The organism is Streptomyces sp. AA1529, from assembly GCF_000280905.1.
Classification (GTDB): Bacteria; Actinomycetota; Actinomycetes; order Streptomycetales; family Streptomycetaceae; genus Streptomyces.
The window spans coordinates 1-56876 of the sequence record NZ_ALAP01000090.1; the positions used below are offsets into that span (position 1 = coordinate 1).

The following is a 56876-nucleotide window of genomic DNA, read 5'->3' on the forward strand; positions in this document are numbered from 1 at the left end:
TCCCGCCGGCGAAGCGCCGGGCGAGGTGTGCGTCCAGCGACGCCACCCCGTGCAGGCCCTGAGCGCACAGGAAGAGCAGGAACAGCCCGCCGAGAGCGGACAGCAGCACAGTCGCGGGATACTCGATCTCCGCGAGGACGAACCAGCCCCATGCCAGGAACGAGGCGTAGCCGGCGCCGACGGCCGCGGCCAGCAGGACGACGCCGCCCAGCAGCCCGACGCCGCACCGCGCCGCGAGATAGGCGAAGGCGGCGCTCCCGCCGGCGGGCACGGCCGGGTCGGTTCCGTACCAGACGGACATCCGTCGGCGCTCCCAGCAGGCCAGCCGTCCGGCTGTGACCGCCACCCCGCGCGGCGGGCCGGTACCGGTGCGCCCGCCCGACACGGCGAGCGACCACAGACCGCCCGCGAGCACGAGGACCAGTTCGGCGAGCGCTGACAGCGCACCGCAGAGAACCCCTACGGTCACCCGGAACCACCGGCGTCTCAATGTGCGCATAGCCCTCACGCTAGCCGCACCGGGCGTTCCCGGGGACTGCGGAAAACCGCACCCTTCCGCTGTGCCCTTCCCCAGCCGGCCGTGCGGCGGTCCGCATACCGGCCCGCCCCTGCGCTTTCTACCGTCGACGGCGTGATCATCAATGCTGCTTCTCAGCTGCCGGCCGGCGGCGTCGCCGGGTGGGCCGCCGATCTGACGGAATCCCTGGGCGCCGTGGGCGCGGGCGTGGCCATCGCGCTGGAGAACCTCTTCCCGCCGCTGCCGAGCGAAGTCATCCTGCCGCTCGCCGGGTTCGCCGCCGCCCGGGGGGATCTCTCGCTGACCGCGGTGCTGTGGTGGACGACCGCCGGCTCGGTCGCCGGCGCGCTGTCCCTCTACGCGCTCGGAGCCCTTCTCGGCCGGGAGCGCATGGTGGCGTCGGCGGCCCGGATCCCTCTGGTGAAGGTCTCCGACATCCAGCGCGCCGAGGCGTGGTTCGCACGGCACGGCACCAAGGCCGTCTTCTTCGGACGGATGATTCCCCTCTTCCGCAGCATGATCTCCGTCCCCGCAGGCATCGAACGGATGCGCCTTCCGCTCTTCCTGGCCCTGACCACGGCCGGCAGCGCCCTGTGGAACGCGCTTTTCGTCCTCGCCGGTTACCTGCTCGGCGAGCGCTGGCACCAGGTGACCGACCTCGCCGGGACCTACTCCACGGCGGTCCTGGGCGCCACCGCGCTCGCCGTCCTCGGCTTCGCCGTTCTCCGCCTGGTGAAGGCCAAAAGCGGCGGACGTCGCGCCGGCGGCTGACGCGTCCCCTGACCGGCCGTTCACCTCATCCGATCCAGCTCTCTGCCCTCGAGGTCCGACCGGCTTCCCGCGTCGGGCTCGCCCTACCGGAAGGAAAGACGTGCCGAAGAAACCGGCAACACTGCGGATCGCACGATGGAGCGCCGCACATCCCTGGTCCGCCATCGGGCTGTGGATTGCGTTCGTCGCCGTGTGCCTCTTCCTGGGGGGAGCAGTCGGCACCAATGCGATCAGCGACGAGGAATCGGGGGTGGGCGAGTCGGGCCGGGCGGGACGAATCGTGCACTCCGGGGATTTCCCCGAGAAGCCCGAGGAGAACGTACTGATCACCGCCGAGGACGGCGGAGAGCTGGACCGGACCGCCGGACAGGCGGCGGCAGCGGAGGTGGTCCGGAGGATGACGGCGCTCGCCGAAGTGGAGAGCGTCGGCGATCCGGTCCTCTCGCCGAACGGCAAGGCGCTGCTGGTCCCCGTCACCATGAAAGGCGACACGGAGAACGCCGACCGGCGGGTCGGGCCCCTGCTCGAAGCGGGCACGGCCGTCGAGGACGGTCACGAGGGCCTGCGGGTCGACGAGGTGGGCACCGGGTCCACGGCGAAGGGTCTGTCGGAGACCCTCGGCGAGGACTTCGAGCGGGCCGAACTGATCAGCCTTCCGCTGACGCTGCTGATCCTGCTCGTCGTCTTCGGTGCGATCACCGCGGCGGGCGTGCCCGCGGTACTGGCCCTCTCCTGCGTCGGCGCCGCCATCGGGCTCTCCACGCTCGCCTCTCACGTGCTGCCCGAGACCAGCGCGGTCAGCAACGTCATCCTCCTCATGGGCATGGCCGTGGGCGTGGACTATTCGCTCTTCTACCTCAAGCGGGAACGCGAGGAACGCCGCGCGGGGAAGTCCCACGTGGACGCGATCGAGATCGCGGCGGAGACCTCCGGACACACCGTGGTGGTGTCCGGCACCACGGTGATCGTGTCGATGGCCGGGCTCTATCTGGCCGACGAGGCGACCTTCGCGTCGCTGGCCACCGGTTCGATCATCGTCGTCGCCGTGGCCGTGCTTGCCTCGCTGACCGTGCTGCCCGCCCTGCTCGCCAAGCTCGGTCGCTGGGTCGACAAGCCCAAGGTGCCGGTGCTGTGGCGGCTGACCCTGCGGCCCGGCGAGTCGCGGGTGTGGCCCGCGCTGCTGCGCCCGGCGCTGTCCAGGCCGTTGACCACACTGGTGGTGTCGGTGGGCGCGCTGCTGCTGCTCGCCGCGCCCGCCCTCGGGATGAAGCTGAAGCAGCCGGGCTCCGACGACCTGTCCCGCGACATCCCGGTGGTGCGGGCCATGGACCGGCTGACCGAGGCCTTCCCCAGCAAGGGCACCGTGCACCAGGTCGCCGTCCGGGCACCCGCCGGCCGGGCCGAGGAGGTGAAGGCCGCATTGGAGGCGTTGCTGGAGCGCACCGCGGACGACGGGCTGTTCGCACACGACTCGACTCCGACGATCGAGGAGTCGGCTGACCGCCGAGTGCACACCGTCGACATCGGCACGCCCCACCGGCCCGAGAGCGACGGCGCCCGCGAGTCCCTGGACGTGCTGCGCGGCTGGGTGCCGCAGGCCGTGAACGACGTGCCCGACGCGGAGAGCGCGGTCGGCGGCAAGGTGGCACAGGGCGTGGACTTCACCGGGCATCTGGAGGCGCGGCTGCCCTGGGTGGTGGGCTTCGTCCTGCTGCTGACCTTCGTCACCATGGTGCTGATCTTCCGTTCGCTCGCGGTGGCGCTCTCCGCGATCCTGCTGAACCTGCTCTCCGCCGCCGCCTCGTTCGGTGTCCTGGTCGCCGTCTTCCAGCACACCTGGGCGGAGGGCCTGCTCGCCTTCACCAGTTCGGGTGCGGTCGTCTCGTGGTTGCCGCTGTTCCTGTTCGTCGTGCTGTTCGGGCTCTCGATGGACTACCACGTCTTCGTGGTCAGCCGGATCCGCGAAGCCGCGCTCGAGGGCGCCCCGGTGCGGGCGGCGATCCGCGCGGGCATCACGCGCTCGGCGGGAGTGGTGACCAGCGCGGCGATCGTCATGGTCGGGGTGTTCGCCGTCTTCGGCACACTGAGCATGGTCGAGTTCAAGCAGCTGGGCGTGGGGCTCGCGGCGGCCATCCTGCTGGACGCCGCGATCATCCGGGTCTACGTGCTGCCCGCGCTGATGACGGCGCTCGGCAGGTGGAACTGGTGGCCCGGGGGGATATCCGGCAGCGGCGGCGGCGCGGCGGCTCAGCCCGAACCGACATGGCTCCTGCCCGAGGGCCGGCCGCAGCCCGCGCGGCTCGCCTCCCAGCAGTCGCACCGGCAAGGCGCCCACCAGCCGGCCGGGCTCGCGCCACCTGCCCGGGAGGGCGGCCGTCCGCAACAGCAGCCGCGGCCCGGCCGGCACCGCCGGGACACCCCGTGAACCGACCGCGGCAGCCGCCCGGCCAGGTCAGGAGTCGGGCCCGGCCGCGGCCGTGAGGGAGGCCAGCTGCGTGAGGATCGAGGGGTCGGTGATCTGCTCGTCCTCGGCGAGCAGCAGCACTTTGCTGAGGATGATGCTCGTCATCCGGTCCTCGTCGGCGAACGGGAGGAAGAGCCGGCGGTGTGCCGTGGTGCCGAAGGAGGCGGGCACGACGCACAGGTGGCCGGCCGGCTCGACGTGGATGCTGCCGCTGGTCAGTTGCACCCGGTAGGTGGCCCGGGTGCCGCGGACGACGGCCGTGTGCCCTTCGACGGCGACCCGGGCCAGGCCCAGGTCGGCGACGAGCGCCGCGAGCAGTTGTGCCCGGCCCACAGCCTGCGCCGGGGACTGGTACGCCTCCGGCACGGTGCCGGCGACCGACACCACCAGGTCCAGGTCCCGCATGGCCTCGGAGAACGCCACTGGCGGTACGTCGGCCAGGGGGACCGGGCTGCCGGCGCTGTCGGGTCCGGCCGGGGCACCTCGGCGGCCGGGGGCGGAAGGTCCGCCGGTCAGGAAGCGGAGCCCGCCCACGCGGACCTCGCCCATCCCGAAGTAGCCGTTGAACTCGCAGGCCAGCGCCGCGACGAGGCCGCCGCCGACGGTGCGGGTGGCCTGGTGGTCGTCGTACTCGCCGTGGGTGGACCAGCCCCGGCCGGAGAGCAGTTGAGCCGCGACCTTGCCGTCGACCGTCTGGCCGGCGAACCGCCAGGAGACATCTCCTGCCTCGTGCTCGGCCGGGGTGAGCAGATACAGCTCGCGGAACGCCTGTTTGACCGGCTGGCGGAGCCGGCGCCGCACCAGTTGCTGCTGCCAGTGGGCGAGCAGGCCCCGTTCGTGCAGTTCGACAGGGTGGACCGCGGTGACGGGGCCGGTCGTGTCGACCTCGTCCAGCAGGCCGATGGTGCCTGCCCGGTCCCGCCAGAGCAGCGCGGGCAGCATCGCCGCGCCGGCGGGCAGCGAGCGCAGCCGGTCCGGTTCGTCGGGGGCCAGTGTCCCGGCGGTGGCGACCAGCCGCTCCACCAGCCCGGTCCGCATCCGGCGGGCCTGCTCCCGCAACCGGCCCTGGTGCCGACGCAGTTCCTGGTAGCCGGGGTCGGCGCGGACGGCGGCCGGCACCGACTTCAGGGTCCTGCCCGCCCGGCTGACCGTCAGGACGGGGTCGGCTCCGTCGAACCGCAACGCGATCCGGTAGGGGCCGGCTTCCGCTTCGGTGGGGGTCTCTTCGGCGAGCCGCGCCTCGCAGTCCCATTCGAGCCGGCCGGCGTCCGGTGCGCCCGCCACCTGGGCCAGGTGGTCGAGGGCGACGGCGATCGCGGCGGCGTGGCTGTGTCTGCGGTTCGGGCCCAGCAAGGCGCCCTTCTTCGCGGAGTCGCGCAGCGCCAGATAGCGGTCGAGCACCGTCTCGTGGGCGGCGAGGGGCAGCATCCCGAACGCGGCGATCCCTTGCAACGAGTGGTGTCTGACCCGCTTGAGCACTTGGGCCCGGTTCTCGCCCAGGGCCGCGGAGACGAGTTCGTTCGGTTCGTGTTCCAGCAGGCGCCGCGCGGTGTCGGCCCCGGCGTCCTCGACCGCTGTCAGGAGAGCGGCCCGGTCCTGGCGGGTGACGCCGTCCGGCATCGCCCGGATCAGACGCAGCAGCGGACCGGCCCCTTCCAGGCCGAACAGCGGGAGCAGCGCGTCGGCGTCCCCGGCGCGCCGCCGCCAGCCGAACGCCCGGCGCTGTTCCTCCGGCGACCGGTCCCGCAGCAGGTCCGGCAGGGCGGTGCGCTCCTCGTCGGTGAGTTCCGCCGCGCCCAGGTGGCGGGCCACCCGGGGGTCGCCCTGCCAGGCCAGGGCGGCCTGGACGAAGCGCAGTCCGCGCGGGGCCGGCCCCTTGGGCAGCGCGTCCCAGTCGGCCGGTTCCGGTGCGGAGACGAGCCGCCACGTCAGCGCGTCGACGTGGGTGCGTACCGCGTCCCGGCAGGCGAGCGACGAGCCGGTCGCCTCGTCGGTGGGTGAGCGGCCGGCGAGGGCGAGGCCGAGATAGGGGTCGTCGGTGACGGCTCGTTCGACCAGGTCCGCTTCCAGGGCACCGGCCCGGTGCAGGGCGTCGAGGATCCGCGCGACGGTCTCCCGCCGCAGGGTGCCGAGCGGGGTACGGATCAGGACCCCCAGCAACCGGGTGTCGGTGGCGGCGACGGCCCGCTCCGCCACCTCGTCCAACTGCAGCCGGTGCCGGACGTCGCAGCCGAGGAAGGCGGCGAGGAGGGCTTTGCGGTGCGCCGTCGGCCACGGTGCGGCCAGCAGTGCGGTGACGTCGTCGCCGCGGCCGGCGGGGAAGGCGGCGTCGTAGAGCACGTCGAGTGCGGCGACGAGGTCGGCCAGGTGCGGGGTGAGATTGCCGAGGGCCCGGTCGTCGCCCTGCTCGATCCGGGAGCGGATCTCCTCGGCGAGCTCCCGCAGGCCTCTCGGGTCGTCGGCCCGCGCCGCGGCCCGCGCCCGGTCCACCAGCCGCCACAGCGCCTTGCGTTGCTCGCGGACCACGCCGCGGTAGTCCTCCGGTATGTCGAGGTCGTCCGCGGAGGGGGAACGCTCCACCGTGCTCAGCCTCCCGCCAGTGCGACCAGCCGCAGGAACACCACCGGCTCACCGGGCCGGGGCGTGATCTCCTCGTCGAGGTCAGCGACCTGCCGTCCGCCGGCGAACACCGCGAACGTCCCCCGGGCGAAGGCCCGGTGTGCCCGGGACACCTCCTCGGGGACGTCCGGATCGGCCGGCTGCCGCGGCATCCTGATCACGCCGGTGGCGGCCTGCGTCCGGACGTCGTCCTCGGACAGGTAGTGGCGGTCGAGGGTGCGCCGGCTGCGGGCCGCGTCGGTGCGCAGCTCCCGGATCTGCTCCTCGACCGCCCGCCGGATCAGCTCTCGCGCCGTCGTCCGGTCACCGTCCAGCCGTACCAGCACCGTCGGCGGGCGGTCGCCGGGCGGGCCCGGTGCCGCGCTGCGCACCTCGACGTCGATCACGGCCGCAACGGTAGCCCTCCCCTCCGACATCCGTATGCGCGGCCGGGAGCGGGCGGGGGCGATGCCTCGACGACACGTGCTGCGGGGTGCGGGGCGCGGTGGCCGATCGGTCCGGTGGGCCGGCTGCGCAGCGGCCACGAGGGCCGTGCGCCTGCTGATGCCGGTACGGCCGGCCTCCTTGCCGCTGATCCCGTGGCATTCGCGGCGAGTGCTCCGAAACGCCGAGAGCGCTTCCGGGCGGCCCGCCGCGCCGTGTCGTACGTTTCGTCCGGGCCGGACAGGGCCCCGGCAGGGGTTTCTCCTGCCCGCGCACGGGAGGACGAAGAAGCCATGCCACGTCGGTTCCTGACTCGCCGTCTGCTGCCCGCCGCCGCCGGGCTCGCCGTGCTCGCACTGCCGGTCGGCGCGCTCGACGGCGCCACCGGCGCTTCCGCGGCCGGAGCGGACGGGCAGGTCTCCGGGTCGGACCACGGCGAGGTCAGGGCCCCGCGCGAGTTCAGCGGCATCGCCTGGCTCGCGACGCGGGAGAGGGCCACTGTGCCGGGCGGGGACGAAGAGCCGCGCGAGGTCTTCCTCGTGTGCCACGACACCCGGGACAACGACGCCGAGCGGGACCTGCCGCGCCTGTCACTCGTGCGGACCCCCGTCGACCCGCGGGGGATCGACGTGCGGGGACTCGACGTCGACTTCCCCGGCGTGCCGAACGACCTGGAGAGCATCGCCCGGGTACCCGGCCGCGACGAGGCGCTGCTGGTGGAGAGCAACGCCGACGGCGACGATCCCGACCCCACCATCTATCTGGCCCGATGGGACCGGCGTCTGAACATCCGCATCGCCGGTTCGGCGCCCTGGCCCGGAACGCCCCGGCCGCTGGTCAACGTCGAGGCGACCGCGGTCGCCACCGTCGGCGGGCACCACTACTTCGTGTACGCCGAGCGCGCCGAGGGCAGCGACACCACCCTCGTCAGCATGACCCGGCTCAGGATCAGCCGCAGCGGCCGGCTCACCTTCGGCACCGAGTGGGTGTCGGTCCCCTTCACCGCGGCCCAGCCGCCGGGGGCGCGCCCCGCCTCCGGCATGGACATCGACGACGCGGGCAACCTGTACATCTCCGCCGCGTACGACCCCGGTGACCTCGGCCCCTTCGACAGCGCCGTCTACCGTGCGGCCAGGATCCGTCCCGGCGGGCCCCTCGGCGCGGAGCTGGTCCCGATGCGGCCGCAGCTGCTCGCGCGCAGCTCGGGGCTGAAAGTGGAGGGGGTGGCGCTGGTGGACGGCGCCTTCCCGATCTTCATCGGTGACGACGACGAGGACTACGGCGGTCTGCTGCGGCAGCTGCGGGTGACGGCGCCCGAGGGCCGCCCGGCCGGCTGACCGGGACGACGGCGGGCCGTGGCGGGCGGCGGGCTCGGGGAGGTACCGGCAGCAGGGGCGCGGGACGGCGCGGGGCTGTTACACGTTCCGGACACAGTCCCGTGAACTCGCGCCGCGCGGCGGCCATCACACCTCCCGTACGACGCACTCGCCACGGGTGCGCCGGGAGAAGCCCGGCGCCGGAAATGAGGAACCATGACCGCCAAGCTCAATCGCGCCGTCCGCTGCACCGCCGCCGTGCTGGCCGCCCTCGCGGTCGGCGCCGGAGCGACCGCGTGCGACGCGTCGTCCGGATCGTCGGACAAGGCCGCTGCGCACTCGGGGTCGGCCGCGGACTCCTCCTCCGGTACGCAGGACGGCGGCTCGCAGAAGGACTCGCAGGACGCCGTGGACGGGGTGAAGAAGACGGCCGTCAAGGGCTCGCGGACCGACGCGGTGAATCCCGCCTCCGCGCGGACCCGGGAGAGCAAGCGCTGCCACACCGGCGAACTGCGCTACTCCTGGGGCGGCCCGCACGGCGGCGCCCCGGACATGGAGGCCGACCAGCAGCAGATCGCCTCGATCCGGCTCACCAACAGCGGCGGACGCACCTGCACCGTGTACGGCTTCCCCGGTGTCCGCCTGGTCAGCGACTCCGGCGACACCTGGGATCTGCGCCGCTCCTCGGACAAGCCGAGCACCCTCACCCTGGACCCGGGTGAGGACACCGCCATGGTCTCCATGAACGTCCTGCCGCTGCCGCAGGACATGAAGGGCCCCAAGCCCTTCCGGGTGAGCAAGGTCCTGCTGACCCCGCCCGACGAGACCACCCACGTCACGCTGGACTGGCCCTACGGCGGTGCCCTGGTCGACCAGTCCGGCGCCACCCGGCCCGGCACCTTCGTCAACCCGGTCGGCGTGGGCTGACCCCGCCGGGCCGCTCCCGCCGGCCGGTGGCGCTCCCGTCGGCACCGGCCGCGGTCCCGCCCGGACCGGGGGCGGGGCGGGGACGGACATCCGCTCCGTCCCCGCCCCGCCCCCGGTCCTTCAGGTCCGCTGCGCGGCGGCGCCGCGCGTGGGTGTCGGGCGGGAGTTCAGCCGACCGGGTCCTTGGCGGGCCCCGCGGACTGCTCCGCGGCGGCCGCCGGCGACCCGGCGGGCTCCGGCTCCGGCTCCGAGGTCCTCGGCTTCCCGGCGTACGGGCTGCGGCCCAGTTCGGGGAAGTCCGCCTTCAGCGCCCGGAGCAGGCAGAACATGACCAGGAAGGCGATCACGAAGAAGGGCAGCCCGATGACGGTGATGACCTGCTGGAGGGCGTCCAGCCCGCTCTTCCCGGTGGCCGCCAGCAGGGTGCCGCCGACCACGCCCTGCATGACGGCCCAGAAGACGCGCTGCCGGGTGGGGGTGCGCTGCTTCTCGTCGGCCCGCTCGCACAGCATGTCGACCACCATGGAGGCGGAGTCGGCGGAGGTGGTGAAGAAGATGACCACGATGAGCACCGACAGCGCCGAGACGAAGGTGGCCGCCGGGTAGTTGTCCAGGAACGTGAAGAGCGCGCCGGGCACGTCCCCGTCGTCCACGACCGCCTTGACCAGCCCGCCCGGGCCGTTCATCTCGATGTCGAACGAGCCCATGCCGAAGATGCTGAACCAGATCACCGTGAAGGCGGTGGGCAGCCCCAGCACGCCCAGGACGAACTCCCGGATCGTGCGGCCCTTGGAGATGCGGGCGACGAAGATGCCGACGAACGGCGACCAGGTGATGGTCCAGGCCCAGTAGAAGACCGTCCAGCTGCCCTGCCAGCCGGTGTCGGCGAAGGTGTCGTTCCAGAACGACAGCGGCACCACCGAGCTGAGGTAGGTGCCGGTCGATTCGACGATGCCCTTGGCCATGAAGAGCGTCGGCCCCGCGACGAGGACGAAGACCAGCAGGCCGACGGCCATCAGGATGTTGACGTTGGACAGCATCTTGATGCCCTTGTCCAGGCCGCTGACCACGGAGGCCGTCGCGATCGCGGTCACGCCCGCGATCAGCAGGACCTGGACGAGTTTGTTCTCCGGGACTCCGAAGAGTTCGTTCAGACCGCTGTTGATCTGCAGAGTGCCCAGCCCGATGGAGACCGAGACCCCGAAGAGGGTGCCCACGACGGCCGTGACGTCGACGGTCTTGCCGATCGGGCCGCTGATCCGGTCGCCGAGCAGCGGGTGCAGGATCGAGCTCACCCGGAAGGGCAGGCCGCGCTGGTAGACGAAATAGGCGAAGGCCAGCGCCGGGAGGCAGAAGATGGCCCAGGTGTGCAGGCCGAAGTGGTAGAGGGCGAACGCCATCGCCCGTTCGGCGGCCGAGTTCGACTCCGGCTTGACGCCCTGTTCGGGCGGGTCGGCGAAGTGGCTGATCGGTTCGGCGACCCCCCAGAACATCAGGATGGTGCCGATCCCCGCCGCGAAGAGCATCGCGAACCACGCGCCGTTGCTGTACTCGGGGCGCGCCTGCTGCCCGCCCAGTCGCACATGTCCGTAGCGGCTGAGCGCGATCCAGATCAGGAAGAGCACGAACGTGGTGACGCCGAGGATGTAGAACCATCCGAGGTTCGTGAGGATCCAGTCCGAGGCCGCGGTGAAGACGCTGTCGACCTGGTCGGTCAGCGTGATGGTGGTGGCGACGAACAGGACCGTCAGCGCCGCCGAGGTGAAGAAGATGACCGCGTCGGTCCGCAGACCCAGCCTGCGTTGCAGCTTGTCCAGCATGGAGTTGTCCCAACAGACGGGGAGGGAGTGCACTGAAGCGCGCCGGGCCGGGCTGATGCCAGAAGATGTGCGTTCGCCAATGATCGCCCCGGCCGCGTTGAGCGTTGATGGTGGCACTCCCGATCAAGCACCGCATCCCCTGGACTCTTCTGTTGCACATTCGTGATCATGTGAGTAACTGCCCTGTGAGGGAGCGGTATTGACTCCCCGGACGCGGTGGCGGGGGCGGATGACACCGGCAGCCTCAGGGGCAGGACCGGAGAGGTCGGAGCACTGTGGGCACGGCCGCACGGGCACGGCATCAAGGTGATCCGCACACATACGCAAAGAGGAGAAGTGCGAACAGCCGGTGGCCGGCCGCCGGCCGACCGGGCTGCTCGGCCGCCCGGCACCGGCCGGAACGCCCCGGCGGCCGGGTCCGCCGGCCGCCGGGGCGTTCTGGTGCAGGAGCGTACGGGGCTGCAGGGGCGTACCGGGATGCAGGGACACGGCGCCGGGCTGCGCGGCCGGTCCTCCTGCTACTTGCCGGTGCCGACGGGGTCGACCGTGACGCGGTCGGCGGCACCCGGCCTGGCCGGCACGCTGATGCCGACCGGCAGTTCCCTGGAGTGGGTCTCCCCGGGCGGGGTGACGAGGATGCTGCTGACAGGGACGCCGGAGCCACCGGTGTCGTTCGGCGGGCAGTGCAGGGTGAAGCGGGTCTCCTCGCCCGATCCGAGGGCGACGGCCGGGGCGGTGCGGTCGCTGCGTTCGGCGCTGAGGGGCGCGCCGGCCTGCGAGGACTTGAGGTCGACACCGGGGAAGCCCTTGAGCGAGCAGGCGTCGCCGCCGATGTTCCTGAAGCTGACCACGAGGTCGCCCTCGGCCATGCCGTGGGCCGTGTCGAAGAGGAGGTCCGACGTCCGGCAGCGCCCGGCGGTGATCTTCCCGGTTCCGCCGCCCGGAGCGGACCGTACGTTCTTCGCGTCGCCCCCGCCGCCGTCGCCGTCGTCGGAGGTCTCGGCGCCGCCGGTCGTGGCCTGCCCGCCCGACTCCGCGCCATGGCCGGATCCGGACGACGAGGAGGAGGCGGAGCCGGAGGCGTCCGACGTGGCGGTCGAGTCCTCCCCCTGGCAGGCGGTGAGCGAGAGCCCCGCGGCGAGAGCCAGGGCGGCGAGGGTGAGCTTCTGAGCGCGCATCGCTTCTTCCTTGTGCAGTGGGTGCCGTCCGCTCGGCACGGTGGATGTCTACTGAGGGCTCTGATCCACCCGGCGCGTGGGATGTTCACCCCCGGCCGCCCCTCTTACACGCCTGTGACACACGGCCTGCCTCCGCACGCCGGCCCACCGCTCCCGCACCCCTTCCTCGCTCTTCCTCGCTCCTCCTCGCTCTTCCTCGCCCTTCCTCGCTCCTCCTCGCCCTTCCTCGCCCTGCCCCGCCCCGGCGCCGCGGCCCGGTCCGCTGGCCCGGCGCCGTCTCAGCGGCGCAGGTCGTTGTAGACCGTGGCCCTGGAGACCCCGAGGAGACCCGTCAGGGCCGGCACCGCGCCCTTGAGTTCGAGGTACCCCTGCTCCTGCACGGCCTGTACGAGGGCGACGCGGTCGGCGGTGGCCAGGGCGCGCGGAGTGGTGCCGCGGGCGGCGGCGAAGGACTCCGCGACACCGCGCAGTTCGTCCAGGGTGCGGGCGCGCAGGGTCTCGGTGACCGGCGGCCGGTGGTCCTCCGTGCGCAGCAACTGCTCCAGGCCCCGGGTGAGGGTGGAGAGCAGCGAGACGTCCAGGTTGAGGCAGACGGCGGCGATGTAGGCGCCCTCGCTGTTCCGGATGCCGACCGAGGTGCTCTTGGCGGGGCGGCCGTCGGGGAACCGGTTGGGGTAGTTCTGCAGGACCTCGGGGTGGCCGGGGTCCGCGATCCGGGCCAGGCCCAGTTCGGTGGCCGGGTCGCCGATCCGGCGGCCGGAGAGGTTGTTCTCCACGGCGCGCACCGCGTGGTCGGGGTCGCGCAGATCGTGCAGCACGGCTTCGCACAGGCCGGGGAACATCCGCCCGACGGCGGTGACGATCTTCTCCGCCTCGCGCAGCAGCAGTTCGTCCTCGGTGTCGCTCACGGTGTCCCCTCGATGATCTGCGCCGTCGCCGTCGGTGCCTTGAGAGCCGAGCCGGTGAGGATGACGACCGTGGTGCCGCCCGGCGGCAGTTCGCCGCGCGCCGCGAAGAGCTCGACGGCGGCCGCGGCCGTGGCGCTGGTGGGCTCCGCGTAGAGTCCGGTGGCCGCGAGGCGGCGCAGGGCCGAGGCGATGTCCTCCTCCGGGACGGCGGCCGTGGTACCGCCCGAGCGGCGGACGGCGGCCAGCACTTCGGGGAGCCGGACGGGCTCCTTGATGGCCGTCCCCTCGGCCAGCGTCGGCCGCCACCGCCCGGCCCCGGGCGCGCCCTGCCCGGCGTCGGCCCCGGTCTCGGCGTCGGCCCCCGCGTCGGCCCCGGCGTGGAACGCGGCGTGCAGCGGCGCGCAGTTGGCCGGCTGGGCCACCAGGAGCCGGGGCAGGGCGGCGATCCGCCCTGCGGCGAGGAGTTCGCCGAACCCCAGATCGCAGCCCAGTACGGTGCTGCCCGCGCCGGCGACGGTGACCACGGCGTCCGGGGCGCGGAAGCCGAGGTCCTCCCAGATCTCGTAGGCCAGCGTCTTGGTGCCCTCCAGGAAGTACGGGTGCCAGTTGTGGCTCGCGTAGACGGTCTGCTCGGCCCGGCGCAGCGCGGCCGCGGCTGTCGCGTCCCGGTCGCCGTCCACCGGGGTCACCCGGGCCCCGTAGGCGGTGGCCTGCAGCGTCTTGGCGGGTGAGGTGTGCGCGGGGACGAGGATGGTGGCGCCGACGCCGGCGGCGGCGCAGTACGCGGCGACCGAGGAGCCGCCGTTGCCGGAGCTGTCCTCGAGAACCTGGTCGACCCCCTGGGCGGCCAGCGCGGAGATCATCACGCTGCTGCCGCGGTCCTTGAAGCTGCCGCTCGGGTTGAACCACTCCAGTTTGAAGCCGACCTCGACGCCGCCCCAGGTGCGCGGCAGCAGCGGAGTGCACCCTTCGCCCAGACTGACCGGGGGCAGCGGGGGCAGGGCGGCCCGGTAGCGCCACAGCGACCGGTCGGCCGTCACGATGTCGGCCGGCCCCGGTGCGCGCGCCGGCGAGACCAGCAGCGGTGTGCCGTCGTCCCCCCGCCAGCGCAGCGGGTCCAGCGGGTAGCGGCGTCCGGAGCGCGGATCGCGCAGGTGGCGCGCCGGGGCTGCCGGGGGTGCTTGGGGGTCGTCCTGGGAGGGGGTGGACATGAGAACTGCTCCCTTGCCGGAGGTTCCGCGGGACCGCACGCCCAGAATTGGACGCGGAATCTAAAATTAGACGCTTCGTCCAGGCAGCGCCAGGCCTGGCCGACCGGTAGGGTCACCTGATCATGGAAGCGGACACGCAGGTCGAGCTGGTCGCGATACCCCCGGGACGGGTGACCCTGTCCGACCGGCGGACGCGGCGGAGCTGGTCGGTCGACCTCGCGCCGTACCGGCTGGCCGCGCACCCGGTCACCCAGGAGCTGTACGCACGGATCACCGGCGAGCGGCCGAGCACCGCACACGGGGACCGGCTGCCCGTCGAGGGCGTGAACTGGTGGGACGCCGTGCGGTTCTGCAACGCCCTCTCGCGCCGGGAGGGCCGCACACCCGCCTACCGGCTGCGGGCCGCCCCGAACGGTGCCGCCGGACACCGCGGGGACGAGGACGACTCCGGCGTCGAGTGGGACCGCGACGCCGACGGGTACCGGCTGCCGACCGAGGCCGAATGGGAGCACGCCTGCCGCGCCGGGACCTCGGGACCGCGCTACGGGCCGCTGGACGAGATCGCCTGGTACCGCGGCACCTCGCAGGAGCGCCTCCACGAGGTGGGAGGCAGGCTTCCCAACGCGTGGGGCCTGTACGACATGCTCGGCAACGTCTGGGACTGGTGCTGGGACCTGTACGACCCCGAGGTGTACGGCGGCTACCGGGTACTGCGGGGCGGCGGCTGGTTCGACGAGCACTGGAGCTGCCGGGCCGCGGTGCGGCGCCGCAGCCATCCCGCCTTCCGGGTGGACGACGTGGGCTTCCGGGTCGCCCGGGGCTCCGCCGCAGGAGGCGGCGACGGGACCGCCGGCGGTTGCGGCACCCGTCCGGCACCCGCAGGCTGAGGACAGCGAAGCCCCCTCGACCCCTCAGCACCCCTCGGCACTCCTCGGCACCCCTCGGCATCCCTCGGCACCCCTCGGCGTCCTTCGGCCTCGTGCACCTCCGCATCCCACCGCCCGCCGCGATGCCCGTGCGACGGCGCACGGCGTCCGTGACCGCAGGAGTGTCCATGAATGCGCCCACAGCGTCGGCATCCGGCCTGCGGCATGCCCTTCCGGACGTGCCGGTCCGCCCGGGCCCGCGGAAGCGGCCGGCACCGCGCGTGTGCCGGGGCGCGGGCGGGCGCGGTCCCGCATGAGCGGCCCGGCGTCCGCGCGCAGGGCGGCGCCCGCGAGGGCCGGGGGCGCCCGTCCGGCGGCGGTCGTGCTGCGCACGGTGACCGCGTCCTGGTACCAGGACGGCCCCGAGGAGCCGCTGGTGCGGCTCCCCCACACGAGTTCCGGCCGGTGCCGGGCCGTGCCGGGGTGCGGACGGCCCCGGGCGGTGCTCTTCGGCCGGGACGGCACCCTCGTCGAGGAGGTGCCGCACAACACCGATCCCGGCCGGATCCGCCCGCTGGCCTCGGCGCGCGAGGCGCTGGAGGCGCTGCGCACCGCCGGAGTGCACGCGGGGGTGGTGAGCGAGCAGCCCGGCATCGGACGCGGAGCCCTGCGGCTGGAGCAGCTGGACGCGCTGCATGCGCGGATGGAGGCGCTGCTGGGACCCCTCGCGGTGACCGCCGTGTGCCCGCACCGGCCGCAGGACGGCTGCGCGTGCCGGAAGCCGGAGCCCGGTCTGGTGTTCGCCGCGTGCCGGGTGCTGGGCGTGCGCCCGGCGGAGACCGCGGTGGTCGGCGGGCGCACCGCCGATCTGGGGGCCGCACATCGGGCGGGTGCCACCGGAGTGCTCGTGCGGGCCGGGCACCTCGGCCGGTCCGGCGCTCCGCCCCGCACGGCCGCGCGTCTGGATGCCGCGGTCCGGGCCCTGGTCGGCGCTCCGGACGGACGCTGACCGGGCCGGAGGCCGGGAGGCGGGGCCGGGGTGCGACGCGGAGCGTCGCCCGGACTCATCATGCGACGATCACAACAGCATCTGACCGTTTTGAGAGCTTTTGCAGACATGAGAGGCTTGCACAGAAAGGTGTGTCGGGACCGCACGCGGCCGGGTTCGCCGCGCTACGAGCGGAAATCCCCGGAACTCCGAAGGGAGCCGCATCATGACGGCCGAACTGCACGGCACACGGGTGGCCCTGCTCGCCACCGACGGCGTGGAGCGGATCGAACTGGAGCAGCCGCGTGGCGCGCTGCACGGAGCCGGGGCGCGGACCGAGGTGATCGCGCTGCACACCGGGGAGATCAACGCCCGCCAGATGGACATCGACCCGGCCGGCACCCTCACGGTGGACCGGACGGCCGCCGAGGCGTCCGCCGACGACTACGACGCGCTGCTGCTGCCCGGTGGCGCGATGAATCCCGACCAGCTCCGCACCGATCCCGACGCGGTCGGCTTCGCCCGGGAGTTCATGCGCACCGGCAAACCCGTCGCGGCCATCTGCCACGGTCCGCTGACGCTGGTGGAGGCGGAGGTGGTCCGCGGCCGGCGGCTGACCTCGTGGCCCAGCATCCGCACGGATCTGCGCAACGCGGGCGCCGAGGTCGTCGAGGAGGAGGTCGTGATCGACGGGAATCTCGTCACCACCCGCGGACCCGACGACCTGCCGGCCTTCTGCGCGGCTCTCGTCGCACAGCTGGCCAGGGCCAGAACCCCCCAGTTCGCCTGACCTTCCGCACCGGCCGACCACCCCCCGGCTCCGTGCGGCGGGCCGGCCGCACGGACGACGGCCCGCGGCCCCGGGCCGGGCGGGCCCGGCGTCAGACGGCTGCCCGGCCGGATCCCCCGGACAGGAAGTGGACCGCTCTCGCGTGCCGCAACCGGGTGCGGAGGAGGACCGGGAAGCGCGGTGCGGGCACCGTGAGCACGGGGCAGCGAGCGCGGGTGAGGACGCGGCGGGCCGTACCGCCGCGCCCGAACAGCCCCCAGCGCGCGCCGCGCACCCCGATGACCAAGCGGTCGTCCGAACCGTCGGCCGTCGCGCACAGGGCGCGCCAGGGCCGGTCGCGCACCAGCCGCCGCTCGACGTCGGCCACCCCCGGAGGGTCGCCGCCGAACGCCTCGTCGAAGGCGCGGTCCAGCCGCGCGCGGGCCTCCCGGCGCCAGTTCTCGGCCCAGATCCGATCCGGCCGCAGCACGTACCCGGTCTCGCCGCGCGGCGGCTCCCAGGCCAGTACCGCCAGCAGCGGGCGGCCGGTGCAGGCCGCCTCCCGCGCGGCGGCACGCAGCGCCGCCAGACTCGCGAGCGAACCGCTCACCCCGACGACCAGCCGGCCCGGTCCGGCCGCGCCACCGCCGCCCCTCCCCGCCGTCGCTCCGCTCCGTCCGGCGGCGCCGGATCCGCCACTCATCACTCACCCCTCCTGCGTGTCGCCCCGTCCGATCTCTTCGCCGTCGCAGCACGTCCAACAGTCACTGCACAGCGGAGTCTGGCCCTGATTGGACTGATACGACAGGGCCAATACGGTGAAACTGGACTGCGGACGCCGTGCACGGTGGCGCCGGGGCGGGTGCGTGCGCGCCGCCGGTGCACCCGCCGCGCCGGTCCACCCGCCGCGCCGTCCCGCCGTCCCGCCGTCCGGGGACGGGCGCGGGACGGACGCCCCCGGCACCCCGCGAGGCACTCGGCGGGCGGCCCGTCAGGCCGTGTGCCCGGCCGGCTCCTCCGGGGGCGGCTGCGGACGGGCGCCTGCCCGGCCGCCCGCCGCGGCGTCCGGCCGCCGGGAGTCGGCGTCCCGTCGGAGCCGCCCGGCGTCGCGCGCGAGCGCGTCGACGCACTCCGCGAGTTCGGGGTGCCGTCCGGCCAGGTGCGGACGGCTGTCCAGCAGCGGGCCGAGCAGCCGCGCCGCGTCGCCGTCGGCGAGCGCCCCGGCGAGCAGGGTGCGGGATGCGGCGGGGAGGTCGGGCAGCGCGGTGATCCGGCCGGCGAGCCGGCGCAGGTCGACGGCGCGGTCCCGGGCCCAGGACGCCACCGTGCGGTCGGCCGCCCGGCGTTCGCGGGTGGCGCGCACCCGCTGTTCGCCGGTGGCGCCGGGGACCCCGGGACGGCCCCGCAGATAGCGGCGTTCGGCCGCCTGCCTGCTGGCGACGCCGAGCGACGCGGCCAACTCGGCCCAGCTCGCCCCTGCCGTACGGGCGGTCTCGATCAGCGCGGTCTCCCATCCGGCCAGCTGGTCGCGCACCTGTCGGAGCGTCAGCAGCGCGGCCAGCGCCTGCCGGCAGTCGGCCGGCGGGAGCCCGGGTTCCGGACCGGGGGGCGTGCGGTGGCCGGCGGCGGCCGTCTGCGCGCTGCGCACCGCGTCCTGGATCCGGTGCAGCGCCGTCGCGGCGGCGGGGAAGGAGACGGGTGCGGGAGCGCTCCCGGCGTTCGGCACCGGCTGTGTCGGCATCGGCTGTTCTTCAGGTGTGGGCACGGGGATCCTCCCCCTCGCACGTCGTCCACAGGGCGACAACCGCACTTGTCATCATTCTGACGACATGATACAAGGAGAACGAGGTGCAGCGCATAGGCGGAACACGGAGAAACTGCCCAGGCTCATCGGAGGTGTTCGTAACAGTGATGCGCACCGATCCGTGCCCCGAGCCCGACCGCCGCACGCCGCAGTTCCCGGGCGCGAGCGGCAATCGGCCCCGGTCGGCCGCGAGTCCGGCGGACGCCCGCCGGTGCGGTGCCGCGCGTCGCCGAGCAGGCCACGTACCCGCGCTCCACCCTCCGGGGGACGCCCCGGACGCGTTCGCCACCGAAGCCGGACGCAGCACCCACGCCGGCCCGGCGGAACCCCGCCGCGCGGCCGCCGACACCCTGCGCGCCCAGCGCAGCGGGCGGCCACCGGACTTCCCCGGGACCTGGCCGGCCACCACCCGAGGCGTCCAGGCCGCTCCCGCGGCGGACGCACCTGGCCTCCGGCGGCTCGCACCCGCCGAGGCCGTCCACAGCACCACCGGCGACGAAGCCGGACGCACGCGGATCAGCTACCGAGTCCACTGAGTTCTCGCGGCGGCGCGGTGCCGAGCACGGCGGGCGGCCCGCGGGAGGGGAAGAGCGCTTCCCCTCCCGCGGCCGGTCCGCTCGTCCGGCGTACGAGAAGCCCGTCGGCCCGCTCCCCGGAAATGTGACCGGGGCCGGGCCCGGGATGCGCGCCGCCTCAACACAACCGGAGACCGAGACGTGTCACTGACGCAGATCAAGCCCCAGGACGCCCCCGTCACAGCGGCCATGACGTACCACCGGCTCGTCGAGCGGGTGCGCTACGACGGCGCCTACCCCACCCGCGAACGGGCCGACGCGGTGCTCCACGCCGTCCTCACCTCGCTCGGCCGGCGGCTGCCCGAGGAGGAGCGCACCGAACTCGCCGGCGTGCTCCCGGAGGAGGCCGCGCGCTTCCTGACCGCTACGGCCCACGAGCCCGAGCGGTTCACCGGCTGGGAGTTCGTCGCCGACCTCGCCTCCCGTACCGGCGGCACCCCGGCCACCGCACGCTGGGACACCGGCACGGTGCTCGAACTGGTGGCCAAGCTCGCCGGTGAGGACCTGATCGCCCGGATCCTGGACCGGCTCCCCGCCGGGTACGCGCTGCTCTTCGGCCGGGCCGAACTCACCCGCCCCGCCGCCCCCGCGCAGCCCGCTCCCGCACCGCGCGCGGCCTGACCGCCGTCACCGGGACGGAGAACGACGGGCCCGCGCCGGGACGGACCCGCCCGCATCCGACGGCAGGCCGGGGCAGGTCCCGGGGCGGGCGCCGCAACGCACCCGCCCCGCCCCGCACCCGACCTCGGTACCGGCGTCCGCGGTGAGTGCCGGCGCCGGCGTCCGCGGTGAGCGCCGGCGTCAGCGTCCGGGCGTCAGCACGCGGGCGGCCAGCACCAGTGCCGCCTCCTCGGCGGGCGGGAAGCCGAGCCGGTTGTACGTCATATGGACGTGGTGCAACAGCAGTTCGGCACGGGTGACGGGGACGCGGGACGCCGCGCAGCGGTCCAGCGCCGCGGACACCAGCGCCGCGTGTGCCGCGCACCGGCGGCGGACGGCCTCGCCGGGCCGGGGCGCGTCCCCCACCTGCGAGGCCAGGGCACGCAGCCGCTGGCGGGTCTCGTCCGCCGGGAGCACCAGCCGCAGCCGGGCCAGCCAGCGGCGCCGGTGCGCGGTCCAGAACGCGTCCCGTTCCTCCGGCGCCAGACAGCCGGCCACCAGCGTGCCGGTGAGTTCGACGGCGGCGGCGGCCCGCTCGAAGGCGGCCGGCAGCGCGACCAGTTCCGTCTCGGCGAGCAGCGCGCAGCAGTCGGTGAAGACTTCCTCGGCCGCGGCGATACCCGCCGTTCCGCCGTACTTGGCACGTTCGGGCGCGTAGGGGGCGGGGCTCGCGCCGACGGGCTGGTGCCGGGGCGCCATGGTGGGTTCGGCGGGCAGCAGTCCGCCGCCCTCCGGGTGCTCCGGTTCCGGCAGCGCGGCCAGCAGCGCCCGCACTTCGGGGGTGCGGCTGTGCAGTGTGTCGGCCTGCTCGGGCGTGCAGCGGATGCGCAGCCGCAGGTGGTGGCCGGTCGCGTCCCAGTAGCGCAGGAAGTGCCAGTCCGGCGCCCGCAGTTCGGCGGCACGGGCCGCCAGCCAGGGCAGCACCGTACGGACGGCGGCGTCCATCCGGGCGGGGCCTCCGGGATAGGCCCGCAGATACCACCAGTCCCAGGCGCCACCGGCGTCCGCGGCCTCGGCGTCCCCGTGTGCCGCCTCCCCCGGGCGGACAGCGGTGCTGGTCATCTCTCCTCCTCGCCGGTGCCGGCCCAGTGCAGCAGGGCCGCGTGCTCGGCCGCGCGCCGGTGCCCGTCCGCGTCGCGCAGCGGATGCTCGTCGTGTGCGGGCAGTGCCTCGACCAGCCGCAGATGGCCGGTGCCCGGGGTGATCCAGTGCGCCAGGACCTCCAGCGAGACGGCCGAGTCCAGCCGGACCCACAGCGGCTTGCGGTCGTGGTCGGGGCCGAACCCGCCGCCGTTCGCGGGCAGCAGATAGGCGAACACCTCGCGCGGCACCCCGTGCGCGCGGCGGAAGGCGTCCATCGTGGCGACCCCCGTCGCGTCGCATCCCGCGTCCGGGGACGGCAGCGGGAGCCGGTGCACCGGCACGGTCCAGGAGGCCCGCCGCGTCACCACCGTGCCCGCACCCTCCAGCGTCTGCCGGTCCTGTGCGCACACCTGCTCCGGATCGCGGGGCGGTTGGAAGGGCATCCGGTGGTCGGACAACGGCGATCCGTTGATCCACGGGTCGGACAGCACGGCCAGGAAGCGGGCGAACTTGGGGAACAGATGAGTGGGCACCAGACCGGTGTAGGCGGCCGCCAGCGGCAACCCGTCCGGTGCCAGCAGGGTGAGGGTGTCCTGCCGCGGATCGTGCACCAGGCGGGTGGCGGTCAGCGGAAGGGCGTCGGCGGCGCCGAGTTCCCCGGGCAGGGTGAGCGGGGGCAGCAGCCCGCAGGACTGGGCCTGCGCGGTGCTGCACTCGGTCCACAGCACCAGCTCGCGGTGGTGTGCGGCATGCGGCCAGCAGCGGCGCACATGGCCGCGGAGCGTCTCGGCGAAGTCACCGCCGAGCAGTTCCGTGAAGCGGGTGAGCAGACCGCCGGTACCGGGGTTGAACTGGTTGACGACCAGTCGCGGGCCGCCGTCCGCGGCGCCGCCGGAGCCGCCGCGGAGCTGCTGGAACAGCACGGCGGCGGTGGGCGGCGCGCTGCTCGGGCCGACCGGGAGCCAGGCCCGCTCCCCCGGGTCCTCGCGCGCGGCGAGGTCGAGCTGCACGGCCCGCTCCAGCTCCGGGTCGCGGTCGCTCTCGGCACCGCAGCGCATGGCGAAGCCGAGGACGTCGTCGCAGCTGCCGCCGCGGCCGTAGGCGGCCACGAAGCGGCGCACCAGGGTGTCGTAGAGGTGCGAGCGGAACAGCCGGGGGCGGATCGCGGCGCCCAGCCGGCGCAGGTCCTGCGCCGTCCGCTCGTCCGCCACGACCGGTGGCAGCCGGAGTCCGGTGGCCGCGTCCTCGTACCAGACCTCGGCCGGCTCGAACCGGTCCCAGCCCGCCGTGCGGGCCCACTCCCGGCCCAGCTCGCGCACCCGCGCCACGGCTCCGGCGCGCCGCCGGGGGGCCTCGGCACCCGGCCGGACGGGTTCGGCCAGCCGCTCCCGTTCGGCGGCCAGGGCCCGCAACCCGCGCACGACCGCGAGCCCGTCCGCCGCGCCCGCCCGGTCCATCGCGCCGGTCCCGTCCATCGCACCGGTTTCGTCCGCACCGGTTTCGTCCGCGGCACCGGTTTCGTCCGCCGCCTCCCCGTCGGCCGGCGCCTTCGCGGCGCCGGCCGACGGCGCGTCCGGCAGGTGCCGGGTGAGCGCCAGCAGGACGTCCAGCGCGTCCTCGCCACGCCGCCACGGGGGGACAGGCGCCAGGACGCCGCTGTCGAGCATCCGCAGGAAGCGCCGGAAGGGGTCCGGCCCGCCGAGGGTGCGCAGCGCGTCGCCGTGCGCCAGGGTGTCGTCGGCGTGCTCGGCTGCGGTGCCGCCGCCGAACGGCACGCCGTCACCGGGAACCGGCACGCCGTCACCGGGAACCGCCGCGTCCTCGCCACGGGTCGCCATGCCCTCGCCCGGAGTGCGGGCGCCCGCCAGCGCCCGGGCCCAGTCCGCCGCCGGACCCGCCTCGACCACCTGGTCCAGCCGCCAGGTGACCCCGCCGGTGGCCACGTACTCGGGGTGGAGCATCAGCAGCGCGGGATCGTCCGACGCCTCCGCGGCGGGGTCGGCCGGGCGGACGGGGGCCGGACGGTAGCGCAGCAGCTGCGCGGTGCGGGGCGAGCGGGCCAGCGCGTACAGGGCAGTGAGGACGACCGTGGCGGACACCTGCTGCACGGCGCGGCCGTCGTGGGCGCCGCCGGGGACGCCGACCGTCGTCAGCCGGGCGAAGGGGCTGGTCTTGGCGGCGGCACGGACGGTGTACGAGTACAGCGTCCGCAGGGCACGCTGCCGCTTGCGGTTGCCGCGCGCGCTGCCGTAGCGCACCCAGTCCGGGGTGGCCAGCGCCAGGGAGTGCGCGAACGACGGCTCCTCCAGGGCGGCCGCCAGGGTGTCCTCGGCCGCGGCGCGGTCCCGGGCGACCTCCTTGTCCAGTTCCCCGGCCACCGCCTGTGCGGCGGCCGTCAGCTCCTGCCAGCGGCGCAGCGCGCCGCGTGCCTCCTCGTCCGCGTACTCGGCGATCCGCGCAGCCGTCGGCCCGTCCCAGCCCGGCGGGGCGGCGCGGTGTGCGGCGCGGCGTGCCGCCAGTACGGCGCGGCGCAGGTCGCGGGCGCCGTCGAGGAGGGGTACGAGGGTGTAGAGGACGTCTTCGACGCGGGGCCGCAGCGCCTCCAGTGCGCCGCTCAGCTCGGCGTGCCGGTCCAGGAGTTCGGCGGTTCGCTCGGACGGCAGCGGGCAGTACGCGGCGGGCAGTCCGGCGACGCGGGTGAGTTCGGGGCGGCCCGGCTCCGGCCGGGTCTCGGGCGTGGTCACCGGCCCCACACCCCCTGGACGCTGCCCCAGGAGAAGACCGTGCCCAGCACCGCGACGTACGCCAGCACCAGCACGTACAGCGTGCACAGCGCGCCGTACGCCAGGTGCAGCCGGCGGGCCGCGGGCGTCATGGCCGCCAGGTGGGAGGGCAGCGGGCGGCGCAGCAGGGTGTGTTTGAGCAGGCCGAAGGCGCGGCCGCGGGCGTCGACGGTGCCCAGGCCTGCCTCCAGCGCGGCGTAGCCGTCGCTGGGCAGCAGGGGGTTGAGGTTGGTGAGGACGCTGAAGATCTGGAAGACCAGCATGGTGGCCGCCACGGACGCCGCCGTCCCGTCGGCCGTGACGGCCACCAGCGCGGTGAGCCCGGCGACCCAGCCGTCGTTGACGGGGCCGGCCAGTGCGAGCACGGCTCTGCTGGCGCGGGAGCGCAGCCGGTAGGCGTCGGTGCGGTCCACGTAGGCGAGCGGCATGAAGTAGAAGAGCAGCGCGAAGCCGAAGCCTCGCACGGGCACCTGCAGGATCTGCGCGACCATCGCGTGCGCGCACTCGTGGAGCACGATCTGGCAGAGGAAGAGCACCAGCGCGAGGAGCGTCGTCCAGTGCGCCGGGCGCGGGTCGGGGGACGGTCCGGCGAACAGCGCCCAGCAGGCGAGTACGGTGCCCAGCACCCCGCCGGCCAGGTGCACGCCCGCCGTGACACGGCCGGGCACGTGGCGCAGCGGCGCCGCGAGCGGCTCCAGCAGCCGGGGCAGCAGCGTGCGGCTGACCACGAAGCGCGGCATCATCTGGTTGCGCTTGCCGCGCCGCCCGGTGTCGCGGGCCCGCTGCGGGGTGGGGGCGCCGTCCAGCAGGCCGCTGTCGTAGAGGTTCCGGACGAAGCGGTCCAGTTCGGTGCGGGCCGCCTCGGGGGTCCTGGTGCCGTGGGCCGCCATCATGGTGGCGATGTCCTCCAGCGACCGCGAGCCGTCGAGGCGCTGGACGAGACCGGCGGCCGAGCGGCTGAGCCGGTGGTAGATGCCGGAGGACGCGTCGTACAGCAGCGGGTGGTCGTCCATCCCGCGGATGACTTCCAGGCCCTCGCGGAGCTTCGGTCGGGTGAGGGTCTCCATGCACAACTCCCTGGTGGCGGTTCGGCGCGCGGGCCGCGTCGTAGCCTGAGCGTGCTCGCGGGTCGCGTCCGCGAGCACCCGGTTCCGGGGCGCTTCGCCCGCTCCGGAACCGGGGTCTCACCTCACGGCGCGGTCCGGTGTTCGCGTGTCACCAGGCCGCTGGGCAAGCGGTGGAAACCGCCGCTCAGTTGCCGTTGGAGGAGAAGCAGCCCGCCGTGCCCAGGCAGGCGGCGGGGCAGCTGCCGCAGCCCGCGGTGGCGGCGCAGCCGAAGGTGGTGAAGGGGCTGTCCGACTCGGGCAGCGCCTCCATTTCGAGGTCCTCGGCCCACAGTTCGAGTTCGACGCTGTTGGTGTTGTCCATGGGTGTCACCTCCTTCCGTCGGGTTCGGTGCCGTGCAGGTGGCCGGTGGTGCCCGGGGTGCCGTCCGTGCCGGTCAGCCGAAGCTGGAGGCGGACGACGAGGACGAGGCGGTGCTCCACGGGCAGGAGGCGGATCCCGCCGTGGTGGCGCTGCCCCAGGTGCTCAGCGCGGTGCCCTCGCTCAGCTCCTCGACCGCCAGGTCGTCGTCGAACGACTCGACGAACAGGTCGAGGTCGTCGCCGGTGTGCTGCTGCATCTCTCATCTCCCTTCTGCTGCGTCGCTGGTGCTGCGGAGAGCGGGTGCGTGCTGCCGCGGGTGTCAGCCGATGCAGGACGCGCTGCCGACGGTGGCCGCCGACGAGCCGGGGCAGGACGCCGTGGAGGCAGAGCCGGCGCAGGCGAAGCAGCCGCCCGGCGCGTTGCCGTCCGGCAGTTCCTCGACCGCGAGGTCCTGATCCTCGATGTACAGGTCCAGCTCCAGGTGGTCCATGGACTCCATGGGTGACCTCCTCCGTGTGTGCTGCGGGTTGGGGTGCCGGTCAGCCGTAGCTGGAGACGCTGGAGGCGCTCGACGCGCTGGTGGCCGGGCAGGAGGCGGTACTGGCGCTGGTCGCCGTGGAGAAGCTGGCCAGGGCGTTGCCCTCGGGCAGCTCTTCGAGGGCCAGTTCGTCCTCGGCCACGGCGTACAGGTCGATGACGTCTTCCATGCTGCTCACTTCCTTTCGTCGCTCGGGTGCGGATCGGTGGGACATCCGGCCTGCGCGTGCCGGGGGGCTGGTGCCGGCCCCGGGGCGCGCTGCCGGACATTCAGGGGGCGGCCGGTCCGCTCCCGGCGGGCGGCGCGGTGCCGTCGCCGGGCGGGGCCGCGGGCGGGTGGCCGAGCGCGAGCGCGAACACCTGCTGTCTGCTGGTGCCGTCGGAGCGCAGCGGGGCGCGGACGGAGGCGGGGATGAACCCGGCGAACGCCGAACCGGTCAGCCCGTGCGCGACGCCGGCCAGCCACATGGTGTGGACGGCGGCGCCGGCCCGGGTGAGCAGCGTCCGGTAGCCGTGGCCGCCGTCGCGTTCCTCGGCCGTGCGCAGGTCGACGGCGACGGAGACGATGGCCGGGGCTTCGCCGAACTCGGCCTGCAGGGTGAGGGTGTGGCGCTGCTCGGGCGGCGGCAGCTCCAGCACCGGCCGGGCGGTGCGGGTGAGCGCGTCGAGGTGGTGCACGGCGGGCCGCAGCCCGGCCACCCGGAAGGCGACGACGGTGATCTCCAGGGGGGTGTGCGGCTGTTCGTCCGGCCACTCCTCCGCGTCGGCCGCCACGCCCTCGGCGATGACGTCGGTGAGCAGCGGCGCGGGCAGCGCCTCCGGGGACCAGAGGCGGTTGGCGCGGCGGCTGCGCAGGGTCTCCAGCAGGTCCGGCCGGGCGGCGGGGTCCCGGTCCGCGAGTGCGGGCACGGCCGTGGAGGGCCCGAGCGGCTCGGGCGGGGCGGCGCGCCGGGCGGCCGGAGGGTCGTGCGGGCGCGGGGGCGCCGAGGCGAAGGAGTCCACGAGCTGGAGTGCGAGGTCGTCCGGGGCGATCACAGCGGCCTCCCGAGGTCGGTGACGGCGGTGACGGGCTCGACGCGCGGATCGACGCCGAGCGCCGCGGCGGCCGCCCGCTCGTCCCAGCGGCGCACGGGGGTGCGCGGCAGGCCCAGGGTGCGGCAGACGCGGCGCAGGGTGGCCTGGGCGCAGCCCGCGTCGAGCAGCGTCACCCGCAGCGCGAAGGAGTGGTACTTCTTGGCGACCTTGCCGAGGTTGCCGGTCAGCACCAGGGTGGCGGGGCCGGCTCCCGGCAGGCCGTCGAGCGCTCCGGTGCCGGGCGCGAGGAGCGCGAGGCGGTGGTCTCCGGGTACGTAGCCGTAGAGGCCGGGCTCCAGACCGGGCACGTCGCGGACGGCCAGGTGGGCGAGGACGGAGCCGATGTTGCCGCCGCTGGGTGTCCAGCGGCGCAGGAAGTCCGGGTCGCCGACGCGGATGCCGGCGACGGTGGCCAGGACGAGGGAGAGGGTGTCCCGGTCGACGGCGGTCTCCGGGCCGGTCTCCTGCCCGTAGGGCCGGCCGGCCAGGCGGGCGGTGTCCGGGGGCGGGAGTTCGGCGCGGGGGCAGACGGGCCAGGTCTTCTCCTGGCGCTGGAGCGCCAGGTTGGAGGGCTTGTAGTGCTGCTGGTGGCCCTTGAGGTCCATGTACTCGTGCGGCGGGAACCCGATGAACGCCTCGTAGCGGGCGGCCAGCGGCGCGGGCTCGGGGCCCTCGGCGGCGCCGCTCCGCTCGACGGCGGGGACGGCGGAGCAGGTGGGGCAGCCGGGGCGGGTGGCGCCGCTGTGCCGCTGCTGCTTGAGGTCGTCGAGGGCGACGGTGCGCCACTGGTTGGGGTAGGGCGAGGGGACGGCGCGGGAGAGGAATCCGAACAGGTCGTGCGCGGCCAGCGCGGCGGTGAGCGCCGCGGCCTCCTCGTCCGGCCCGGTGTCCGCCGAGGAGTCCGGGGCCCCGGACTCCTCCGCCAGCAGGCACTCCAGGCACGGCGTGTACCGCGGGTGGACGAACGGCCCGAGCCGGGCGTGCCCGGCGGAGACGGCCACCCGCACCAGCGGGACGTCCCGGTCCCGGCAGGCGGCGGCGACGGCGGACAGTTCGCCGCGCCGCAGACCGGCGGTGACGGCCAGGGTGGTCTCCGGGGGCGGCAGGGCGTCCGGCCCGGTCACCCGCGTCACGTGCGTGGACGGCGCCAGTTCCGCGGCCAGCGCGGCGGCCGCCGGTCCGCTGCCGAACAGGGCCACCCGGGCCGCGGCGAGCCGCAGTGCGCCTTGCTCCCAGTAGCCGTTGGCGCCGGTGGAGTCGCCCATCCGGGAGAGGTAGTCGGCGAGTTCGGCGGGCAGCGCGGACCTGGCGTCCGGCCGGCCGGCGACCGGGGGCGGCGGGGAGTCCTCGATGACTCCGCACATCCACAGCAGCGAGAGGGCCTTGAAGACGGCGCGCTGCGTCAGCTCCAGCTCCTCGGCGAGCGCGGCGCGGTCCCGGCTCCCGTCCAGCAGCGGAAGCAGCCGGGGCAGCAGTGCGGTGGCGGCTTTGCCGCGGAACACCTGGGGCGCGGGCAGCCCTTCGACCGCCAGGCCCTCCTCGACCTGCTGCACGGCCACGCCGCGGCGCAGCCGCGGCAGTGCCGGTACCGAGAGCTGCGGATCGCGCAGCGCGGCGGCGCCGGTCTGCTCGGCGGTGAGTACGTCCCCGTTCGGCATCCTCGTCAGCTCCCCACCGGTGCGGCGCCGGTCAGCCGCTCGAAGGTCCGCCATGTGGTGTCCTCGCCGCCGCGTGGCGGGCAGCAGCGCGGGCACTGGTCCACGGCCACCACGTGGTGGCGTGCCGTCCTGCCGTCGGCGAGGTTGACGGAGCGCACCCGGGTGGCGGTGGTCTCGCTCTCCGGAGGCGCCGCGAAGAGGTCGTGCACGGCGGCGCGGGCCAGCGCGACGGCCATGCCGACGTGGTGCGGCGCGTAGCCGGTGACCCGCGCCCGGCCGGGGTGCGGCGCGGGGGCGTCGCCGCTGCCGCTGCCGTGCCGCTCGCGTACCCGGCGCGGTACGGGCGAGCGGTCGTGCTGGTCGCGGCGGCGCACGAAGCAGCGGTGGCAGGCGCCGAAGCCGGGCCGCACGGCGGGTCCGCAGCGGAGTTCGGCGGGTTCCAGCTCGATCGGCAGCCAGGGCACGCCCCAGGCGTACGCGGAGGATTCGACCGCCTCGGCCAGGGTGGGTCTGGCGTGGTCGGTGATCAGCACCAGCAGATCGCTGACCGGCCAGAAGCTGGGGTGGCTGCCCTCGTCGACGCCCATGGCGACGGCGCCGGTGAGGACGCGGGCGAGCCGCTCGCCGACGGCGTGCCCGAAGGAGCCGGCCGTGAGGAACAGCGGTCTGCGGGGGCCGGTCGTTCCGGTGTGCATCGCTTCTCCTGCCCGGGTGGGGTGATGGTGGCGGTGGACGGGTGCGGGGGACGGACGGGCCGGAGGGTGTCAGGCGAACGGCTGCGGGAGCCGGGTGATCTCGTCCTCGTCCAGCACCGGGTGGCCCATCGCGCGGGGCGCCTCGTACAGCCGCGGGTGGCCCAGGTAGCGGGCCCGGTGCACGAAGGAGAGCGGCATGAGCCGGGGTACCGCGACCCGGACGACGGTGGCGCCGGCCTGCCGGGCCTCGTCGGTGGTCAGGTCCACGGCGAGCACTTCGCAGCCGCGGGCGTGCAGCCGCTCCAGCAGCCAGTCCAGGACGCTGCGCGGGTCGGTGGCGGCGGGGCGGGGCAGCGCGCTCAGCGGCCGCTCCGCCCGCTCCCCCTCCAGCAGGAACGCGAAGCGGCCCCGGGCCGAGCGGGGTCCGGCCTGCGCCGCGCCGCCGACGACGTCGACCAGTTGCTCCGGGTCGTCGCCCGCCCGGTCCCCGCGCGCCCGGTCGGTGATGTGGTGCCGCAGCGCGATCCGCAGGGACGCGGCCTCGCGGTGCAGCTTGGCGACGGCGTCGCCGGGGTCGGGGTCGCAGGTGGCGGCGACGACCTGGGCCAGTTGGGGGTCGTCGTCGGCGAGTTGCACGCCGTAGACCACCGGGATGCCCAGGTCGGTGGTGGCGTCGAAGAACCGGGTGCGCACGTGCGGGTTGGCGGCGCGCCGCACGAACGCGCGCTGCCGGGGCGAGAGCCCCTCGGTCTCCACCGTCAGCCGGGGCAGCCGCAGCCGTTGCAGCCAGGTCAGCGCGATGGAGTCGCGTTCGACGACTTCGAGCAGCCCGTTGACGACGGCGGCCGTCGGGTCGGTGTGCACGGCGCAGCCGGTGGAGACGGGGTGGCTGACGCGCTCTCCGCGGGACTCGGGCGGGTTCTTCAGCCACACGTGCACGGCGGGCACCCAGACCGGCTGCCGCCGGGTGAAGGACCAGCCGCGTACCCAGCGCATCGGCGCGTCCGGGTCCGGGGCGACCAGACCGTGGCCCCCGGCGGCGAGTTCGGCTTCCGACAGCTTGGGCCAGGCGTCAAGCGGGACGGCCTCCGGACCGAGTTCGGCGGCCGTCGCCCAGCGGCAGCGGCCGGCGTCCCGGGCGCAGGAGGAGTAGCGCTCCAGGGACTCGGCGACCGCCAGCAGTGCGGCCCGGTCGGCAGAGAGATCGCCGCCCGCCCCGTCGAAGTTGCCGTGCTCGGCGCCCAGGTCCCAGTCCTCGTGCCCGGTCAGCACATGGCCGGGGTCGCCCAGGGAGGCGGTGAAGATGGGGAACTCCGGGTCGCCGGGGCTGCCGGGGAGGCGCACGGCGCCGCTGACGAGGCCGTAGGGCGAGACGAGGTCGCCCATCCGGCGCAGCGAGGCGGGCGGTGGTGCGGTGGCCGCGTCCTGTGCGGCGGTGACCTGCCCGGCGGTCTCCGGGACGGCGGGGCCGGTTCGGGGGGCCGCGTCGGAGGCGGCGTCGGGTCGGGGCAGTGTGGTCGTCACGTCGGCGTTCATCAGTTCTTCTTCTCCGTGTCCCAGCGGAAGGCGCGGACGGCCGCGGCGGTCAGCAGCGCGGCGGTGGCGGCGATCAGCAGCCAGTCGAGCCACTGCGCGTGCCGGGTGACACCGCCGGTGACGTCGTGCCGGAGCGCGTCGCCCAGCAGCGCCACCGGGTTCCAGGACAGGGCCTCGGCCAGCCCCTCGGGCATCAGCTCCAGCGGGAAGAGCACGCCGGAGCCCATCAGCAGCAGCGGGGTGAGCAGTCCGGAGAGCGCGTTGGTCAGCTCGGGCGAGCGCAGGGTGCCGCCCAGCAGGAAGCCCACCGACATCAGCAGCCACATGCCGAGCGCGGTGGTCAGCAGCATGGTCAGCGCGGACAGCGGCGTCAGCAGGCCCAGTACGGTCGCGACGGCCCCGGCGACGGCGAGCAGTGCCAGCCCGAGCGCGCCGCGCGCGGGCAGCAGCGAGGTGAGGATGGCCTGCGGTCTGGCCGGTGTGGTGCGCAGCAGCCGGAGGGTGCCGTTCGCCCGCAGCGCGACCAGCGTGCCCGCCGTGGCGCTCAGGGCGAGCGACATCAGCGCGAAGACGAGGACGCCCGGCAGCACGAACGGCATCGGTTCGAACGGCGGACTGCCGTCGGTGCCCACGGCCTCCAGGGTGCGCCCGTCCCAGCCGGTGCCGGGCAGCGCGTCGCGCAGCGCGGACACCACCGAGGGGCTCTCGGGGTCGGTCACCACGCGCAGCACCTCGCCGTCGGCGGCCGGGGTGACCACGGCGTCGGTGTCCTCGGGGGCGGCGCGCGGCCCGTCGACCGCGGTGACCCGCGAACCGTCGCCGAGCGCCGAGCTGAGCCGGGCCGCCTGGGTGCCGTTGCCCACCACCGCGATCGTGTAGGGGCCGCCGGCCCAGGTGAGCTGCATGATGGCGACGAACAGCCCGGCGAGCAGGACCGGGAAGACGACGCTGAAGAACAGCGCCATCGGGTCGCGGACCAGTTCCTTGGTCATGCCCCTGGCCAGCGCGGCGAACTCGCCGCGCGGGGCGGCGCCGTCGGGGTCCGGCGGGGGCGGCGCGGGGTCCGCCGTGCCGGTGCGGGTGCCGTCGGCGCGCGGCTCGTCGTCCTGCGCCGGACCGGTGGCGGTCCGGCGCGTCCCGAGAGTGCTCACCGCGGGCCTCCCCCTTCCGGGCGGGCGCCGCCGGCCGCCGCCGGAACGCTGTCCGCCGCCGGTGCCGTACCGCTCGCCCCCGGTGCGGTGCTGTCCGCCGGTGCGGTGCCGGTGGCGGTGAGGAACGCGTCCTCCAGCGTCGGGCGGTGGACACGTACGTCCGCTTCGGGCGCCCGTTCCTCGCACCAGGCCACAGCCCGCTCGGGGCGTGTGGTCGCGACGGTGAAGCGCGGTGCGCCGCCGCCGTCCCCAGGCTCGGCCCGCACCGCGTCGGTGCCGAACTCCGCGCGGGCGGCCCGCAGCAGGCCCTCCTGGGAGGAGCGGACGGTGACGGTGCTGCCGCGGGTGAGGTCGCGCACGATCTGTGCCGGGGTTCCGGAGGTGCGCAGCCGTCCCTCGTGCAGGATGGCCAGCCGGTCGCACCTCTCCTCGGCCTCCGCCATGGCGTGGGTGCTCAGCAGGAAGGTGGTGCCGCCCGCGCGGGCCTTGTTGATGACGGCCCAGGCGTCGCGGGAGGCGTGCGGGTCGAGCCCGGTGGTGGGTTCGTCGAGGACCACCAGCGGAGTGTTGCCGACCAGCGCCGTGGCCAGCAGCAGCCGCTGCTGCTGGCCCCCGGAGAGCCGGGCGGCCCTGGTGCGGGCCTTGTCGGTGAGGCCCAGTTCGTCGATGAGCGCGGGCACCGGGCGCGGATCGGGGTAGAGCGACGCCCACATCCGGAGCGTCTCCGCCACCTGGAGGCGGGGGAAGAGGCTGGTCTTCTGCGGCTGGAGGGAGAGCGCGCCGCCCGGCCAGGCGCCGCCGCGCCGCCCGGGCTCCAGTTGCCTGCCGAGCACCCGGACGTGTCCGGCGGCGGGACGCAGCAGTCCGGCGACCGCCGCGATCGTGCTCGTCTTGCCCGCTCCGTTGCGGCCGAGAAGACCGAAGATCTCACCGCGCCCGACAGTGAAGCCGACATTGTTCACGGCCGTGAAATCACCGTAGCGGACGGTGAGTTCCCGGACCGCGAGGACCTGCGGGTCGCCGGACTCGGCGGCCCCGGTGTCCGGACTTTCACTGCGTTCTTGAATGCTGAACATTTCGACGCTGCACCCCCACGTCCGCGCAATACGTCGACACGTTCTGCGCTGTGCGTCAGGCCGGCCGGGTCGGCCGTGATCGCGAGCAATGCTGGTCGTCCGCCGGAACGTGCGGCAAGGGGCGTTCGGAGAGACCGAATGCCGGAACCGGCTTGCTGATGAGGGGACTTGTGGGGACGGGCGACCGGGCTACCTGTCAGTCTCCTTGTGCCGCAAGGGACTTACGGGAATAGTGAGCCGTCCGACCAGGCGGATACCGCGGGACGACCTTCCCTGCTCGGGCACCGGCCAGGACCGGGCCCAGGTGTCCGCAACGCACCGAGTTTGCATGATTTGCCACACGGGGAGACTCAGTGAACGATCGGATGCTTCGCGCCTTCGTCACCTGTGCACGAACGGGCAGCGTGACCAGAACGGCCAGCGCCTTGGGCTACTCGGCCGCCAGCATCAGCGACCAGATCCGCCAGCTCGAAGTCCGCACCAGACAGCCGCTGTTCCAGCGCACACCCGGAGGCATGAGTCTGACCGAAGCGGGTAGGCGCATGGTTCCGGTGGCCCACGATATTCTCTCGCGGATGGATCTGCTCTGCCGCTGCGAGGAATTGCCCGGACACGGCAGGCGGCGCCGCGGCCACCATTCCGCACCGCTACGGGAAGTGCACGCCGTGCACCGCACCGCCTGATTTGGCGGGCATTCACCGCCGCATTCACCACCGGATTCGCGAAAGAAAAGCAACGCATTCACGCCGCGGCGTGCGCCGAGGCGGGGAGCGATGGGCGAAGCATCGCTCCCCGCCTTCGCATGTGCGGGTTCCCGCTCGGCGCGGCGCCTTGCCGCCCTCTTCCCGCGGCGCATTCCTCACGGTCTTCCCCGCGGCGCATTCCCCGCGGCGCATCCCCCGGCGGTTTCGCCGCCCGGTCGCACGCTCCGCACCACCGCGGACCCGGCGCCCCGGGCGGGAGGGGTTACCGCCCGCCGGAGTCCGCCGGCGGTTCCGCCTCCGGACCCCGGGCGATGGCCTGGAGTCCCTCGCAGTGCTCCTGGAAGATCCGCCTGCCCTTCGGGGTGGCCTTGAGCCAGGTGCGCGGGCGCTTCCCGAGATACCCCTTCTCGACCTCGACCAGACCCGCCTCCTCCAGCGCCGCGGACTGCTTGGAGAGCGCCGAGTCGCTGACCTCCACCACGTCCCGGACGAAGCGGAACTCCAGCCGTTCCGCCGTGGCCAGCGCGGCCAGCACGGAGAACCGGACCGGGGACTGCAACAGCGGCTCCAGCCGGTGCCGCGGGTGCCGTGCGGTGCTGCTCACCGCGCGCCCGCCCGGCGGGCCAGCAGCGCCGCGCCCAGCGTCCACGCCGCGAGTACGGCCAGCGCGGCAGGCCACCACAGCGCCGGGGCTCCCCCGGGCCAGACCGAGCCGGTGACGACCGCCGTCACGTACAGGGCGCTCCAGCCCGCGCTGAAGACGAGGTGGAAGCGGTGGAAGCGGCGGGTGACCACGGGCCGGGTGCCGGCGTATCCCATGGCCGCCATGCCGAGGACGGCCCCGACCGCGTTGAGCGTGACGGCGGCCGCGGGAGCCGTCCGGGCCGCCGCGGCGGCGCCGAGCAGCAGCACGGTGAATCCGAGGAAGCCCAGCAGGTAGCGCGCGTACCAGTCGGCGTGGGCCCGCTGTCCGGCCCCCTGCACCGCGTCCCGCCGGGCGAGTGCCGCCCGCGCCTGCGCTGCCTCCATGACCTGCCTCCCGTGTTGTCGGCCGTTCACGTTCTTTCAGGTTAGGCATCTACTTTCCATTTTGGCAAGTCCTCTGCTCACTGTCCGTGCACTTGACAAGCTTTGCATAATGCAAAAGTAAGAAGGGAGCAGTGATGGTCGGCATGAGGGCTGGTATCAGCAGAGGTACGACGAGCGCATGGGTGCGCTCCGCACCATGGGGGCTGATGCTGCTGGCCGTCCTCACCGGAGCAGGCGCGGGCCTCGGCTCGATCGTGTTCCGCTGGTGCATCGAGCAGTTCACCCGGCTCTTCTCCGGACACGAGGACTACGCCGCCGACCCCGGCTCGGCACACCCCCACCTGTCCTGGCTGGGCCCGTTCTTCGTGGTGCTGGCGCCGGTGGTGGGCGGACTGCTGTACGGCCCGCTCGTCCAGCGCTTCGCCAAGGAGGCACGCGGACACGGGGTGCCCGAGGTGATGCTCGCGGTGGCGCAGCGCGGCGGGCGGATCAGCCCCAAGGTCGCCGTCGTCAAGACACTCGCCTCCGCGCTGACCATCGGCTCCGGCGGCTCGGTGGGCCGCGAGGGCCCGATCGTGCAGGTCGGCTCAGCGCTCGGGGCCACCATGGGCCGGCTGGTGCGCGCCGACGAGGGGCGGCTGCGGCTGCTGGTGGCCTGCGGCGCCGCGGGCGGGATCGCCGCGACGTTCAACGCCCCGCTGGCCGGCGTGTTCTTCGCCATGGAACTCATCCTGATGACCTTCAGCGCCGAGGCGTTCGGCGCCGCGGTGCTCTCCAGCGTCACCGCGAGCGTGATCGGCCGGGCCGCGTTCGGGGACGTGGCCTTCCTCGAACTCCCCGCCTTCCACGTCGACCACCTGGGCCAGTACGGGCTCTTCGCGGTGCTGGGAGTGGTCGCCGGCGCCGTGGGCGTGGGCTTCTCGCGCATCCTGTACGCGATCGAGGACGCCTGCGACTGGCTGTGGCGCGGACCCGAGTGGCTGCGGCCCGCCGCCGGAGGACTGGTGCTGGGGCTGCTGCTGCTCGCGCTGCCGCAGATGTACGGAGTGGGCTACCCGGTGCTGGAGAACGCCACCGAGGGCGAGTACGCGGTGGGCTTCCTGCTGCTGCTGCTCGTCGGCAAGGTCCTGGCGACCAGCGTGACGATCGGCATCGGCGGCTCCGGCGGCGTGTTCGCGCCGAGCCTGTTCATGGGCGCGATGCTGGGCGCCGCCTACGGCGCCGTGCTGCACCAGCTGCTGCCGAACAGCGCGGGCGCCGTCGGCGCCTACGCGCTGGTGGGGATGGGCGCGGTCTTCGCCGGGGCGTCCCGCGCACCGATCACCGCCGTGGTCATCCTCTTCGAGCTGACCGGCGAGTACTCGATCATCCTGTCCATGATGCTGGCCATCGCGCTGGCCACGGCGACCGGCCGGCTGCTGTCCCGGGACACCGTCTACACGCTCAAGCTGCGCCGCCGCGGCATCGACCTGGAGGGCCCGGCCCAGGGCGCGCCGCTGGGCCGCCAGCCGGTCGGCTCCGTGATGGAGGCGCTGCCCGAACCGCTCTGCGCCACCACGCCGCTGACCGAGGCGGCCGACGTGCTGAGCCTCTCCGGGCACGGGGCGCTCCCGGTGCTGGACACCGCCGGCCGGTACGCCGGAGTGGTCACCACCCGGGCGGTGGCCGAGGCGCTGTCCGAGCAGCCGGACGGCGCCCCCACCACGGCGGGCGACCTGGTCCACCGGCCGCCGGTCGTCGAGCCGGACGAGCCGCTGGTCACGGCGCTGCACTCGCTCGCGGACTCGGTGGGCAGCGGGATGCCGGTGCTGGACCCCGAACGGGGCGTGCCGGTGGGCTGGCTCAGCCACCGCAGCGCCCTGCGCGCCCTCCACGCCCCGGCCGCAGCGCCGGCCCCGGAGTCCGTACCGGCCTGACCGTACCCGAGCGCCGGCCGGCTCCCGGGCCGGACGGCGGGCCGGGCCGGACGGCGGGCCGGGCGACGGAGCGGGCGCCGGGTCAGGTCACGGCCGGTCCGGGGGCTGGTCCGACAGCGGGTCCGAGGGCTGGTCGCGGGGGACGTGCGGAGCCTGTCCCGCCGGTCTGCCCGGGGACGGCCGCCCGGGACCGCCCGGCGACGGCTCCCCCGGACCGCCCGGGGACCGCTCCGCGGCCCCGTCCGGCGCGGCCGGCGGTGCCGCGAGGTCGGCCAGGTCGCCCCAGCCCAGCGGGTAGGGGACATCGGCGTCCGTGGGAGGCACCGGCGGTTCGCCGCCCGCCCGGTTGAAGTCCGTCAGGGCCTCGATGAGCGCCGCACGCCGGTCGGGGGCGAGCCGTTCCACGACGGCCGCCAGCTCCCGGCGGCGGCGGGAGGTGACGCTGCCCACGATGCGCCGCCCCTCGCCGGTGAGCGTGAGGAGAGTCTCGCGGCGGTTGTGCGGGTTGGTCTGGCGGTCCACGAACCCGGCCGTGATCAGCCGGTCCGCCATCCGCATGGCCGTCGAGGGCGCCACCCGCAGCAGCTCGGCGACCGCCACCAGTTTGGTGGCGCCGCGGGAGGAGAGGGCCACCAGCATCCGGAACTGCGGCAGCGTCACCCGGTCCTCGACCTCGGCCAGCGAACTGGCCGACACCGCCACCAGCACCCTGGACGCGGTCAGCACGGCGCGGGTGACCGCGTCCACATCGTCCAAACCCTCCAGCGGGTCTCCGCTCTCGGTCATGTCCCCTTTTTACCGCTTCCTTCTCTTCCGTATCCTGCGGTCTCCCGGGCCGGACGGTCACCGGGCCGCCCGCCCGTCCCGGGCACGCGGGGCCTCAGTCGCGCCCGGGGCCGCGCCCGGGGCGATAGCGCACCAAAAGCATCGCGGCGTCGTCGTCCTGGACGCCACCGGTGTAGCTCTCCACATCCTCGCGCAGCGTGTCCAGCGCGGCCTGCGCGTCGCCGGTGCGCAGCAGCCCGCCCTTGTCCTTGAGCGGATAGAAGTCGCCCTCGCCGTTCCGGGCCTCGGTCACCCCGTCGGTGTAGAGGAGGAGTTGGTCGCCCGGCGCGAACTCGGCGCTGAACGCGGCGGGCGGCTCGCCGCCGTGCGCGGCCAGCCCGAGCGGCAGCGCGTAGCTGGCCGGCCGGGGGAAGTCCACCGTGCCGCCCCGGCGGACCAGCATCGGCGGCGGATGGCCGTGATTGAGGAAGACCACGGTGCGCTCCTTGGGGCGGACCTCGGCGATGATGGCCGTCACGAACTTCTCGTCCTCCAACTCCCGGCCCACGCTGCGCTCCAGCCGAGCGCCCAGCTGCGTCAGGTCCGGCTCCTCGTAGGCGGCCTCCCGGAAGGTGCCCAGCACCACGGACGCGGTCTCCACCGCCGCCAGCCCCTTGCCCTGCACATCGCCGACGATCAGCCGTATCCGGTCGGCGGACGCGGCCACCTCGTACAGATCGCCGCCGATCCGCGCCTCGGCCACGGCCGAGGTGTAGGAGACCGCCACCCGCAGCGGCCCCGCGCTGCGCGGAACCGGGCGCAGCAGCACCCGCTGGGCGACCTCCGCGATCGACCGCACGCTGGCCAGCTCCTGCTCACGCCGGCCCCGCATGATCGCGGCCACCACACCGGCGACGGTGACCCCGACGACGGAGGCCAGCGCCGTGTAGCCGCGCCGGGTCAGCAGGAGGTCGTCGTAGACCCCGAGCCCGACGCAGAGCAGCATCGCCAGCGCGCCGACGACCAGGGTGCGCCGCCAGGTGCCGACCAGTCCGGCGAAGGCGGGACCGAGGGAGACCAGCGGCAGGAAACCCACCTCGGGGCCGGCCAGCATGTCGACACCGGCCACCACCGCCATCACCAGGACCGGCAGCAGTACCAGCACGGTGTAGGTACGCTGCTCGCGCCCCTCAGCCATGGTGCTCCCTTGCGACGTCGCGCCCGCGGAACCGCTTCCGCCGCGGTCCTTCGCTCGGAACTTCACCCTAAGCAACGGCCGCAGCGGGCCACGGGTGCCCCGGCCGTCTCGTTATCCGATCGCAGCGCCCCGCCGAAGCCCTGGGTACGGCCCCGGTGCCCCGTCACCGGCCCGGCCGCGGGCGGGGCCGGGCAGGGCCGCGGCCGGCCGCGGTCCCGTCCGGGGCCCCGGCGAGCCCCCGCCCGGGTACCGGGGGCGCTCCCGTCCCGATGCCGGGCGTGCTCACCCCCGCTCCGGTGCCCGGGTGCCCGGCTGCCGGAGCAGGGCCGCCTCCACGGCTGCCACCCGGTCGGCCAGCAGGCCGAGCGCGGCGACGGCCCGGGCCATCGGGTCGGTGTCGGTGTCGCCGAGGGCCTGGGTGCGGACGTAGCCGCGCTTGATCTCCGCCCACCGGTCCGCACGGTCGCCGTCGAGCACACCGCGCAGCTCGGCCAGCTTCAGCAGGTTGGCCTCCGCGTCCGCGGTGAGGGTCTGCGCCTCGGCGGTGAAGTGGTCCTCGACCAGGGCGCCCAGCTCCGCGTCGTTCATGACCGGCTGCACCCGCTGCACGATCTTGTTCATGGTGCGGTACGAGCCCTGGAGCCGGAACGGCGGCTCGGTGCGGGTCGCGTCGGTCTGCCCGGCGGAGGCGATGTAGGCCCGGTTGACCGCGAGGACGGTCTCGCGCACCGCCAGCACGTGGCGCAGCACGGCCAGGATCCGGTCCAGCTCGGCGGGCGGGCAGGGGTGGGAGAGCCGGTCGGCCCGCGCCTCGGACGCACCGCGGGCCAGCGCGACCAGCAGCTCGATGTCCGCCCGGGGGCGGGCGGCCAGCGGCGCCAGCACCGGGTGGGAGGTCAGCGCGTTCTCCACGAAGCTGAGCGCGAAGGCGTCCTGCTTGCCCGTCAGCACCTCGCCCAGGTTCCACACGTCGGCCCGGTTGGCCAGCATGTCGGGGATGCGGAAGCGGCTGCCGGAACCGGTGTAGGGGTTTCCGGCCATGCAGACGGCGAAGCGCTTGCCGCGCAGGTCGTAGGTGTGCGGTGCGCCCTCCCAGACGCCCTCCACCCGCCGGGTGCCGTCGCACAGCGGGATGAACTTCTCCAGGAACCCGGGTGCGGTGTGCTGGATGTCGTCCACGTACAGCAGGGTGTTGCTGCCCGTCTTCAGCGCGAGGTTGATCTTCTCCAGCTCCTGCCGGGCCGTGGCGTGGGGCGCCTGCGCCGGGTCCAGCGAGGTCACCTCGGAGCCGAGGGCCGGGCCGTTCACCTTGACGAGCAGCAGCCCGAGCCGTTCGGCCACGTACTCCAGCAGTGTCGTCTTGCCGTACCCCGGCGGTGAGAGCAGGAGCAGCAGTCCGCCGAGCGCGCCGGCTCCGGTGTCGGTACCGAGCTGCTTGGCCAGGTTCTCGCCGATCAGCGGCAGCCACACCTCGTCGATGAGTCTGCTGCGGACGAATCCGGGCAGGGCCTGCGGCCGGTGGTCCGCCAGCCGCAGCCGGTCCCGCTCCCGCGCGACCAGCCGGGCGCGGCGCCGCTGGTGGGCGCGGAAGGCGGGCACGGCCTCGGCGCGGAAGGCGGCGGTGCGGGCGAGGAACTCGTCGATGCGCACCGTGAGTTCGCCGTCGCGGATGCGCGGGTGGGCGCCGAGCAGTCCGGTGGTGGTGCGGACGAGCGGCGCGTCGCCGTCGTAGCGCTCCAGCTCCGGGCACAGCTGCGCGGCCGCGGCCTCGGCGAGGTCGCCGGGGGTGGCGCCGGAGCCGGTGGAGCGGGCATGGGAGGACAGCCAGGCGATGGCCAGTTGGTGCCGTTCGGTGAGGGTGTCCAGCGCGGCGAGGTCGGCCAGGTGTCCGTCGTGCAGGTCCGGGCCGATGCTGTGCCGGAATTTCTCCAGCAGCGTGCGGGCCGCTCCGCTGAGCACGAACCCGGCGGGGTTGCCGGTCAGTTCGTGCAGCAGGTAGTCGGCGGCGGCCTCCGGCCGGACGCCGGCCCCGGCGGCGGCCGGCTGCTCCCGGCCGAACACCCCGATCGCGTGCGCCAGTTCGTCGCGGAGTCCGGCACCGGCCTCCACCGGCCCGAAGGTCTCGCCCGCGCGGGCCAGCGAGACGGCCCGCCGCGTCCAGGCGCCCCGCTGTCCGGGCGTGGTGCCGTGGGTCCAGAACAGCTGCGCGGCGGCCCGGGCACCCGGCTCGTGGCGCAGCGCCCCGGCCCCTTCGTGCAGCTCCAGCAGGGTGCGCAGGACGAGGACGGCGTCGTGGTCGTGGACGCCGCGCTCATAGCCCTCGTCGTAGGCGTCCCGTGCGGCCTGCCGGACCAGTCCGGGCAGGTCCTCGGCCGCGCCGAGGACCTGCGGGCCGTGCTCGTCCAGCAGCCGGGCCGCCAGATGTTCGGCGCGGTAGACCTCCGCCGACTCGGACGGGAGCAGCCGCTCGCCCAGTGCCCGGTCGGCCAGCAGCTCCGGATCGGTGACGGGTCTGCGGTAGTCGGTGCCGGTCAGGGTGAGGGCCAGCCCGTCCCCGTCGGGTACCAGGGTCAGGTCCAGCGGCTGGGAGTTGACCGCGAAGCGGTGGCGGCCCAGGCGCAGCACACTGCCGCCGTCCAGGTACAGCTCGCCGCGGTCCCGCAGGGCACGTGCGGCCTCCTGACGCGCGGTCGACAGCCGGTCCTCCAGCTCCTGGGCACGGGCCGGCTCGCCCGACTCGCGCAGCGCACCGGCGGTGCGCCGCACGGCGTCCGCCATCGGGTCGGAGGTGAAGAACGCGGCGAGTTCCTGACTGTCGGCCAGCTCGGCGGCGCGCCGGGCGAGGGTGGCCAGGGTGCGCTCGGCGGAGCCGACGAGCTGTTCGGTGCGGCGGGCCCTGGCGTCGGCCAGCGCCTGTTTGCGGGCGGCGAAGGCGTCGTTGAGCTCGGCGCGCTTGGCGTCGAGGTCGGCGAGGAAGTCCGGGGACTCGGCGAACCGCCGCTCCAGGTCCTCGACCTTCGCCAGCAGCCGGGCGTGCTGGGTGTCGCACTGCTGCGGGGTGTCGCCCGCGGCGAGCGCGGCGGTGAGGGACTGGCCCAGCAGTGCGAACTCCGCGGCGAACTCGGCCCGGGACTCGCTCGCGAGCAGCGCGCGGCGGCGGGCCTCCGCCGTGGCGCGGGCCCGGTTGAGCCCCCCGGCCACCTCCGAGACGCGCTCCAGGACGGCGGTGCGCACGGCCGCGTCGCCCGCCTCCAGCGCGCCGATCACCTCGGTGACGGTGCGCAGCCCCTGGTCCAGGGCGGTGATCCGGTCGGCGACGGCGGCGGCCTCGGCGGCCGTGCCGGCGTCCCGGGCGGCGGCGATCAGCTCCTCGATCTCGCGGTGGTGGTCCGCGAACGCGCCTTCCTCGCGCAGGCTCTCGACCGCGCGCAGCCCGAAGGCGGCCAGTTCGGCTTCGGCTTCGGCCGCCAGTTCGGCGGCGCGCGCGGTGTCGGCGTAGCGCGTCTCGGCGCAGCCGAGCAGTCTGCCCTGGGCGGCGCGCAGCGCGGTCAGCCCCTCGACCCAGGCGGTGGCCGGGCGGGGCTCGTCGCCGCGTACCCGCCGCACCACGCCGGCCAGTCCGGCTGCCGCGGCCTCCAGTTCCTCGGCGGCCTGCCGGGTGAGGTCGCGGACGGTCTCGAACTCGGCGAGCACCTGTGCGGCGGTGCCCGCCACCTCCTGGAGCGGGGTGTGCAGGTCGCCGGTCTCCGGGGCGCCCAGCCAGGGGTGGCTGTCCGCGGTGCGCCCGCAGGCCGCGGCCAGGGCCCGGTAGCGCTCCGCGGTGGGCTCGCCGTGTGCGGGTGCGGCGGTGCGGGCGACGGCCAGGCACGCGGAGATGCCGCCGACCAGGTCCCGGTTGCCGATCCGGGCCAGCGGTCCGGCGTCCCCGTCCGCCGTTCCTCCGGCGGCGGCCTCGAACGCGTCGGACACGTACGGGGACGCCCAGGTCTGCACGGTGTGCACCCGTCCGGGCTCCGCGCCGTCGTCGCCGTCCGCGCGCAGCACGGCCAGGGTGCCGTCGCCGAAGAGCGCGTGCCCCTTGCAGACCAGCGGGGCGGCGAACTCCTGGCGCAGGGTGCTGTAGGACAGCAGCAGGTCGCGGCCGCCGTCCTCGGGCGCGTGGAAGGCGAAGAGCACGTCCTCGCCGTTGGGGGCCCGCAGCGCGGCCTCGAAGCCGAACCCGGCGGTGTCCACCGCGTCGAAGGTCTTCCACTCGCCCGAGGCCAGGTAGTAGCCGCCGGGGAAGACCACACCGCCGTCGCCGGGCAGTCGGCGGCAGGCCGTGCCGATCCCGTCCAGCCGGACCACCTGCCGGGTGAGCGGGTCGACGACCAGGTAGCGGCGCTGCTCCTCCTTGTAGGGCCGCACCCGCAGCAGGACGAGCGGGCCGACGGCGGCGTGGGCGATCTCCGCGTCCGCGAGCGACTGGAGAGCGTCACCGACCGGCTCGCGGTACAGCTCGCCGGCGTCCGCGGCGCCGGAGCCGTCCACGGCACCGGTCCCCGCCCCGTTACCGGTTCCGGTGCCGTCCCCGTCCCCGTCCCCGTCCCCGACGGTGAGGAAGCCGCCGACCGTGGAGACCCGGATGCCGTCGCCGATTGCGGCATACGGACGGCGTCCGGCGACGTGGTCCTCGCGGGTCGCCTCGGTCCACGCCAGATCCGGCTCGGGCGGGGCCGTGTGGTCGCGCTCGCCGCGCGCGTCCAGGAACCTGGCGCTGCCGCCGTCCGGGGCGAGCTCCCAGCGCAGCACCCGGATGTCGGCGGGGTTCTCGCCGGTCTGGAAGACGGCCAGCAGCCTGCCCTCGACCGGACGCAGCCGCAGCAGCCTGGCGTGCCGGTAGTAGCGGTGCAGCGCGGCGAACTCGTGCCGGAAGTCGGCGTCGTCCAGCAGTCCGGGCACCGCGTCGGCGGGCAGCGGGTTCAGCTCCCGGTCGTGGAGGGCCAGCACGTCGCCCGGTTCGGTCCGGCCGTCCGCCGAGGGCGGCCCGGCGTGGCGGCCGAACAGCAGCAGGTCCCCCACCGCCACCACGTCGCGCGGCAGGCTCGGCCGTTCGCTGTGCAGCCGCCCGGTGCCGGTCAGCGCCATCCGGCGGGCGCCGAACTCCTCGGTGCGCAGCACATCGAGCGCCTCGGCGCGGCGGGCGAGTTCGGCGGCCTGCGCGGCGAGCCGGTCGCGCAGCACCTCGTACGTTCCGGTGTCCGGACCGGTCTCCATCGCGGGCTTCCTTCCTCGGGGCGGGTGGGTCGGGGCCGGGGCCGGCCTGTACGGACGCGGGCCGGCCCCGGCTCGGGGCTGCGGGTCAGTCCCGGCCGCCGCCGTGCGCGGCGGCGGTGCGGCCGTCCCCGTTCAGCTCGGCCAGCGGCATGTCCGCCAGACCGAGCTCGCGTGCGCTCGCCAGCAGTTCGCCCAGCCGGCCGGACTGCTGCCCGCCGTCGCCCATCAGCTTCGTCAGCAGCGCGGAGACGGTCAGGTTCTGCACGTCGCCGGTGCTGAAGGAGCCCAGCACCCGGGTGAGGTCGCGGGTGAAGTCGGCGGAGCCGTCCAGCCACGGTCCGGCCAGGGCCTGCGCGGTGCGGGAGTTGTCGACGAAGCCGTCCACGCTCTTGCCCAGCGAGACGGCGGAGACGAGCCGGTCGAAGAAGGCGGACTCGCCGCCGACGATGTCGATGTCGGCGCTCTCCAGCCCCTTGGCCAGCACCGCGGCCTGTGCCTCGGCGAGCTGCCGCTGGGTGTCCAGTCCGGCCAGCCGCACCTCCTTGTCGGCCTCCAGACGCAGGCGGTACTCCTCGTGGGCGCGGGACGCCTCGTCCAGGGCCGCCATCGCCGCCGCCTTCTCCGTCAGGCCCGCGGCCTCGGCCTTGAGCGTCTCGCCGACCGCGGCGGCCTCCGCCTCCGCGCGGGCGCGGGCGCCGTCGGCCTCGGCGCGCAGCCGGGCCGCGACGGCCTCGGCCTCCGCCCGGCCGGCCTTCTCGATGACCTCGGCCTCCTTGTCGCGCACCTGGATCTCGGCGAGCCCGGGTGCGGCGTTCTCGGCCTGCACTCCCTCGGCCAGCCGCGCCTTGGCCTTGGCGTCCAGGTCGGCGGCCTTGAGCCGGGCCTCGGAGAGGGTGAGTTCCTCGGCGGCCCGGTGGGTGGCGGCCTGCTCGGCGGCCTCGGCCGCCTTGATGTCCTTGACCAGCTTCTCCTGCGCCTCGGCCTCGGCCGCGATGACGAGGGCCTGCCGGTCGCGCTCGGCCTCCTCGACCGTGCGCAGCTTCTTGATGGACTCCTCCTGCTCGGCGACGGTCCGGTCGACGGCGACGCGTTCGCGGATCACCTCGGCGATGTCCCGGCGCTGCGCCTCGACCTCCTTCTCCGCCGAGATGCGGGTCAGCTCGGTCTCCCGGTCGCGGGCGATGACCTCCAGGAGGCGGTCCTTCTCGATGCGCTCGTTCTCGATGGCGATGACGCGTTCGCGGTTCTTCTGGGCGACGGCGATCTCGCGGTTCTGGTTCTCGCGCTGCACCCCGAGCTGCTCCTCGGTGCGCAGGAACGCGGCCTGGGCGCGCTGCCGCTCCTCCTCCACGACCCGGGCCGTCTCGGCCTCCTCGCGGGCCCGCACGGTCTCGACCTCGCGCTTCTGCTTGGTCTCGGCGTCCGCCTGGCGGCGCTCCAGTTCCAGGATCGCCTCGCGCGCGTCGACGTTCTGCCGGGTGATCTCCTTCTCCTCGCCGCGCTGGAACTCGTTGGTGCGCACGTGTTCGGCGGCGGTCAGCTCGGTGATCTTCCGGATGCCCTGCGCGTCCAGCACGTTGGCGGCGTCCAGCTGGGCCAGCGGCGTCTGCTCCAGGTAGTCGATGGCCGCGTCCTCGAGGCTGTAGCCGTTCAGGTCGGTGCCGATGACCTGGATGATGCGGTCGCGCAGTTCGTCGCGCTTGGTGTACAGGTCGGCGAAGTCGAGCTGCTTGCCGACGGTCTTGAGCGCCTCGGAGAACTTGGCGTTGAACAGCTCCTGGAGCGTGCCCTTGTCGCTGGCCCGCTCGGTGCCGATGGCCTGCGCCACCTTGATGACGTCCTCGACGGTCTTGTTGACCCGCACGAAGAAGGAGATGCGGATGTCGGCGCGGATGTTGTCCTTGCAGATCAGCCCGTCCCGACCGGTGCGCGAGATGTCGATGGTCTTCACCGAGATGTCCATGACCTCGGCCTTGTGCAGGACGGGCAGCACGACCTGCCCGGTGAAGGTGACGTCGACCTTGCGCATCTTGGAGACGATCAGCGCGCGCCCCTGCTCGACCTTGCGGAAGAGCCGGGAGACGACCAGCAGGGCTGCGAACACGATCAGCAGGACGACGGCGACGAGCACGCCGAGCCCCAGGTTGAAGGTTTCCATGTGACGACCTCTGCGAAGAAGGAGCGGCTCGGGGAGCCGGTGTGCGGCGGTGGCCCGGTGGCCGCGGTCCGGCCGGGCGGCCGGTGCGCGCGCATGGCGGCGCGGCGGTCCGGGGTGTTCGGTGGTGCGGTGGTGCGGTGGTGCGGTGATCCCGTGGGTCAGTCGAAGGTGCGGCGCGGGTCGAGCGCCGGGTCGAAGGGCGCCACCCAGAAGAACTCGCCCGCGGTGTCGTAGGCGTACAGCAGGCCGGTGCTGCCCGATGTCAGCCGGGCGGTCCCGTTCTGCCGGACCTGGACGAGCGCGCTGGAGCCGTCCGCTGCGGTGACCTCGGCCTGGCCGAACCGGGCGTCCACCCGGCGGGTGCGCACGGTGCAGGTCAGGCCGACGAAGTCGTGGCGTGAGGGGCCCGTTCCGGTGGGCAGCGCCCGGGCCGCGACCCGCGCCGCGGCGCGGGCGAGCGGCCAGCCGGCCGACGGTGCGGCGACCAGCAGCACGGCGCCCGCGGCCGCCTGCGGCCCCGGCCCGAGCCCGGCCCGGTCGAGCAGCAGCCCGCCCGCCAGGCTCAGCAGCCAGGCGACCGCCGTCAGCAGCGAGACCCCGACGGCGGCCGGAAGTCCGGCCAGGCCGGAGAAGACGGCGCCGAAGGGTGCGGCGGCCTCCTCCGGGTCGACGCTGCCGAGGGCCGCGAGCAGCCAGCCGAGCACGACGACGAGCAGAGCGGCGGAGAACACGACGGTGGGGAAGGCCGTGGTCGCTTCCAGGAAAGTTCCCATGGCCGTCCCCTCCGTCGCCCCCGTTGGCCTCAGCGCCGCACCCCTGCCGGTGTACGGCACCCCCTGCCGGTGTGCGGCACTGAGGCATCCCCCCGGTTCCCCCCGGATTCCCCCGTGGTTCCCCCCGTGGCAAGCATTCTGTCCGCGGAGCACGCCGCACCGCATTGCCGGAACCCGGCAGCGTTCTCTAGGGTCTGCGTGCCGGACGGCGTCGAGGAACCGTCAACGCGGCACCAGGAGAGCGGAGATACGGGTGAGTGACGCTGCGCGCATACCGGAGACCTATCTGGACGGCTACGTCGCGCTGCTGGACGAGGTCTGCCGGACGGGCCGCCGGCTGAAGCGGGACGAGCTGGAGACCCGGCGCGAGCTGGGGGAACGCGCGGCCGACGCCGGGTTCGGGCTGCGCGATCTGGTCAGCGCGCACCTCACGGCCGCGCGGACGGCCTGGCCGGCCCTGCCGGGCGACGCCGACAGTCTGCTGACGGTGATGCACCAGGTGGTCGACGCGGTGGCCGAGGGGTACGAGCGCGCCCAGCGGCAGGCGGTGCGTCAGGAGGAGGCCACCCGGCGGGAGTTCATCGACGACCTGCTGCACGGCCGCAGCGACCTGGGCCGGCTGGCCGAGCGCGCCGAGCGCTTCGGACTGCGGCTCTCGCACACCCACGCGGTGGCCGCGGCCCGCGGTCCCGCCGACTACGACGAGAGCCACCAGGTGGCGCGCCGGGTCGAACGCGCACTGATCGCCCGCTTCCACGACCGGGGCATCCTGCTGACCACCAAGGAGGGGCGGATGCTCTGCGTGGCGCCGGGCGACCAGCCCGAGGTGCTCACCTACTTCGCGAAGCAGTGCTACGCCGCGATGGACGGCGGCCAGGTGGCAATCGGACGTGTCCAGCCCGGCCCGGGCGGGGTGGTGCAGTCGTATGAGGAAGCCGTCAGCGTGCTGGACCTCGGCGCCCGGCTGGAGCTGCGCGAACCGGTGCTCTACGCCTCGGATCTGCTGGTCTACCCGGTGCTGACCCGCGACCGGCAGGCCATGGCCGACCTCGTGCAGGCGACGCTGGGTCCGCTGGGCGCGGCCCGGGGCGGGGTCGAACCGCTGCTGGAGACGCTCACCGCGTATTTCGAGTCCGGCTGTGTGGCGGCGGAGGCGGCCCGGCGGCTCTCGCTCAGCGTGCGCGCCTTCACCTACCGGCTGGAGCGGATCCACCAGTTGACGGGGGCCAGCCCCACCGACCCCGCGCACCGCTACATGCTGCAGACCGCGGTGATCGGCGCCCGGCTGCTCGGCTGGCCCGGTACACCGCTCAGCGCGTGACGGGGGCCGGTAGCGTTCCGCCCATGAGTACACAGACGTCGGCCGGGGTGGATCCCGGCTTCTGGGAGGAGCGCCGCATCTGCTTCCTCACCACGCCGCGCCCCGACGGCACCCCGCACCTGGTGCCGGTCGGGGTGACCTACGATCCGCGGACCCGGATCGCCCGGGTCATCAGCAGCCGCTCCAGCAAGAAGGTCCGCAATGTGCTGGCCGCCGGACCCGAGGGGGTGCGCGCGGCGGTGAGCCAGGCCGAGGGGCGCCGCTGGTGCACTCTGGAGGGCACCGCCGTGGTGCGGGACGACCCGGAGTCGGTGGCCGACGCCGAGGAGCGCTACACGCGGCGCTACAAGCCGCCCCGGCCCAATCCGGACCGGGTCGTCGTCGAGATCGCCGTCACCCGGGCGCTGGGCACGGCCAGGCCCGCGGGCTGGTGAGGCGGGCCGCGCGGCCGGTCAGCCCCAGACGGCCCGGGCCAGCGCGACGCCCGCGAAGGCGGCCCCGAGTCCGGCCGCCGGGCTCACCGCCACGTTGAGCAGCGCGTAGCGGGCGGCGCCCTGCTCGGCGAGGCGCAGCGTCTCGTAGGAGAACGTGGAGTAGGTGCTCAGCGCGCCGCACAGCCCGGTGGCCAGCAGGAGCTGCGCCTGCGGCGCCCCGAGGACCGGGGCGCCGGCCAGCGCGGCGCCGGTGAGCAGGCCCAGCAGCAGGCAGCCCGCGACGTTCACGGTGAACGTGCCCCAGGGGAAGAGCGCGTCGTGCCGGGCCTGCACGGCCCGGTCGGTCAGATAGCGCAGCGGCGCGCCGACGGCGGCGCCGACGCACACGTACAGCCAGTTCACGCGCCCGCCCCGCCGGACTCCCGGGGAGCGCCGCGGCCCGGCAGGCGGACCGTCTGCACCTCGTCGAGCAGCACCGGGCTCCCCCCGGTCAGGTCCTCCAGTTCGGGGAGGAAGGCCCGGATCCGGTCGGCCTCGTCGACGATGACGACGGCCACCGGCAGGTCCTCGCTCAGCGACAGCAGCCGGGTGGTGTGCACCATCGAGGAGGCGCCGAAGCCCTCGATGCCGCGGAAGACGCTGGCGCCGGCGAGCCCGGCCGCGTGCGCCCGGTGCACGATCTCGGCGTACACGGGCCGGTGGTGGTGCTGGTCGCTCTCGCCGAGCAGCACGGTCAGCCGCAGCGCCGTCCCGTACCGGGCCGGGTCCGCTTCCGTCATCCCTGCCTCCCTGAGATCAGCCGGCGGGTGGTCCCCGCCGCGAGCCCGACCGCGGCCATCGCGCCCAGCAGCGTCAGTGCGAGATAGCCGAGCGCGGTGCCGGGCGCGTCCGCCGCCAGCAGCCGCCGGATGTCCACCGCGTAGGTGGAGAAGGTGGTGAAGCCGCCCAGCACCCCGGTTCCCAGGAACGGCCGCACCAGTCGGTGTGCCGCCCATACGTCGGTGATCAGGACCATGAACACGCCGATGACGGCGCATCCGGCCACGTTGACCCCGAGGGTGGTCCAGGGGAAGGCGTTGTGCGGGGTGGGCCACAGCTGCCCGGCGCCGTAGCGGGCGCAGGCGCCGAGCGCACCGCCGAGGGCGACCACCGCCACGACGGGACCCTGGCCGCGCAGCGCCACGGGCGTGCGCGGGGGCCGCGCGGGGCGCCGCGAAAGCCTTTCCACACCTGTCTCCTACTCGCCGGGCGCCCGTGGGCGCGCGTCGTCGCAAGCAGGGACCGTTGGCGGCGCCGTCGCCGCGGTTGGTGTCCGGCGAGCCCCACCGCCGTGCGGGGCCGGGGGCCGCCGCGCCCCCAGGTTAACGCCGCTCCCGCGGCCTCCGCACCCGCGGGAGCGGCGCCGGGCAGGGGCGCCGCCCGGAAGCCGGGAGGGTGCCCCGGGGAGCAGCGGGGCGCCGGGGACGGGTTCGCGCACCGGGCCGTCCCCCTTGCATGTGTTCGAAAATCTGGCAGGCTCCCCCCGTCCCATGCCAACACGGGGCGCATTCGGGGGTCTTGACCTCCGCACGTGGCCCGTGCCGTCGAGAGGACCCCCCATGCGTGCTGTTCACGCTCCTCTGGCCGCCCTGGGCACCGCCGCACTGCTGGTGCTGTCCCCACAGGCACCCGCCTCGGCCATGCCCCTGACCCCCACCGACCCGGCCGCCGCCTACGACGCTCCCGCCGACTACTACCAGGATGCGGAGGGCAGGACCGGCTCCGAGCTGAAGGCGGCTCTGCACGGCATCATCGAGGATTCCGAAGCGCTCTCCTACGACCAGGTGTGGGACGCGCTCAAGGCGACCGACCAGGACCCGGACGACTCCTCGTCCGTGGTGCTGCTCTACAGCGGCCGCTCGCAGAGCGCCGACGACCACGGCGGCGGCGCCGACCAGTGGAACCGGGAGCACGTCTGGGCCAAGTCGCACGGCGACTTCGGCACGGCGACCGGTCCCGGCACCGACATCCACCATCTGCGCCCCACGGATGTCTCGGTCAACAGCACCCGCGGCAACAAGGACTTCGACGAGGGCGGCGAGGAGGTCGACCAGGCGCCGGGCAACCGCACCGACGACGACTCCTTCGAGCCGCGCGACGAGGTGAAGGGCGACGTGGCCCGCATGGTGCTCTACATGGCCGTGCGCTACGAGGGCGACGACGCCTTCCCCGACCTGGAGCCCAACGACGAGGTGGACAACGGTTCGGCGCCCGCCATGGGCCGTCTCTCGGTGCTGAAGGAGTGGAACGAGCAGGACCCGCCGGACACCTTCGAGAAGCGCCGGAACGACGTCATATTCGACCAGTTCCAGCACAACCGCAATCCGTTCGTCGACCACCCGGAATGGGCCGACTCGATCTGGCCCTGAGGACGACGGCAGCGGGGCCGGAGTGCGCGGACGCGCCCCGGCCCCGCGCCCGGCCGGCACCGGCCGCTGCTCGCCGCCGTGCGCCCCCGGCGGAACGTCCCCGCCTGTGACGCTTGTCTCCGACGGCTACGTCACACCCCTCCGTGCCGATCTTCGCGCAGGCGCATCACCAGCACAGATGCCGCTGTTGGGTGTCAAGCGGCTTTAACGATCTTTAACGCTCCTCGTTGGAGCATTCGGACAGACGTGCTTACGGTCGCTCCCGCTCGACACGTTCGCCCCGCACCAGTGGGCGGACAGCCGCAACCGTAAGGAACGAAAGACCATGCTGTTCTCCGGCAAGGGCCGTCACCGCCGCCCCCGCAAGGCCGCCCGTATCGCCGCCATGACCGGTGTCGCCGGCGCGGTGGCCGCCGTGCCGCTGGTCTCCGCGACGGGCGCGCAGGCGGCCTCGGTGGACACCTGGGACAAGGTGGCCCAGTGCGAGTCGAGCGGCAACTGGCAGGCCAACACCGGCAACGGCTACTTCGGCGGCCTGCAGTTCTCCCAGTCCAGCTGGGCCGCGGCAGGCGGCACCGCCTACGCCTCCCGCGCCGACCTGGCCACCAAGGACCAGCAGATCGCCGTCGCCGAGAAACTCCTCAAGATGCAGGGCCCCGGCGCCTGGGCCTGCGCCGGAGCCGGCGGCCTCACCGCCGGCGGCCCCGCCGCCGACGTACACCCCGACGGCAACCAGGCACAGCCCCAGCAGAAGTCCGCACCGGAGCAGGCCCAGCCCAAGAAGGCGGAGCCGAAGAAGGCCGCGCCGAGCAAGCCCGCCCAGCCGCGGCGGCAGGCCCCCGGGACCGGCCACGGCAACTACACCGTCAAGCCGGGCGACACCCTCAGCGAGATCGCCGAGGCGCACGGCACCACCTGGCAGCGGGTCTACGCGGACAACAAGTCCACCGTCGGCGACGACGCGGACCTGATCCTGCCGGGCCAGAAGCTGCAGGTCGGCTGAGCCTGCCGTAGCTTCCCCAGACCGCCGTGGCCCGTGCCCCTTCCCCCGAGGGCGCGGGCCACGGCTCCTTGTTCCTCCGGCCCGGAAGCTCAGCGGGCCGTCTTCCGCCGGGCGGCGCGGGTCAGGAAACGCTCCGGGCCCGGCTGATGTTCTTCGCCAGCCCGGCCGCCGAGCGCAGCCCCGGCTCCTCCGCCAGCCGGTCCGCCTCGGAGCACAGCTTGCCGAGCGACGGCGCTGCGGGCAGCGGCTCGGCCTCCGCGGCGGCCGGGCTCGGCTCGGGACCGGGCGAGGTGGCGTCCCCTCCGGCGCGCAGGGACTCGGCGAAGTAGGCGGCGACGGCCGACAGCCGCAGATACGGAGAGACCTCACCCTTCCACAGGTTCTCCCCCGCCAGTTCCGAGGCGGCGATCTCGTGCTCCTCCTCGTGCGGCTTCCGGCTGTCGGGATCCAGCCAGCGCACCGTCGCGGTGGCCGCCCTCCCCTTCGCGCCGTCCCGGAGCTTGACCGCGTACAGCGCCGTGACCGTGTGCCCCGGGCCGACCTCTCCCCCGTCGACCGTGTCGTCGCGGAAGTCGTCGTCGGCCACCTTGCGGTTCTCGTAGCCGAGCAGCCGGAAGTCGGTCACCGCGTCCCGGTCGAAGACGACCTGGGCCTTGGCGTCGCGGGCGCGCAGTTCGATGTTGCGGGGCAGCTGGTTGACGAAGACCTCGCGGGCCTCCGCGCGGGTGGAGAGGTAGACGGTGCTGCCGTCCCCCTTGTTGGTGAGGCGCTCCATCAGCGCGTCCCCGTAGTTCCTGCCCACGCCGACGCCGAAGAGCGAGATGCCCTGCTCCTTCCGGTAGCGGGCGACGTCGCCGAGGATCCGGTCCGCGTCGGTCTCCCCCGTGTTGGCGAGCGCGTCGGACATCAGCACGACCCGGTTGGTGGCGCCGGAGCGCCGGTGCTCGGCCGCCTGCCGGTAGCCCTCCTTCATCCCCGCGCCCAGGTCGGTGCTCGACTGCGCCTTCAGGTCCCCGACGGCCGCCCGCAGCCGGTCGCGGCCTCCGTCGTCCAGCCGGGTCATGGGCAGTACGGTCTCGGCCTTCCCGCTGAAGGTCACCAGCGAGACGGAGTCGCTCTCGCGCAGCCGGCCGGCTGCCGTCCGCAGTGCGTCCCTGACCAGGTCCAGCCGTCCGGGCCCGCCCATCGAGCCCGAGACGTCGAGGACGAAGGTGAGCGCTGCCGGGCGGCGCGGCGCGTCCGGGTCGCTCTTCCTGGTGGCCAGCCCGACCCGCATCAGCGACCAGTCGCCCGCACCGAGGCGGGCACCGTCCGCCGAGACGGAGAAGCCGTCGCCCTTCGGCCGCCGGTAGCCCTGCGGAAAGCTGTTGACGAACTCCTCCGTGCGCACCGTGCGCGGTGCCGGCCGGGCGCCGTCCCGGAGCATGCGTTGCGCATAGCTGTAGGACGCCGTGTCGACGTCCAGGGCGAACGTCGAGCGGAAGTCGGCCGGTTGCTCGGGCTTCCCGGAGGGGCCTTCCCGGGGCTCGGCGGCACCGCCGGCCGCGTAGCCGGGGGCGCCCCGGCCGCCGCCCTTGTCGAGACTCGTGGCCTCGGTGTCGTGTGTGCTGCCGCTGCATCCCGACAGCACCCCTGCCGCCACCACCATGGCGACCCCCGCGAGCCGTCCCCGTCTCATCGCGTCCCCTTCACACCGTCGTCCGGTTGCGTCACTCCGGTGTGACGGGACACGGCGCCGCCGGGATTCGTGCGGAAGGTCGCGATTCGGTGACGACCCGTTCACGGCCCCCGGTGGGAGTTCAGCGGGGATACGCGCCCGGGGCCAGCTCCTCCAGCAGGGCCCGGGTCCGCGGCGGAAGGCCGCGCTCGGCCCCGTGCAGCGCGGCGGCGCGCTCCGTGACCCGGCGCACGGCCTCGTCGAAGACGGCCTGCTGCCCCGTGTCGTGCGCGGCGCGCAGCAGCGCGTCCCACAGCCGTTCGTCGGCCGAGGCGCTCCGCAGCGCCGCGTACGCCGCGTCGACCGCGGCGCCCGGCTCCCCCGACCTGAGGTGCTCGGCGCAGAGCGCCAGCCCGACCTCGGCGACGAGCAGCGGATGCTGGGCCTCGACCGCGTCATGGGCGAGCCACCCGTACCGGCCCTGCGGCCGGTCGGAGAGCAGCGGTCCGCGGGCGAGGTCCAGGGCTTCGGTCAGCTTCTGGCGGCGCACCTGCGCCGCCAGTCTGCTGCCGCGCTCCCCGGTGCAGCCGTGGTGCAGGGTGCGCAGCACGTCCCAGTCGGAGACGACGGAGGGGCGCAGCGCGAGGCGTCCGTCCTTGTCGGTGGACAGCCGGGGCGTGCCGTCGGTCTCGATGCCCAGCCAGCCGCGCAGCCGTTCGACCAGGGCGTCCCGGACGTCGTCGGTGACGCCCTTGGGCCACAGCGCGGAGGCCAGCACCCGCGGGTGCACCCCGTCCCGGTTGAGCAGCAGCAGCGCCAGGGCCTCGTGCAGCAGCGCGCTGCGCGCCTCCTCGGGCGGTTCGATCCCGGTGACGTCGTAGCTGCCCATGATCCGGGCGTAGACGGCCGGGCGGCCGCCCTCGCTCAGGTCGACGCGGAACCCGGGTCCGCGGCCGCCCTCGGACCGCTCCCCGTCGGCGTCGGCGAACAGTTCCACCACCGCGGTGCGCAGTTCCCCGGGCAGCAGCTGGGCCCGCACCTGGAGTCCCATCCGGGGCGCGGCCAGAGTGCCCTCGGCGTCGACCGTGAACTCCCACACGGCGCTGGGCAGCCGCCCGCCGGCCACCCCGACGACGAAGCCGACGCGCGGCCCGCCGCGTTCGGTGGCGAGCGCCGCCAGCCGGTGTGCCTCCTCCTCGGTGGGCTCGGCGCCGACGAGCACCACCTGGGGCGCCGCCTGCGCACCGGAGGCGGCGGGCCCCTCGGCCCGGGCGGCCTCCCGCTCGTGCAGCAGCGCCGCCACGTCGGGCAGCTGCCGCACCCGGTCGGGCGCGAGCGCGCACAGTTCGGCGCCGAAGCCGACGAGGGTCAGCTCGATCCCCTGCGACCAGCTTCCGGTGGCGAGTTCGGCGGCGACGGAGGCGAGGACGGCGGTGCGCCGCTCCTCCTCGCCCGCGACCGACACCAGGCCGGGCACCGACTCCAGGTTGAGCAGCAGCCGCGCCTCGCCGCGCAGGCCGAGGCTGACCAGGGCCGGGTAGGGCGGCGGGCCGCCGGTGTCCACGTCGAAGCGGGTGTGCGAGCGCTGGATGGTCCAGAAGGCGGGGCTCTGGCCGAACCGCCAGGGGGCCGGCGGCTGTCCGGCCTCCTCGGCCAGTTGCAGATGCAGGTCCTGGCCGGTCAGCCAGGCCGCGTAGACGACGGGCAGCGTCCGGCCCACCTCGGCCAGGTCCTCGGCCAGCCCGCGCAGCGCCCGGTCCAGGAACCGGACGGCGCCGGGGTCGGCTCCGGCGAGGAGCGCGTCGCGGGCCAGCGCGGCCGGGTCGGAGGGCGGCGCGAAGTCGTCCCCGGTCGCGCGCCGGGACCGGCCGGTGACCGCCTTCCACAGCGCGGTCCGCCGCCGGCGCCCCAGCGCCGCCAGCACGCCCGCCGCCAGCAGCGGTGCCCCCAGCAGGGCTTCGGGGAGTCCTACCGGGCCGAGTACGCCGTCGCCGGTGTCCCCGGCCTCGTCCTGCGCGGCGCCCGACGAGTCGAGCCGGTTGCTGCGGTCGGCCTCCGGGATGCCGGCGTGGTCGAGATCGGCGGCGGTGTCGTCCTCCGCGCGGTCCCCGGTACCGGTCCGGTCTTCTCCGCCCCGGTCGTGGTCCCGGGCGCCGTCGCGGGCGCCGTCGCCGTCCTGGGCGGCGCCGCGGTCGCGGTCCGCCGCGTGCCGGTCGCTGCCGCCGCCGGGCGCGGAGTCGTGGGAGGTGCCGGGGTCGGCTCCGCCGGGCCGGATGTCGTCGGGCTGGGGGACGCCGGGGCCCGGCAGGCCGTCGTCGTCCGCCGAGTCCCCGAGGTCGTCGGTGCGGGTCGGTTCCCGCTCGTCCGGGGGCTCGGGGACGGACTGCCCCAGGCGGTCGGGGCTGTGCGCGTCCGGCGGGACGTCCAGCCGCTCCTCGGTGTCCGGCCGGGTCCGGGCGTCGTCGGTGCCGTCGGGGTCCGCGTCGGTGCCCTCGTCCGCGTCGCGGTCGGTCTGGGTGTCCCGGTCTCCGGAGGGCTGCCCGCCCGGGTCGCCGCCGTCGTCCGGGACCTGCTGGTCCGGCTTGGTGGCCGCCGGGTCGTCCGGGACGCTCGGTTGCAGTTCGGGGTCGGAGTCGTCGTCCCGGGCACCGTCGTCGGACGAGTCCGGTACCGGGTCGGCGTCCCGGTCGGGCGTGCCCTGCTCGGAGGTGTCGTCGCCCGGCGCGTCGCCGCCGGGCACCCCGCTGCCGGGGCCGTCGCCGCCGGGCTCGTCGGTGTCGGCCTTGTCGGTGCCGGGCTCGTCGGCGCCGGACCGGTCGGGCGCGGTGGGCTCGTCCTGCGCCGCGCGGTCCTCGTCCCGCTGCGGGGACTGCTGCCGGTCGCCGTGGCCGCCGCCCGCGTCGTGGCCCGGGCCGCTGTCCTGGTAGTGCTCGAACTGGGCGCGCTCCTGGCGGCCCAGGCCCTGCGCGTCATCCGGCATCTCGACCAGTTCGCCGCCGTGCGCGTCGGCGGGCATCTCCATGATCCAGCCGGGCCGGATGAGGCTCGCCTCGGAGAGCCGGGAACCGTCCGGCTGCACCCGGTCCTTGTTGAGCCGGTAGATCTCCTTGTACCGCCGTCCGTCGTCCAGGTGCCGCGCGGCGATCTCCCACAGCGAGTCGTGGTGCCGGCCCACCGGCGGCTGGATGCGGTAGAACTTCGTCCGCTCCGCCCGCTCCGAGGACTCCCCCGCGGACTGCCGCCCCGCGCCGTCGCCCTTCCCACCGGCGGCGGCCGGCACCACCGTCTCGCTGCCGCTTCCGCCCATCACCTGCGCACCGCCGCCGCCCGGCAGCGCATCGGCCCCGGCCGACTGCTGCTGGCCCGGCAGGAGTTGGGCGCTGGCGACGGTCCGCGCGGGCTGCTGCGGCTGGACAT

46 protein-coding genes and 2 pseudogenes (1 of these 48 running past the window's edge) are annotated in these 56876 nt (G+C 74.8%); 14 read left to right on the plus strand and 34 right to left on the minus strand.

The features are described from left to right. Positions 1–499, minus strand: a pseudogene (locus A949_RS38270) (sensor histidine kinase); the annotation flags it as partial. Between the two features lie 132 nt (positions 500–631). On the opposite strand from A949_RS38270, the gene A949_RS0125435 reads away from it, so the two are divergent. Then, a complete protein-coding gene (locus A949_RS0125435; RefSeq protein WP_026005031.1) occupies positions 632–1288 on the plus strand; it encodes a DedA family protein in 657 nt (218 codons plus the stop codon). Positions 1289–1388: 100 nt separating this feature from the next. After that, positions 1389–3713: an MMPL family transporter gene (locus A949_RS0125440; protein ID WP_019358868.1), complete on the plus strand. Its 2325-nt coding sequence runs from the start codon at positions 1389–1391 to the stop codon at positions 3711–3713. A gap of 27 nt (positions 3714–3740) precedes the next feature. On the opposite strand, the gene A949_RS0125445 is transcribed toward A949_RS0125440, so the two are convergent. After that, complete coding sequence (locus A949_RS0125445) at positions 3741–6332, minus strand: DUF4132 domain-containing protein (protein ID WP_019358869.1); 2592 nt, start codon at positions 6330–6332, stop codon at positions 3741–3743. A gap of 5 nt (positions 6333–6337) precedes the next feature. Continuing rightward, complete coding sequence (locus A949_RS35735) at positions 6338–6757, minus strand: hypothetical protein (RefSeq protein ID WP_019358870.1); 420 nt, start codon at positions 6755–6757, stop codon at positions 6338–6340. A 330-nt stretch (positions 6758–7087) separates the two neighbouring features. On the opposite strand from A949_RS35735, the gene A949_RS0125455 reads away from it, so the two are divergent. Further along, positions 7088–8131: a hypothetical protein gene (locus tag A949_RS0125455; protein ID WP_019358871.1), complete on the plus strand. Its 1044-nt coding sequence runs from the start codon at positions 7088–7090 to the stop codon at positions 8129–8131. A 195-nt stretch (positions 8132–8326) separates the two neighbouring features. Further along, entirely contained in the window at positions 8327–9037 is a 711-nt protein-coding gene (locus A949_RS0125460) for a DUF4232 domain-containing protein (protein WP_019358872.1), read from the plus strand. A gap of 167 nt (positions 9038–9204) precedes the next feature. Here the strand turns inward: A949_RS0125460 and A949_RS34545 are convergent, their stop codons facing one another. From A949_RS34545 to A949_RS0125485, 4 genes are all read right to left on the minus strand, one after another. Then, positions 9205–10857: a BCCT family transporter gene (locus tag A949_RS34545; RefSeq protein ID WP_019358873.1), complete on the minus strand. Its 1653-nt coding sequence runs from the start codon at positions 10855–10857 to the stop codon at positions 9205–9207. A 518-nt stretch (positions 10858–11375) separates the two neighbouring features. Further along, complete coding sequence (locus tag A949_RS0125475; protein WP_019358874.1) at positions 11376–12035, minus strand: DUF4232 domain-containing protein; 660 nt, start codon at positions 12033–12035, stop codon at positions 11376–11378. A 278-nt stretch (positions 12036–12313) separates the two neighbouring features. Next, positions 12314–12943 (minus strand): helix-turn-helix transcriptional regulator, encoded by a 630-nt coding sequence (locus A949_RS0125480; RefSeq protein ID WP_019358875.1) that lies wholly within the window; start codon positions 12941–12943, stop codon positions 12314–12316. Beyond that, positions 12940–14154, minus strand: a complete 1215-nt coding sequence (locus tag A949_RS0125485; protein ID WP_019358876.1) for a threonine synthase — start codon at positions 14152–14154, stop codon at positions 12940–12942. The genes A949_RS0125480 and A949_RS0125485 overlap by 4 nt, the downstream gene beginning before the upstream one ends. A 122-nt stretch (positions 14155–14276) precedes the next feature. Between A949_RS0125485 and A949_RS34550 the strand changes: the two genes are divergently transcribed. The 3 genes from A949_RS34550 (at position 14277) to A949_RS0125500 (ending at position 16798) form a co-directional block, all read left to right on the plus strand. Further along, a complete protein-coding gene (locus A949_RS34550; protein WP_019358877.1) occupies positions 14277–15041 on the plus strand; it encodes a formylglycine-generating enzyme family protein in 765 nt (254 codons plus the stop codon). A gap of 292 nt (positions 15042–15333) precedes the next feature. Beyond that, positions 15334–16029, plus strand: a complete 696-nt coding sequence (locus A949_RS34555; protein ID WP_019358878.1) for a D-glycero-alpha-D-manno-heptose-1,7-bisphosphate 7-phosphatase — start codon at positions 15334–15336, stop codon at positions 16027–16029. 205 nt (positions 16030–16234) lie between these two features. After that, positions 16235–16798: a type 1 glutamine amidotransferase domain-containing protein gene (locus tag A949_RS0125500; RefSeq protein WP_019358879.1), complete on the plus strand. Its 564-nt coding sequence runs from the start codon at positions 16235–16237 to the stop codon at positions 16796–16798. Positions 16799–16889: 91 nt separating this feature from the next. Here A949_RS0125500 and A949_RS34560 read toward each other — a convergent pair whose 3' ends face one another. Together A949_RS34560 and A949_RS0125510 are read right to left on the minus strand one after the other, a co-directional pair. Continuing rightward, complete coding sequence (locus A949_RS34560) at positions 16890–17480, minus strand: universal stress protein (RefSeq protein ID WP_019358880.1); 591 nt, start codon at positions 17478–17480, stop codon at positions 16890–16892. Positions 17481–17768: 288 nt separating this feature from the next. After that, positions 17769–18518 (minus strand): hypothetical protein, encoded by a 750-nt coding sequence (locus A949_RS0125510; RefSeq protein WP_019358881.1) that lies wholly within the window; start codon positions 18516–18518, stop codon positions 17769–17771. A 779-nt stretch (positions 18519–19297) separates the two neighbouring features. Between A949_RS0125510 and A949_RS0125520 the strand changes: the two genes are divergently transcribed. Continuing rightward, entirely contained in the window at positions 19298–19777 is a 480-nt protein-coding gene (locus tag A949_RS0125520) for a DUF2267 domain-containing protein (RefSeq protein ID WP_019358883.1), read from the plus strand. Positions 19778–19957: 180 nt separating this feature from the next. On the opposite strand, the gene A949_RS0125525 is transcribed toward A949_RS0125520, so the two are convergent. The 13 genes from A949_RS0125525 to A949_RS34585 form a co-directional block, all read right to left on the minus strand. Further along, positions 19958–20878, minus strand: coding sequence for a lantibiotic dehydratase C-terminal domain-containing protein (locus tag A949_RS0125525; RefSeq protein ID WP_019358884.1), 921 nt, complete (start codon positions 20876–20878; stop codon positions 19958–19960). Next, on the minus strand, positions 20875–23643 hold the full coding sequence (locus tag A949_RS38275) for a hypothetical protein (RefSeq protein ID WP_037707677.1): 2769 nt from the start codon (positions 23641–23643) through the stop codon (positions 20875–20877). Before A949_RS38275 ends, A949_RS0125525 begins: the two co-directional genes overlap by 4 nt. Then, positions 23640–24749 (minus strand): PqqD family peptide modification chaperone, encoded by a 1110-nt coding sequence (locus A949_RS34565; RefSeq protein ID WP_019358886.1) that lies wholly within the window; start codon positions 24747–24749, stop codon positions 23640–23642. Before A949_RS34565 ends, A949_RS38275 begins: the two co-directional genes overlap by 4 nt. Before the next feature lie 184 nt (positions 24750–24933). Continuing rightward, positions 24934–25110, minus strand: coding sequence for a thiocillin family RiPP (locus A949_RS37790; protein WP_019358887.1), 177 nt, complete (start codon positions 25108–25110; stop codon positions 24934–24936). A 73-nt stretch (positions 25111–25183) separates the two neighbouring features. After that, entirely contained in the window at positions 25184–25366 is a 183-nt protein-coding gene (locus tag A949_RS0125545; RefSeq protein ID WP_019358888.1) for a thiocillin family RiPP, read from the minus strand. 63 nt (positions 25367–25429) lie between these two features. Continuing rightward, a complete protein-coding gene (locus tag A949_RS34570; RefSeq protein WP_019358889.1) occupies positions 25430–25609 on the minus strand; it encodes a thiocillin family RiPP in 180 nt (59 codons plus the stop codon). A 40-nt stretch (positions 25610–25649) separates the two neighbouring features. Then, on the minus strand, positions 25650–25817 hold the full coding sequence (locus tag A949_RS37795) for a thiocillin family RiPP (protein ID WP_019358890.1): 168 nt from the start codon (positions 25815–25817) through the stop codon (positions 25650–25652). A 100-nt stretch (positions 25818–25917) separates the two neighbouring features. Further along, positions 25918–26682 (minus strand): nitroreductase family protein, encoded by a 765-nt coding sequence (locus A949_RS37800; RefSeq protein WP_019358891.1) that lies wholly within the window; start codon positions 26680–26682, stop codon positions 25918–25920. Continuing rightward, positions 26679–28379 (minus strand): hypothetical protein, encoded by a 1701-nt coding sequence (locus A949_RS37805; RefSeq protein WP_019358892.1) that lies wholly within the window; start codon positions 28377–28379, stop codon positions 26679–26681. Before A949_RS37805 ends, A949_RS37800 begins: the two co-directional genes overlap by 4 nt. Before the next feature lie 5 nt (positions 28380–28384). Further along, positions 28385–29074, minus strand: coding sequence for a TOMM precursor leader peptide-binding protein (locus tag A949_RS35740; RefSeq protein WP_019358893.1), 690 nt, complete (start codon positions 29072–29074; stop codon positions 28385–28387). Between the two features lie 69 nt (positions 29075–29143). Beyond that, on the minus strand, positions 29144–30610 hold the full coding sequence (locus A949_RS0125575; protein ID WP_019358894.1) for a YcaO-like family protein: 1467 nt from the start codon (positions 30608–30610) through the stop codon (positions 29144–29146). Then, positions 30610–31761: an ABC transporter permease gene (locus A949_RS0125580; RefSeq protein ID WP_019358895.1), complete on the minus strand. Its 1152-nt coding sequence runs from the start codon at positions 31759–31761 to the stop codon at positions 30610–30612. The genes A949_RS0125575 and A949_RS0125580 overlap by 1 nt, the downstream gene beginning before the upstream one ends. Next, positions 31758–32837 carry an ABC transporter ATP-binding protein gene (locus tag A949_RS34585; RefSeq protein WP_019358896.1) on the minus strand — a complete coding sequence of 360 codons (1080 nt, stop codon included), beginning with the start codon at positions 32835–32837 and terminating at the stop codon, positions 31758–31760. The genes A949_RS0125580 and A949_RS34585 overlap by 4 nt, the downstream gene beginning before the upstream one ends. 353 nt (positions 32838–33190) lie before the next feature. Between A949_RS34585 and A949_RS0125590 the strand changes: the two genes are divergently transcribed. Further along, positions 33191–33520, plus strand: a complete 330-nt coding sequence (locus A949_RS0125590) for a helix-turn-helix domain-containing protein (protein WP_069991167.1) — start codon at positions 33191–33193, stop codon at positions 33518–33520. 283 nt (positions 33521–33803) lie between these two features. Here the strand turns inward: A949_RS0125590 and A949_RS39295 are convergent, their stop codons facing one another. Together A949_RS39295 and A949_RS39300 are read right to left on the minus strand one after the other, a co-directional pair. Beyond that, positions 33804–34145 carry a winged helix-turn-helix domain-containing protein gene (locus tag A949_RS39295; RefSeq protein ID WP_019358898.1) on the minus strand — a complete coding sequence of 114 codons (342 nt, stop codon included), beginning with the start codon at positions 34143–34145 and terminating at the stop codon, positions 33804–33806. After that, entirely contained in the window at positions 34142–34570 is a 429-nt protein-coding gene (locus tag A949_RS39300; RefSeq protein WP_019358899.1) for a hypothetical protein, read from the minus strand. Before A949_RS39300 ends, A949_RS39295 begins: the two co-directional genes overlap by 4 nt. A gap of 206 nt (positions 34571–34776) precedes the next feature. On the opposite strand from A949_RS39300, the gene A949_RS0125605 reads away from it, so the two are divergent. After that, on the plus strand, positions 34777–36486 hold the full coding sequence (locus A949_RS0125605) for a chloride channel protein (RefSeq protein ID WP_019358900.1): 1710 nt from the start codon (positions 34777–34779) through the stop codon (positions 36484–36486). Positions 36487–36747: 261 nt separating this feature from the next. Here A949_RS0125605 and A949_RS34590 read toward each other — a convergent pair. From A949_RS34590 to A949_RS0125630, 5 genes and pseudogenes are all read right to left on the minus strand, one after another. After that, positions 36748–37272, minus strand: a pseudogene (locus A949_RS34590) (MarR family winged helix-turn-helix transcriptional regulator); the annotation flags it as partial. A gap of 94 nt (positions 37273–37366) precedes the next feature. After that, the gene (locus A949_RS0125615) at positions 37367–38449 is read right to left on the minus strand and encodes a PP2C family protein-serine/threonine phosphatase (protein WP_019358902.1); all 1083 of its coding nucleotides are present in this window, start codon (positions 38447–38449) and stop codon (positions 37367–37369) included. 282 nt (positions 38450–38731) lie between these two features. After that, on the minus strand, positions 38732–43705 hold the full coding sequence (locus A949_RS0125620) for a DNA repair ATPase (RefSeq protein ID WP_019358903.1): 4974 nt from the start codon (positions 43703–43705) through the stop codon (positions 38732–38734). A gap of 85 nt (positions 43706–43790) precedes the next feature. Continuing rightward, complete coding sequence (locus tag A949_RS0125625) at positions 43791–45863, minus strand: hypothetical protein (RefSeq protein WP_019358904.1); 2073 nt, start codon at positions 45861–45863, stop codon at positions 43791–43793. 158 nt (positions 45864–46021) lie between these two features. Beyond that, positions 46022–46636 (minus strand): hypothetical protein, encoded by a 615-nt coding sequence (locus tag A949_RS0125630; protein WP_019358905.1) that lies wholly within the window; start codon positions 46634–46636, stop codon positions 46022–46024. Between the two features lie 253 nt (positions 46637–46889). Between A949_RS0125630 and A949_RS0125635 the strand changes: the two genes are divergently transcribed. Together A949_RS0125635 and A949_RS0125640 are read left to right on the plus strand one after the other, a co-directional pair. Then, the gene (locus A949_RS0125635) at positions 46890–47957 is read left to right on the plus strand and encodes a PucR family transcriptional regulator (RefSeq protein WP_019358906.1); all 1068 of its coding nucleotides are present in this window, start codon (positions 46890–46892) and stop codon (positions 47955–47957) included. 23 nt (positions 47958–47980) lie between these two features. Continuing rightward, positions 47981–48391 carry a pyridoxamine 5'-phosphate oxidase family protein gene (locus tag A949_RS0125640; RefSeq protein WP_051019637.1) on the plus strand — a complete coding sequence of 137 codons (411 nt, stop codon included), beginning with the start codon at positions 47981–47983 and terminating at the stop codon, positions 48389–48391. Between the two features lie 18 nt (positions 48392–48409). On the opposite strand, the gene crcB (A949_RS0125645) is transcribed toward A949_RS0125640, so the two are convergent. From crcB (A949_RS0125645) to crcB (A949_RS0125655), 3 genes are read right to left on the minus strand one after another with little or no spacing between them, the layout of a single operon-like run. After that, positions 48410–48793 carry a fluoride efflux transporter CrcB gene (crcB, locus tag A949_RS0125645; RefSeq protein WP_019358908.1) on the minus strand — a complete coding sequence of 128 codons (384 nt, stop codon included), beginning with the start codon at positions 48791–48793 and terminating at the stop codon, positions 48410–48412. Continuing rightward, the gene (locus tag A949_RS0125650) at positions 48790–49170 is read right to left on the minus strand and encodes a DUF190 domain-containing protein (protein WP_019358909.1); all 381 of its coding nucleotides are present in this window, start codon (positions 49168–49170) and stop codon (positions 48790–48792) included. The genes crcB (A949_RS0125645) and A949_RS0125650 overlap by 4 nt, the downstream gene beginning before the upstream one ends. Then, the gene (crcB, locus tag A949_RS0125655; protein WP_027760728.1) at positions 49167–49619 is read right to left on the minus strand and encodes a fluoride efflux transporter CrcB; all 453 of its coding nucleotides are present in this window, start codon (positions 49617–49619) and stop codon (positions 49167–49169) included. The genes A949_RS0125650 and crcB (A949_RS0125655) overlap by 4 nt, the downstream gene beginning before the upstream one ends. Before the next feature lie 370 nt (positions 49620–49989). On the opposite strand from crcB (A949_RS0125655), the gene A949_RS0125660 reads away from it, so the two are divergent. Then, positions 49990–50799, plus strand: coding sequence for an endonuclease (locus tag A949_RS0125660; RefSeq protein WP_019358911.1), 810 nt, complete (start codon positions 49990–49992; stop codon positions 50797–50799). 325 nt (positions 50800–51124) lie between these two features. Beyond that, a complete protein-coding gene (locus A949_RS0125665; RefSeq protein WP_019358912.1) occupies positions 51125–51802 on the plus strand; it encodes a LysM peptidoglycan-binding domain-containing protein in 678 nt (225 codons plus the stop codon). A 121-nt stretch (positions 51803–51923) separates the two neighbouring features. Here A949_RS0125665 and A949_RS0125670 read toward each other — a convergent pair whose 3' ends face one another. Both A949_RS0125670 and A949_RS0125675 read right to left on the minus strand, forming a co-directional pair. Beyond that, the gene (locus A949_RS0125670; RefSeq protein ID WP_037707681.1) at positions 51924–53480 is read right to left on the minus strand and encodes a vWA domain-containing protein; all 1557 of its coding nucleotides are present in this window, start codon (positions 53478–53480) and stop codon (positions 51924–51926) included. A 121-nt stretch (positions 53481–53601) separates the two neighbouring features. Beyond that, positions 53602–56876: the 3' portion of a BTAD domain-containing putative transcriptional regulator gene (locus tag A949_RS0125675; RefSeq protein WP_019358914.1), read on the minus strand. Its footprint extends 391 nt past the window's final position; only the last 3275 of its 3666 coding nucleotides appear in the window; its start codon lies beyond the right edge, outside the window; the stop codon is at positions 53602–53604.

Bases quoted from the DNA above. Each gene is read 5' to 3' on its own strand.
- A949_RS0125455 (WP_019358871.1), top strand. From the start codon at position 7,088: ATGCCACGTCGGTTCCTGACTCGCCGTCTGCTGCCCGCCGCCGCCGGG.
- A949_RS0125460 (WP_019358872.1), top strand. From the start codon at position 8,327: ATGACCGCCAAGCTCAATCGCGCCGTCCGCTGCACCGCCGCCGTGCTG.
- A949_RS34545 (WP_019358873.1), bottom strand. From the start codon at position 10,857: ATGCTGGACAAGCTGCAACGCAGGCTGGGTCTGCGGACCGACGCGGTC.
- A949_RS0125475 (WP_019358874.1), bottom strand. From the start codon at position 12,035: ATGCGCGCTCAGAAGCTCACCCTCGCCGCCCTGGCTCTCGCCGCGGGG.
- A949_RS0125485 (WP_019358876.1), bottom strand. From the start codon at position 14,154: ATGTCCACCCCCTCCCAGGACGACCCCCAAGCACCCCCGGCAGCCCCG.
- A949_RS34550 (WP_019358877.1), top strand. From the start codon at position 14,277: ATGGAAGCGGACACGCAGGTCGAGCTGGTCGCGATACCCCCGGGACGG.
- A949_RS34555 (WP_019358878.1), top strand. From the start codon at position 15,334: ATGAGCGGCCCGGCGTCCGCGCGCAGGGCGGCGCCCGCGAGGGCCGGG.
- A949_RS0125500 (WP_019358879.1), top strand. From the start codon at position 16,235: ATGACGGCCGAACTGCACGGCACACGGGTGGCCCTGCTCGCCACCGAC.
- A949_RS34560 (WP_019358880.1), bottom strand. From the start codon at position 17,480: ATGAGTGGCGGATCCGGCGCCGCCGGACGGAGCGGAGCGACGGCGGGG.
- A949_RS0125510 (WP_019358881.1), bottom strand. From the start codon at position 18,518: ATGCCGACACAGCCGGTGCCGAACGCCGGGAGCGCTCCCGCACCCGTC.
- A949_RS0125525 (WP_019358884.1), bottom strand. From the start codon at position 20,878: ATGACCAGCACCGCTGTCCGCCCGGGGGAGGCGGCACACGGGGACGCC.
- A949_RS34565 (WP_019358886.1), bottom strand. From the start codon at position 24,749: ATGGAGACCCTCACCCGACCGAAGCTCCGCGAGGGCCTGGAAGTCATC.
- A949_RS37790 (WP_019358887.1), bottom strand. From the start codon at position 25,110: ATGGACAACACCAACAGCGTCGAACTCGAACTGTGGGCCGAGGACCTC.
- A949_RS0125545 (WP_019358888.1), bottom strand. From the start codon at position 25,366: ATGCAGCAGCACACCGGCGACGACCTCGACCTGTTCGTCGAGTCGTTC.
- A949_RS34570 (WP_019358889.1), bottom strand. From the start codon at position 25,609: ATGGAGTCCATGGACCACCTGGAGCTGGACCTGTACATCGAGGATCAG.
- A949_RS37795 (WP_019358890.1), bottom strand. From the start codon at position 25,817: ATGGAAGACGTCATCGACCTGTACGCCGTGGCCGAGGACGAACTGGCC.
- A949_RS37805 (WP_019358892.1), bottom strand. From the start codon at position 28,379: ATGCCGAACGGGGACGTACTCACCGCCGAGCAGACCGGCGCCGCCGCG.
- A949_RS35740 (WP_019358893.1), bottom strand. From the start codon at position 29,074: ATGCACACCGGAACGACCGGCCCCCGCAGACCGCTGTTCCTCACGGCC.
- A949_RS0125575 (WP_019358894.1), bottom strand. From the start codon at position 30,610: ATGAACGCCGACGTGACGACCACACTGCCCCGACCCGACGCCGCCTCC.
- A949_RS34585 (WP_019358896.1), bottom strand. From the start codon at position 32,837: ATGTTCAGCATTCAAGAACGCAGTGAAAGTCCGGACACCGGGGCCGCC.
- A949_RS39300 (WP_019358899.1), bottom strand. From the start codon at position 34,570: ATGGAGGCAGCGCAGGCGCGGGCGGCACTCGCCCGGCGGGACGCGGTG.
- A949_RS0125605 (WP_019358900.1), top strand. From the start codon at position 34,777: ATGCTGCTGGCCGTCCTCACCGGAGCAGGCGCGGGCCTCGGCTCGATC.
- A949_RS0125615 (WP_019358902.1), bottom strand. From the start codon at position 38,449: ATGGCTGAGGGGCGCGAGCAGCGTACCTACACCGTGCTGGTACTGCTG.
- A949_RS0125620 (WP_019358903.1), bottom strand. From the start codon at position 43,705: ATGGAGACCGGTCCGGACACCGGAACGTACGAGGTGCTGCGCGACCGG.
- A949_RS0125625 (WP_019358904.1), bottom strand. From the start codon at position 45,863: ATGGAAACCTTCAACCTGGGGCTCGGCGTGCTCGTCGCCGTCGTCCTG.
- A949_RS0125630 (WP_019358905.1), bottom strand. From the start codon at position 46,636: ATGGGAACTTTCCTGGAAGCGACCACGGCCTTCCCCACCGTCGTGTTC.
- A949_RS0125640 (WP_051019637.1), top strand. From the start codon at position 47,981: ATGAGTACACAGACGTCGGCCGGGGTGGATCCCGGCTTCTGGGAGGAG.
- A949_RS0125650 (WP_019358909.1), bottom strand. From the start codon at position 49,170: ATGACGGAAGCGGACCCGGCCCGGTACGGGACGGCGCTGCGGCTGACC.
- A949_RS0125660 (WP_019358911.1), top strand. From the start codon at position 49,990: ATGCGTGCTGTTCACGCTCCTCTGGCCGCCCTGGGCACCGCCGCACTG.
- A949_RS0125665 (WP_019358912.1), top strand. From the start codon at position 51,125: ATGCTGTTCTCCGGCAAGGGCCGTCACCGCCGCCCCCGCAAGGCCGCC.
- A949_RS0125670 (WP_037707681.1), bottom strand. From the start codon at position 53,480: ATGAGACGGGGACGGCTCGCGGGGGTCGCCATGGTGGTGGCGGCAGGG.